55 protein-coding genes and 1 pseudogene (2 of these 56 running past the window's edge) are annotated in these 57,671 nt (G+C 55.2%); 32 read left to right on the top strand and 24 right to left on the bottom strand.

Annotated features, from left to right (window positions below; genetic code table 11):
- Nucleotides 1-631, top strand: partial view of a hypothetical protein gene (locus QF010_RS04035; RefSeq protein WP_429381125.1) — the 3' end only. Its footprint begins 734 nt before the window's first position; the window shows 631 of its 1,365 coding nt (coding positions 735-1,365); its start codon lies beyond the left edge, outside the window; it ends in the stop codon at nt 629-631.
- A 59-nt stretch (nt 632-690) separates the two neighbouring features.
- On the opposite strand, the gene QF010_RS04030 is transcribed toward QF010_RS04035, so the two are convergent.
- From QF010_RS04030 to QF010_RS04000, 7 genes are all read right to left on the bottom strand, one after another.
- Complete coding sequence (locus QF010_RS04030) at nt 691-2,634, bottom strand: helix-hairpin-helix domain-containing protein (RefSeq protein WP_429381127.1); 1,944 nt, start codon at nt 2,632-2,634, stop codon at nt 691-693.
- 1 nt (nt 2,635) lies between these two features.
- Nucleotides 2,636-3,394, bottom strand: coding sequence for a PP2C family serine/threonine-protein phosphatase (locus QF010_RS04025; protein ID WP_429381129.1), 759 nt, complete (start codon nt 3,392-3,394; stop codon nt 2,636-2,638).
- On the bottom strand, nt 3,391-4,056 hold the full coding sequence (locus QF010_RS04020; protein ID WP_429381131.1) for a vWA domain-containing protein: 666 nt from the start codon (nt 4,054-4,056) through the stop codon (nt 3,391-3,393). Before QF010_RS04020 ends, QF010_RS04025 begins: the two co-directional genes overlap by 4 nt.
- Before the next feature lie 175 nt (nt 4,057-4,231).
- The gene (locus tag QF010_RS04015) at nt 4,232-4,912 is read right to left on the bottom strand and encodes a DUF6012 family protein (protein ID WP_429381133.1); all 681 of its coding nucleotides are present in this window, start codon (nt 4,910-4,912) and stop codon (nt 4,232-4,234) included.
- 723 nt (nt 4,913-5,635) lie between these two features.
- A complete protein-coding gene (locus tag QF010_RS04010; RefSeq protein ID WP_429381135.1) occupies nt 5,636-6,796 on the bottom strand; it encodes an AcrVA2 family anti-CRISPR protein in 1,161 nt (386 codons plus the stop codon).
- Nucleotides 6,797-8,047: 1,251 nt separating this feature from the next.
- Complete coding sequence (locus QF010_RS04005; protein WP_429381137.1) at nt 8,048-8,392, bottom strand: hypothetical protein; 345 nt, start codon at nt 8,390-8,392, stop codon at nt 8,048-8,050.
- Between the two features lie 226 nt (nt 8,393-8,618).
- Nucleotides 8,619-8,975: a hypothetical protein gene (locus QF010_RS04000; RefSeq protein WP_429381139.1), complete on the bottom strand. Its 357-nt coding sequence runs from the start codon at nt 8,973-8,975 to the stop codon at nt 8,619-8,621.
- A 240-nt stretch (nt 8,976-9,215) separates the two neighbouring features.
- Here QF010_RS04000 and QF010_RS03995 point away from each other — a divergent pair, with 240 nt between their 5' ends.
- The 3 genes from QF010_RS03995 (at nt 9,216) to QF010_RS03985 (ending at nt 14,260) form a co-directional block, all read left to right on the top strand.
- Entirely contained in the window at nt 9,216-10,187 is a 972-nt protein-coding gene (locus QF010_RS03995; protein WP_429381141.1) for a hypothetical protein, read from the top strand.
- A 250-nt stretch (nt 10,188-10,437) separates the two neighbouring features.
- Complete coding sequence (locus QF010_RS03990) at nt 10,438-11,625, top strand: hypothetical protein (RefSeq protein ID WP_429381143.1); 1,188 nt, start codon at nt 10,438-10,440, stop codon at nt 11,623-11,625.
- 511 nt (nt 11,626-12,136) lie between these two features.
- Complete coding sequence (locus QF010_RS03985; protein WP_429381145.1) at nt 12,137-14,260, top strand: hypothetical protein; 2,124 nt, start codon at nt 12,137-12,139, stop codon at nt 14,258-14,260.
- Nucleotides 14,261-14,409: 149 nt separating this feature from the next.
- Here QF010_RS03985 and QF010_RS03980 read toward each other — a convergent pair whose 3' ends face one another.
- Nucleotides 14,410-15,591 carry a PDDEXK-like family protein gene (locus tag QF010_RS03980; protein WP_429381147.1) on the bottom strand — a complete coding sequence of 394 codons (1,182 nt, stop codon included), beginning with the start codon at nt 15,589-15,591 and terminating at the stop codon, nt 14,410-14,412.
- Between the two features lie 151 nt (nt 15,592-15,742).
- Between QF010_RS03980 and QF010_RS03975 the strand changes: the two genes are divergently transcribed.
- The 6 genes from QF010_RS03975 (at nt 15,743) to QF010_RS03950 (ending at nt 19,578) form a co-directional block, all read left to right on the top strand.
- Nucleotides 15,743-16,321, top strand: coding sequence for a hypothetical protein (locus QF010_RS03975; RefSeq protein ID WP_429381149.1), 579 nt, complete (start codon nt 15,743-15,745; stop codon nt 16,319-16,321).
- Between the two features lie 194 nt (nt 16,322-16,515).
- On the top strand, nt 16,516-16,962 hold the full coding sequence (locus tag QF010_RS03970) for a hypothetical protein (RefSeq protein ID WP_429381151.1): 447 nt from the start codon (nt 16,516-16,518) through the stop codon (nt 16,960-16,962).
- 6 nt (nt 16,963-16,968) lie between these two features.
- Nucleotides 16,969-17,286, top strand: a complete 318-nt coding sequence (locus tag QF010_RS03965; RefSeq protein ID WP_429381153.1) for a hypothetical protein — start codon at nt 16,969-16,971, stop codon at nt 17,284-17,286.
- 127 nt (nt 17,287-17,413) lie between these two features.
- Complete coding sequence (locus QF010_RS03960) at nt 17,414-17,680, top strand: hypothetical protein (RefSeq protein ID WP_429381155.1); 267 nt, start codon at nt 17,414-17,416, stop codon at nt 17,678-17,680.
- Between the two features lie 155 nt (nt 17,681-17,835).
- Nucleotides 17,836-17,973 carry a hypothetical protein gene (locus tag QF010_RS03955; RefSeq protein WP_429381157.1) on the top strand — a complete coding sequence of 46 codons (138 nt, stop codon included), beginning with the start codon at nt 17,836-17,838 and terminating at the stop codon, nt 17,971-17,973.
- Between the two features lie 204 nt (nt 17,974-18,177).
- The gene (locus QF010_RS03950; RefSeq protein WP_429381159.1) at nt 18,178-19,578 is read left to right on the top strand and encodes a hypothetical protein; all 1,401 of its coding nucleotides are present in this window, start codon (nt 18,178-18,180) and stop codon (nt 19,576-19,578) included.
- Between the two features lie 544 nt (nt 19,579-20,122).
- Here the strand turns inward: QF010_RS03950 and QF010_RS03945 are convergent.
- From QF010_RS03945 to QF010_RS03935, 3 genes are all read right to left on the bottom strand, one after another.
- The gene (locus tag QF010_RS03945) at nt 20,123-20,407 is read right to left on the bottom strand and encodes a hypothetical protein (RefSeq protein WP_429381161.1); all 285 of its coding nucleotides are present in this window, start codon (nt 20,405-20,407) and stop codon (nt 20,123-20,125) included.
- A gap of 103 nt (nt 20,408-20,510) precedes the next feature.
- Complete coding sequence (locus QF010_RS03940) at nt 20,511-21,014, bottom strand: hypothetical protein (RefSeq protein WP_429381163.1); 504 nt, start codon at nt 21,012-21,014, stop codon at nt 20,511-20,513.
- 214 nt (nt 21,015-21,228) lie between these two features.
- Nucleotides 21,229-21,738, bottom strand: coding sequence for a hypothetical protein (locus QF010_RS03935; RefSeq protein ID WP_429381165.1), 510 nt, complete (start codon nt 21,736-21,738; stop codon nt 21,229-21,231).
- A gap of 258 nt (nt 21,739-21,996) precedes the next feature.
- On the opposite strand from QF010_RS03935, the gene QF010_RS03930 reads away from it, so the two are divergent.
- From QF010_RS03930 to QF010_RS03870, 13 genes are all read left to right on the top strand, one after another.
- Entirely contained in the window at nt 21,997-23,157 is a 1,161-nt protein-coding gene (locus tag QF010_RS03930; RefSeq protein WP_429532490.1) for a merozoite surface protein 3b, read from the top strand.
- Nucleotides 23,158-23,159: 2 nt separating this feature from the next.
- Nucleotides 23,160-24,581 carry a DUF6384 family protein gene (locus QF010_RS03925; protein ID WP_429381169.1) on the top strand — a complete coding sequence of 474 codons (1,422 nt, stop codon included), beginning with the start codon at nt 23,160-23,162 and terminating at the stop codon, nt 24,579-24,581.
- Nucleotides 24,578-25,906, top strand: a complete 1,329-nt coding sequence (locus QF010_RS03920; RefSeq protein WP_429381170.1) for a hypothetical protein — start codon at nt 24,578-24,580, stop codon at nt 25,904-25,906. The genes QF010_RS03925 and QF010_RS03920 overlap by 4 nt, the downstream gene beginning before the upstream one ends.
- Nucleotides 25,907-25,914: 8 nt before the next feature.
- Nucleotides 25,915-26,343, top strand: a complete 429-nt coding sequence (locus QF010_RS03915) for a hypothetical protein (protein ID WP_429381172.1) — start codon at nt 25,915-25,917, stop codon at nt 26,341-26,343.
- A 78-nt stretch (nt 26,344-26,421) separates the two neighbouring features.
- Nucleotides 26,422-26,796, top strand: coding sequence for a hypothetical protein (locus QF010_RS03910; RefSeq protein ID WP_429381174.1), 375 nt, complete (start codon nt 26,422-26,424; stop codon nt 26,794-26,796).
- A gap of 5 nt (nt 26,797-26,801) precedes the next feature.
- Nucleotides 26,802-27,107 (top strand): hypothetical protein, encoded by a 306-nt coding sequence (locus QF010_RS03905; RefSeq protein ID WP_429381175.1) that lies wholly within the window; start codon nt 26,802-26,804, stop codon nt 27,105-27,107.
- Between the two features lie 139 nt (nt 27,108-27,246).
- Nucleotides 27,247-27,489, top strand: coding sequence for a hypothetical protein (locus QF010_RS03900; RefSeq protein WP_429381177.1), 243 nt, complete (start codon nt 27,247-27,249; stop codon nt 27,487-27,489).
- Nucleotides 27,486-28,232: a hypothetical protein gene (locus tag QF010_RS03895; protein WP_429381179.1), complete on the top strand. Its 747-nt coding sequence runs from the start codon at nt 27,486-27,488 to the stop codon at nt 28,230-28,232. Before QF010_RS03900 ends, QF010_RS03895 begins: the two co-directional genes overlap by 4 nt.
- A gap of 736 nt (nt 28,233-28,968) precedes the next feature.
- On the top strand, nt 28,969-29,985 hold the full coding sequence (yejK, locus tag QF010_RS03890) for a nucleoid-associated protein YejK (RefSeq protein ID WP_429381180.1): 1,017 nt from the start codon (nt 28,969-28,971) through the stop codon (nt 29,983-29,985).
- A gap of 50 nt (nt 29,986-30,035) precedes the next feature.
- Nucleotides 30,036-30,347 carry a hypothetical protein gene (locus tag QF010_RS03885; RefSeq protein ID WP_429381182.1) on the top strand — a complete coding sequence of 104 codons (312 nt, stop codon included), beginning with the start codon at nt 30,036-30,038 and terminating at the stop codon, nt 30,345-30,347.
- 96 nt (nt 30,348-30,443) lie between these two features.
- On the top strand, nt 30,444-31,226 hold the full coding sequence (locus tag QF010_RS03880) for a S24 family peptidase (RefSeq protein WP_429381184.1): 783 nt from the start codon (nt 30,444-30,446) through the stop codon (nt 31,224-31,226).
- Nucleotides 31,223-32,500, top strand: coding sequence for a Y-family DNA polymerase (locus tag QF010_RS03875; RefSeq protein ID WP_429381186.1), 1,278 nt, complete (start codon nt 31,223-31,225; stop codon nt 32,498-32,500). The genes QF010_RS03880 and QF010_RS03875 overlap by 4 nt, the downstream gene beginning before the upstream one ends.
- Before the next feature lie 234 nt (nt 32,501-32,734).
- The gene (locus QF010_RS03870) at nt 32,735-33,151 is read left to right on the top strand and encodes a hypothetical protein (RefSeq protein WP_429381188.1); all 417 of its coding nucleotides are present in this window, start codon (nt 32,735-32,737) and stop codon (nt 33,149-33,151) included.
- A 54-nt stretch (nt 33,152-33,205) separates the two neighbouring features.
- Here QF010_RS03870 and QF010_RS03865 read toward each other — a convergent pair whose 3' ends face one another.
- Together QF010_RS03865 and QF010_RS03860 are read right to left on the bottom strand one after the other, a co-directional pair.
- A complete protein-coding gene (locus QF010_RS03865) occupies nt 33,206-35,356 on the bottom strand; it encodes a hypothetical protein (RefSeq protein ID WP_429381190.1) in 2,151 nt (716 codons plus the stop codon).
- A 77-nt stretch (nt 35,357-35,433) separates the two neighbouring features.
- Entirely contained in the window at nt 35,434-36,648 is a 1,215-nt protein-coding gene (locus tag QF010_RS03860; protein ID WP_429381192.1) for a hypothetical protein, read from the bottom strand.
- Between the two features lie 583 nt (nt 36,649-37,231).
- On the opposite strand from QF010_RS03860, the gene QF010_RS03855 reads away from it, so the two are divergent.
- From QF010_RS03855 to QF010_RS03840, 4 genes are all read left to right on the top strand, one after another.
- On the top strand, nt 37,232-39,814 hold the full coding sequence (locus QF010_RS03855; protein WP_429532489.1) for an autotransporter family protein: 2,583 nt from the start codon (nt 37,232-37,234) through the stop codon (nt 39,812-39,814).
- Nucleotides 39,815-39,939: 125 nt separating this feature from the next.
- The gene (locus tag QF010_RS03850) at nt 39,940-40,749 is read left to right on the top strand and encodes an alpha/beta fold hydrolase (RefSeq protein ID WP_429381196.1); all 810 of its coding nucleotides are present in this window, start codon (nt 39,940-39,942) and stop codon (nt 40,747-40,749) included.
- Nucleotides 40,750-40,792: 43 nt separating this feature from the next.
- The gene (locus QF010_RS03845) at nt 40,793-41,416 is read left to right on the top strand and encodes a hypothetical protein (protein WP_429381198.1); all 624 of its coding nucleotides are present in this window, start codon (nt 40,793-40,795) and stop codon (nt 41,414-41,416) included.
- 77 nt (nt 41,417-41,493) lie between these two features.
- Complete coding sequence (locus QF010_RS03840) at nt 41,494-43,479, top strand: hypothetical protein (RefSeq protein WP_429381199.1); 1,986 nt, start codon at nt 41,494-41,496, stop codon at nt 43,477-43,479.
- 63 nt (nt 43,480-43,542) lie between these two features.
- On the opposite strand, the gene QF010_RS03835 is transcribed toward QF010_RS03840, so the two are convergent.
- Both QF010_RS03835 and QF010_RS03830 read right to left on the bottom strand, forming a co-directional pair.
- Entirely contained in the window at nt 43,543-44,670 is a 1,128-nt protein-coding gene (locus QF010_RS03835) for a site-specific integrase (RefSeq protein ID WP_429381201.1), read from the bottom strand.
- Nucleotides 44,671-44,871: 201 nt separating this feature from the next.
- Entirely contained in the window at nt 44,872-45,717 is an 846-nt protein-coding gene (locus QF010_RS03830; RefSeq protein WP_429381203.1) for a TonB family protein, read from the bottom strand.
- 159 nt (nt 45,718-45,876) lie between these two features.
- Between QF010_RS03830 and QF010_RS03825 the strand changes: the two genes are divergently transcribed.
- Nucleotides 45,877-46,578, top strand: a complete 702-nt coding sequence (locus QF010_RS03825) for an ERCC4 domain-containing protein (RefSeq protein ID WP_429381206.1) — start codon at nt 45,877-45,879, stop codon at nt 46,576-46,578.
- A gap of 39 nt (nt 46,579-46,617) precedes the next feature.
- Here the strand turns inward: QF010_RS03825 and QF010_RS03820 are convergent, their stop codons facing one another.
- The 3 genes from QF010_RS03820 to QF010_RS03810 all read right to left on the bottom strand — a co-directional run bounded on the left by QF010_RS03820 (nt 46,618) and on the right by QF010_RS03810 (nt 49,069).
- Nucleotides 46,618-47,352 carry a TonB family protein gene (locus tag QF010_RS03820; RefSeq protein WP_429381208.1) on the bottom strand — a complete coding sequence of 245 codons (735 nt, stop codon included), beginning with the start codon at nt 47,350-47,352 and terminating at the stop codon, nt 46,618-46,620.
- Nucleotides 47,353-47,530: 178 nt separating this feature from the next.
- A complete protein-coding gene (locus QF010_RS03815) occupies nt 47,531-48,346 on the bottom strand; it encodes a M48 family metallopeptidase (protein WP_429381210.1) in 816 nt (271 codons plus the stop codon).
- Nucleotides 48,347-48,547: 201 nt separating this feature from the next.
- Nucleotides 48,548-49,069 carry a hypothetical protein gene (locus tag QF010_RS03810; RefSeq protein WP_429381212.1) on the bottom strand — a complete coding sequence of 174 codons (522 nt, stop codon included), beginning with the start codon at nt 49,067-49,069 and terminating at the stop codon, nt 48,548-48,550.
- A gap of 252 nt (nt 49,070-49,321) precedes the next feature.
- Here QF010_RS03810 and QF010_RS03805 point away from each other — a divergent pair, with 252 nt between their 5' ends.
- Together QF010_RS03805 and QF010_RS03800 are read left to right on the top strand one after the other, a co-directional pair.
- Complete coding sequence (locus QF010_RS03805) at nt 49,322-50,182, top strand: type II secretion system protein (protein ID WP_429381214.1); 861 nt, start codon at nt 49,322-49,324, stop codon at nt 50,180-50,182.
- Entirely contained in the window at nt 50,169-51,212 is a 1,044-nt protein-coding gene (locus QF010_RS03800; RefSeq protein WP_429381216.1) for an Ig-like domain-containing protein, read from the top strand. The genes QF010_RS03805 and QF010_RS03800 overlap by 14 nt, the downstream gene beginning before the upstream one ends.
- A 400-nt stretch (nt 51,213-51,612) precedes the next feature.
- Here the strand turns inward: QF010_RS03800 and QF010_RS03795 are convergent.
- A pseudogene (locus QF010_RS03795) lies at nt 51,613-52,280 on the bottom strand (site-specific integrase); the annotation flags it as partial.
- 633 nt (nt 52,281-52,913) lie between these two features.
- Here QF010_RS03795 and QF010_RS03790 point away from each other — a divergent pair.
- Both QF010_RS03790 and QF010_RS03785 read left to right on the top strand, forming a co-directional pair.
- Nucleotides 52,914-53,927, top strand: a complete 1,014-nt coding sequence (locus QF010_RS03790) for a DNA-binding protein (RefSeq protein ID WP_429381218.1) — start codon at nt 52,914-52,916, stop codon at nt 53,925-53,927.
- A gap of 107 nt (nt 53,928-54,034) precedes the next feature.
- Nucleotides 54,035-54,268, top strand: a complete 234-nt coding sequence (locus QF010_RS03785; RefSeq protein WP_429381220.1) for a MarR family transcriptional regulator — start codon at nt 54,035-54,037, stop codon at nt 54,266-54,268.
- A 340-nt stretch (nt 54,269-54,608) separates the two neighbouring features.
- Here the strand turns inward: QF010_RS03785 and QF010_RS03780 are convergent, their stop codons facing one another.
- The 5 genes from QF010_RS03780 to QF010_RS03760 all read right to left on the bottom strand — a co-directional run.
- The gene (locus tag QF010_RS03780) at nt 54,609-54,977 is read right to left on the bottom strand and encodes a hypothetical protein (protein WP_429381222.1); all 369 of its coding nucleotides are present in this window, start codon (nt 54,975-54,977) and stop codon (nt 54,609-54,611) included.
- Nucleotides 54,978-55,051: 74 nt separating this feature from the next.
- Complete coding sequence (locus QF010_RS03775; RefSeq protein ID WP_429381224.1) at nt 55,052-55,933, bottom strand: prepilin peptidase; 882 nt, start codon at nt 55,931-55,933, stop codon at nt 55,052-55,054.
- Between the two features lie 18 nt (nt 55,934-55,951).
- Entirely contained in the window at nt 55,952-56,356 is a 405-nt protein-coding gene (locus QF010_RS03770; RefSeq protein WP_429381226.1) for a response regulator, read from the bottom strand.
- A gap of 235 nt (nt 56,357-56,591) precedes the next feature.
- Complete coding sequence (locus QF010_RS03765) at nt 56,592-57,524, bottom strand: DUF808 domain-containing protein (RefSeq protein ID WP_429381228.1); 933 nt, start codon at nt 57,522-57,524, stop codon at nt 56,592-56,594.
- A gap of 139 nt (nt 57,525-57,663) precedes the next feature.
- Nucleotides 57,664-57,671 carry the 3' end of a hypothetical protein gene (locus tag QF010_RS03760; protein WP_429532488.1) on the bottom strand. 1,798 nt of this gene lie beyond the right edge of the window, so 8 of the gene's 1,806 nt are visible here — the last part of the coding sequence; the start codon falls outside the window, past its right edge — the gene reads right to left on this strand; its stop codon occupies nt 57,664-57,666.

Here is a 57,671-nt window from a genome sequence, read left to right as displayed (position 1 = left end):
GGTCCCTCAAGGCGAGGCCATTGCGAGAAACACCAGTCTCGCCGACGGCGGCCGAAGTTTTGCAGGTGCCCCGAGAATGGATCTACGGGAGGGACCACCCTCAGTAAACGCAGCGCAAGCAATCATCCCAGAATACGAAAACCAAGAGCCAGGCTGGCTTCCACCCATCGAAATGGATGAACAACTTAAAAGTTTCCTGATGAGGGCGGATGTGAGCCCGACACCGGAGTCAGTGGCCTTTTCTCAAAACTTCATCAAAGCATGGCTCACCACCCCACCAGAGAAAATGCCGGCCGGGGTTGAGCGGTTTTTGGGGAAAAAGACTTTTGTAGACGTTGACGCAGACATCGACAAATTGATGCGTCTGCGGCTAAAAGACCAAGGCAAATCTGACTCTGGGATCTTCAAAGCCAATTCCGTGAATCCGGACGACTACGTGACCTACACAGATGACACATGGTCGAATGCCTTGATACCTGTCCGGGGCATTAAGGCACCCGCGCTGGTAGGAGAGAGTGGCGGAAAAATCATTGTGATCGCCATTCTCCGAAATGCCCCCAACGAGGTGTTGATGATGGAAGTCACGCCAGATTACCAACAGACATCGATAAGAACGTTGATTGCCCACTGACGGGAGAGAGCGGTGGGCGCCCCGGCCGAGGGCCCACCGTAAACAAGAGGACCTGCTAATTAGTGCAAAGCTTCCCAGTCCGCGTTGGCCTGCGCCAGGCGGTTTGCGGCGTGCTGCAGGTTCGGACTGTGCCGGCGAATTGCTTGCTCCTGTTTCGCCGTAAACTGCTGAATCTCCGCCAACCCTGCACGCAACTCCTGTTGAATGGCCTGAGCCCGGGCGTGAATTTTCTGTTTCACCTGGTTGATGTCAGCCTGAGTGACTGACTGCGCGGCGTTGAATCTAAAATTCCGCTCAAGGCTCTTGCACCAATCCACCAACGTCCTCGTTTTCACATCGCCGAACCCTTTGAGACGGCGAATTCGATTCCATTCGACTTCGGCCGCAGTTTCAATCCCGAAGCTGGCGAGCGTGGCGCGATTGGCCGGGCCGATACCGGGCAGGTTGGCTTTGTCGATGAAGAACTGCTCCAGGTACCGAACGCGCTGACGCTTCTCGGCATGGGAATGCATCGTCTGCAGGTCCTTCTTCTCACGGGTGCCCAACTCATCGAACTCAAGCTTGAGTCGATTGAGATGTTCCCTGCGCGCATTGAATGCATCAGGTCCGGCTTCACGACGTATCGCTTCAACAACCTGTTGGAAATGCTGGTGAGCTGCTTTTCGCGCAGCAGAGCGGTTACGGGCCTCCTGACGACGATCCTCAAGTCCGAAGACCCAAATAACATACACAGCAACGACCGCCCCGGTGACGTACAGCGCCCCCATACCGTGAAACATGGAGTAGGCGGCGACGGCCGCGGCAATGACGGCAAGAGAGGCAAACTTTCGTGAGGCATCACTGACGACGCCAGCGGGCAGCGGCGTTGGCTTCGGGTGAAGCAATGATGGGTCTGGGATTTTGATGTCTGACGGCGCGGCCACCTTGCAGATAGCGGCCCAGATCTCGGCCACCCTGAGCGGCCCATCGGTGGTAGTGGTCGTGGTGTACAGCGTCGCTGTAACGAAATAGACGACCCCCTGATTCTCAAGGCTGCACCAGGGGCAGCCATGAAGGTGAGCGGAAAACACATGCATCTTCGACTGCGGACACACCTTCAGCTCCGCTCGTGTCTTGTCCAGCTCGTCGAGCCATTGCCTGGCCGTCGGCCGCCGGCCACTGCGCCCCTCCTCGGTAAAGGCCGCCTCGAACATTTGGGCGACACGGGGAGGAACGATCGACAAAGGCAGTGAATTGGGCGGCGCGGTGAGCATCCGCTGCGCGGCGGTATGCGAGTAGGCGAAGCGAAGGTTCTTGATGTTGTCCTCGAGCGTTTCGCCAATGCCATCGCGCTGCGGGACACCGGCGAATGGGTGCCGGCCTCCGAACAGTAGATGGAAGATCAGCAGCGCCAGGCCGAAGTTGTCATGGTTGGTTGAGCGGGGATCTTTGAATGAGCCACCCTGAAGCTCCGGCGGCGTGTAGTGGCTGACGCCCACCTCGCACAGATGCAACTTTGTCTGATCCCGGATCTGATAACTGTCCGTGTCGATGAGGGTAACGGTGGCTTTATTGCTGACGTAGGCGTTGCCCTGGTTCACATCGCCGAGAACGTGGCCACGGTCGTGTAACACGGCAAACGCCGCGGCTGCGTTGCGGGCCGCGCATAACAGAAAATCCCAACCCCTGTTCGGGTACTCGACCTTACGGTGCGCCGGGCTGTACAGCATCTGGATGGGCGTCATGCCGGCGACTTTCGCCATCGTGAACCCAATTACCGGGCCGCCATTACTGGCGTGGAGTGTGTCCTGAGGCCAAGCGGTATAACTCAAGAGCTTTTCATCACTGGAGCCCGTCATGAACTTCAGCTTGAGCTGTTTCGTGTGCTCCAAGGACTTGTGGTAAACCTTGGCCACCAGGTGATCCACACCGGTGATAGCAAACACGGTACCTTCGCCGCCTCTGCCGAGCTCCTTCCCGATCGCAACCAGCTGCCCGGCAGAATTGAACAACGACTTCGCCATGTCAGTCCCTCAATACAGCTAATGCCATCGACTTGTCGTCATCGGTTCTGCTGTTCACCTTCTCGCTACTCAGGAAAGCGGCGAGGGCACCGGGGATTTGATACCGAGCTTCGGCACTGACCGTGGCGAGCACGTTGAAGAACGGGGAAAAGAATGGTTTGTGTGGTGTGTTGGTGGCCAGGTCCAACGCCAGGCGTTGAACGCCATCGGAAAAGGCTGCAGCCTGAAGTGCCGGCCCTGCGTAGAGCTTGGTCACCAGATTGTCGAGGGCATTCTCTTCACTGATGAAGAACGTCTGGTTGGCGTACTCGCCGCACTGGGGGATGATGGCCAGCTCTAAACCATTTCCTACGTCCAGTACCACCGCGCCGTCGCCGATCTGGAAAACGAGTGTTCCCAGATCCGAAGACAGGAGCCCAAGGAACGTACACGCGTAGTCGCGCGCCGTACGTCCTTCTTCCTCGGCGGTGGCGTAGATGGCTGATCGGATCTCACGGACAATCTCCACCGCCAACGCATCGCCCAACTCAAACTCTTGGTCGGACATCAGCTGCAGAACGAAATCGTTGGCGATATCGATGGCCATCTGTGCGCCGACTTCACTGTGCGAAGCACTGCCGGCGCCGTCGGCGACGAACATGGCCAGCCACGGGCGCGCACCTTGATGAACAACTTTCGCGGAGCACCGGTCCTGGCAGACGCCGCCGCGCTCAATGTGTGAAGTGCCAATGGCAATGGCGCTGACGGTTTCCCAATTCACACGGTGGCCCATCCGCTCGGTGCGATCAGCGCCACTTCGGTACCGGGAGTCGACTGCGAGACGCTTTTCATCGAGGCCGACAACCATTGGAACAGCTCACGGAATTTCAAACCATCGAGAGCCAATGGTTGGCGCACACTGATCTGACTGAGGATATCCATACGAGCGCCTTGGACGCCCACAGCAAAAAATGCAACCTTCTTGTTCGCCTCAGCCTCGCGTACAGCCGCGGCGGCGGATTTCCATTCGTCAGTTGGGCCGCCGTCAGTAATGAGGAAGCACCAAGGGCGGAACGAAGGTAGCCCGGCCGCACGATATTCACTTTTACGCTGCTCGATCATCTCGAGTCCGACGCGAATTGCCTCGCCTAATGGTGTATCACCTTGTTCCGTGAGCGTAGGAGGGTAGAACGCACCAGCGGTGGTGAAGGGGGTAACGATTTGCACTGGGCCGAAGGTGACGATGCCTACCTCAACACGCTGCATGGCCAGGGAGTCGGATGCCAACTCATCTCGAAATGCCTGCAGTCCTTCATTCAACTCCTGGAGCGGGCGGCCGCGCATAGACACGGAGACATCGAGCAAAAGAAGGCAAGGTACCCTCGGTTCAGGATTGGTGGCGAAATCAGAGACAGCTTCGAAAAATACTTGGTTCTCGCTCAATGTGGAGCTCCTTCAAGAGTAGAGGAGCCCGCAATAGTCGCTGAACTCCATGTCAGTGGTTACAAGCTAAATCAGGCCGCGTTCAGCCGCAATCGTGCCCGCCGTGAAAAACACCATTGTATGGCAAGTCCCCGGAAGCAAAAGCTTCCGTCGACGGAGGGTGGGGTAGATGTTGCTAATTGGTGCGACCCATGAATACAGATGCCGGCGCTGCGCTCTGTATTGATGCCTGGCACAGCGGCGACACGAAAGCACTCTCGATCAACGGCATGCGTTCGGTCAGGTTGTTTCGCATGACAACACGATCGCGTTCAAGGCTCGGCAGCCTGAAACGCTCTTGGCGAGCGACGATCAATCCACAGTCATTGATGACGTCACGGACATCACCCTCGCGTTTGGACCTGCTGCTTGCCTCTGGGTAGGTGTCCATCTGCGGTGCATGGGCGCTGGGTGTCCAGTCCTTGGCCACACTTGGCCAGCGGGAGCTCCAACCACCGTGGCTCGGGTGAAGGTTGCCCCACAGCATTATGTTGTCGCTGGCGGCGTCACAGTCAGAGTCCAGGATGGAGTATTCAACCGTGTGCGTTAACACAAACTCCGCGCTGACAGACCAGCGCGTAGTGACGGTGAACTCTCTCGTCTCAGTCGGCGCCTGGATGAAGAAACCGGTGACTGCCTTGCGCCCGTACTTTCGGCTGGCGACCAGGTATTCCTTGTTGGGGTAGGGGGTTCGCGCTATGACGTCCCGTCCCTCACGCAGGTGAAGCCCCAAGGCTGGAATCCGAATATCCACGAGCTCAGCGTCGTGAAATCTTTCTGCAGGTTGGTGGAGCCTTGGGGTTACGTGGAGGAGCATTTTCTATACCTGAACTTGGGTTGGCTCAGAATATCGGCTCCTCCAAAAAACCAAAGCCAAAACGGGCGTTGTTTTTTTTTCCAATGTTCTGAAGCGGTTTACCAGCCTAAGTGTCGCCGAAAAAGGAAGTTCACCACCCCGACTACGGCTGCCCCTTTCGGAGTGTACCTTTCAGATCGCGTGCTTGTTTCTAAGGATTTGACAATGATGTCTTCGTCCATGCAGGATTCCTAAATCCAACGAGTGTTCTTGTAACTAGCTATGCACGAACATTCGGAGCAGACAGCGTGGCGCAGTAACACGTAGCGTCATTCGGAGCATGGGCCAAGTTTGCTGCGACTTACCTTTCTCTCGGTGCATCACGAAACACAAACAATATGCAGAACGCCTCGACCGAGGGTGACTGAAATGGGGCATGCCTTTTCATCTGTTGGACACAGAGCTGATTATTTTTCAGCAGGGCGCATGGAGGATATCTGGCCTCCCTTGACGAAGAGATCGGCTTCGACACGCATCTACAATCCGACGGGCTTTCATTTTTTTGACTCATCTCAGGCATTTATGTGCTTGGGATGAGTCTCGTCCGGAAAAAAATGTGGAAGGCCATTGTCGGCCCTCAGAATGTGAAATTCATCGAAGTGAGGTGGTATTCGCGCTGCTGCCAATGGTCAAGGTCATTCAGTCACAGGCGAGCAAAGCCCCAGTCCTATAATACTCAGTGGATCAGTGCTTTGTGTCGGGGGTTTCAGCGTTACCGACGACATAGACGTGGCCTGTTAAATCATCAGCTGAGCTTGCGCCGATTAATTGCGGTTTTATCCATTTCCGCTTGATAAGGCTGTTGGCTTTACCATGGTGTTGGTCTCGCCAGTGCCCTCGTCGCCAATGAGTACGACGGTGGCCCCCGTGTGGAGCTGCCTTAGTGGATGTGAACTCTCTGCCAAGTAAATATACCGCCGTATAGCCCTCGGACAGCAATTTTGATTTTAACTTCTCACGCTGTCTTGGATTGGACTGCTCCCAACGTACCGTATAGTCAGTTGGGGCGTCACGGCCTGGCTCTAGACGCCGCTGATCACCAAGCGACTCCAGGTAGAACAAAACATTCACGATTAAACCTGAGGCCAGCTTTAAAATTTCGCCGGCATCTTCGATTTCACTACGCATATGAGCGTTTAGCGCTTTAACTGTCTCGGAGTCATCGGGTTGATCTAAAAAGGCGCTGTCGCGACGGGCGATAGCGTGCTCAATGGCCAGCGCCACTGGCATAGTCTGTTCCACCGGTGTGAAGTCCAAAAAATAGCCCGGCGTCATGACACCTTCACCGCTCTTTTTGCACGTCGAGAACCCGAGTTTCAAACGCATGTTGCCTTGTTCGTCGTATGGGGTCCTCGCAACGAAAGCTCCATCTAGATACTCAAAGTCGTCTCCAAAAGGGATACGGATTGCATCGCGCTTGCCGAAATGAACAAAGAAAGCCTCATAAGGTGGGTGCCAACCTTCGAGCGTGCAGTCGCCAAAATCCGTGTTCTCCAGCATCTCGACCACGTCATCTGTAAGGTCGAATATCTGGCGACCGCAATTCAAGAACTGAGCCGTGAGTGGCACCCAATGACGCAGTTCAGCCAATTTTGCATAACTTGCGCCTAACGCTTGGCTGCGTTCACCCGGATCTGGGATTTCCTGTTCTAAATGCTTCATTCCAATTTCAAGTGCTGGTACGACTAACTCATCTTGAATCTTATCCATTAAGTGGGCCGCAACCCGCCCATCGTTTAGAACCCAGCCGGCGCGAGCAGCTTCCAACGCATAGGTCCACCAAAACGCGTTCTGATTGCGCACCGGAGCATAGGGCGAGAACTTTATTCGGTCGTGGAAGGACATAGTGGGCTTCTTTCTTGCTGAGGGAGGATTCAACGTCGAAGAGCGCATCTAACACTGCTACGCAGCAGTGCGACTGTCGGTGCGAGTTGTTCTGTCAGCGCTAAAGGATAGTCGGTGCTCCCATTCTTGCTCAGTGTGCGCACCTCATCTTCTGCGCGCCACGTCGTGCCCGGGGCCCCGGGCCAGGCTTGAATGGCCGACGACAGGTTTAAAATTACAAACCCCCCATGAACCCCCGAAATAAAGTCTGTCGGATTGAGCCCGGCAGATTCAGGGCCTCGCCGGCGCACGAATCAGAAATAAAGTCTGTCGCAGCCCCGATATTGAAAGCTTGGCGTGCGACCTACTAAATAAAGTTTGTCGGAAACGGGTGCCAAAGCCGCTCAGGAAATCCCGGGCACGCTATGAAAAGAGATTAAAGTCCCGATTTAGACGCCTCGCGGCGGAAATCAACGACAGCTTCAATTGATGTCCGACAGACTTTATTTCGTAGTTCCACAACCACCGAGTTCGGCACATTCCGACCTAAAGCTATCACATCATAACTATGGGTCTTCTCACCCTACCGGCGTACCTTTTTGCCTTCTCCGAACGCCGGAATTCCCTCGAAAGGGGACCTGTGGTGCCCCCCATCCTGATTACAAGCTCTTGATTTTCCTTACTTTCCATTTTCTTTACCCCTTTTCCCCATTTCTTTCTCACCGCGCGGCGTGCCTGGTCCCCGGCGGCGCTCGCCCTTAAAAGGGTGATCAGGATGTGCAAACCTTCCGGGCGGGGCAGGGCTGCTGTGGCGAGGGTAGGAACGCTGAGATTTTGCAGGGAGGGCTCTGGGCCGGGGAGGCTGGCGGAGATGGTGCGGGAAAAACGGGGGTTTTTAAGGGGAAACGTCCACCTAGTTATGATGTGATAGGTAGCTTTAATTCTGGGCGGTTGGCAGGCGTTGGCGCTTGGGCGGCAAACAATAAAGGTTGTCACAAGTGCGGATTCGCACGGCAGCCGGCCCGGCCGGGCTCCTGGGTAGGGTGGCCATCGCGGTCGCCGGCGGCCAGGCAGTGGCGTGGCGGGTGTTGGGCAGCGGCGGGGGAGATGGTGAAGCGGGGTGCCCGTAACAACGTGGGGGTCCTTAGCAATCGGCGGCCCGGTCAGGGGGCGATCAGCGTGGCCAGGTGGCCGGTGGTGGATGGCGGGTATTTTTGACGTGGTGTTGCGGTCGTGGTTGCCGTGGCCGCGGGATGGCCACGGCAACCGGCATTACGGCTTGCGCGGGATAACCGCGCTCAGGTACGCAACGGCGGCATCCACCGCCGGCTCCTGCTCCACCAGGATGTTCATAATGCGCAGAACGTCCTTGGAGAAGAATCCGGTCTCTGCCAGTCCGCCGGCAAAAGATCTGCCCATACCCAGTTCTTCCTGAAAGGAACGCCAGGCTGTTTGGGTTTCTGCGTCCCGGGCCGCATTGTGAAACCGGTCGGCAATCTCCAGAGGCTTGATGTGGTATTTCGCGCCGGCCTGGAACGTCACCAAGATGGCGAGTTGCTCCGTGCACGACAGCGCGAGTCGCTGCTCAAGTGGGGACGGGGTCTGGTTATCCGACATCAGTAAATCCTCAAAAGGTTGTGTCTTGGCAAAACCGCAGCATTCCAACCGAAGCGCCCCGCGCATTGGCAGGCGCTTTCATGTTGGGGGAATCGAAGGGTACATAGTGGGTCGATTGCTCGCGAGCCGAACATCAGGCTGGAATTTCGTTTTGAATTGCCAGGGGCCGGCATGCCACAGGTGGTCGGCACAAAGCACCCCGGGCGACGGATTGGCCGGGCCAGGCTTACCAGAAACGGTTGCCCTCAGTACGGTGAACAATCACACGCAGATATTCGATGGCCGCTTTCGGGGCATTTTCGACGTCCTGTACAACGCTCAGGATGGTTGCGATTTCAGGATCAAAAAACCCTGTTTGCGCCAAGGCGATCCCAATAGGGGTATTACTCTTGACCGCATCGCGGAAAATCTCCCAGCCCTCCTTCGTTTCACTACCGCGGCTGAGCGTGTCGTGGCGGTTTGCAAGTTCGATGACCGTGTGCCCAGTATCTGCGGTGTACTGAAATGTCAGCAGGATTGCGAGTTGCTCTTTACTGGGCAAAGTACTAGACGGCTGAAGGCGGACGGCCTTTGCTTCTTGCATCGATGACTCCTTCTAACGTGAACGGATCTGGCGCTCGGCAGTCCTGACGCCATTTGAGGTGAGGTGAAAGGGTAACGAGGCGAATTCGACTCTGCGAGCCAAAACCAAGGCCAGATTTCCCCGCAGGATGCCCCTGCAATGCCGGCACGCCTGGTGGATTTTTAAGGCCTGTTTTGGGTCGCGACCCTGTTTGCGCTTTGGCATGCTCGCGCCCCTGTTCCCCCTGCCAGGACCAACGCCATGCAAAAAGCCGCTGCGCCCAGCCAGTCCCTCGATGACCTAGTCACGCTGTCATTCGCCGAACACCAGAAGAGCGAACTTACTCGCCAGCGCCCGATCGGCGTCTTGGCCGGCCGAACCGGTACCGGAAAGGTTGAAGCGCTAACGTCGGCTGTCTTGCCTTTCCTTGCCGCCGGCGGGTACATCCTCCGCATCACGCCCTATCGAGAGACAAACGACTCTCTGCTCGACTTCGTTCAAGCCAACAAACGCACTCACCGCTGGAGCTATGCGACCTATGTCATGGAGCTCGACGACCCTGAGGTACGTCCAACACTGGCACAGGTTCTGGAGCGTTTTACCCCGCCAGAAGGCGCACTGATCATTATCGAGGAGCCCCAAGCGCTGAAGGACATGAGTTCGTCGGCACTCTTTGGCGTCTGCGATCGCTTGAATGTCGCCATGGTGCTGTTGGTGCAGGACATGGCCATCCTCGGTGATTTCAATGAAAGTCGCACCGCGTTTACCGCGCATATGACCGGGCTGCAAAGTCTTACCGTGGTCAGCGCCGGCGGCCAAGGCGAGACATTGGTCGACCTTAGCCACGCTCGCGGTGAGGCCAGAGCAATCGGTAAGCGGTCACTATTCAGCGCCGGCATGGGGTCGAAGTGGGTTTGGGGGTTATTTGCCCTCGAAGCGATTTTCATGTTTGGAACGGCTATGTTTAACGGCAACGGTACGTTGGTGTTATTCGCGTTGTTATTCGCGACAGGGGCTGGATACCTACCATGGCAGTTTGAATTCGCCGCCGAGTCCTACCTCGTGAAAATCGTGATGTCCAAAATGGGGCGGTGGTGGATTTGTTCCGCTTGCGCCGTCTCGGCTCTCATCCTTATTACGGGCAACGATCAGAAGCGACTCATCGCACTATTCGTTGTCCTCCTCTTCATGATGATCCCTTTCAAGGTAATTCAACGGTCAGCTGCCCGCTGATATTGGCCGCGCCGATTCCGGCCAGATGGCAAATTCATAAATTCATCGACTACCTTGGTGTCAAATGACTGGAAGTTACACCCCTCCTCGAAAGCCTATTGCTATCCGCCAACAGAGCATGTACGAGCTTGACTCATGTCCATCCGATGCTGCTGCATTTGGCCTCGGATCAGGCACAAGAAATCGGCGCGGCAAGCGTGGCAAAGGTGGGGGAGGGAAGGGCCTTGCTGAGGGAACCCGACAGCCCCCTATGATCGACGCCCGATATTCGGAGCGCATGACTCCTGCGGCCTTCCGCACCGCTCTAATAGCGAACTCCGAGGGCTTCCTTGCTTCTGTGATCGAATGCCTTCGTAATGAAACATTGAAAGCTTGGAGCATCAGACTCCTGATTGAGATGGAAGCCTGCAGCAAATCTGATGAGCTGACAGCACTCGTCCAGGCCTACATTCTTTCTCATCCCACAGATGTCAGTCGCTTCGGCACTCAGATGCATCTCGATGGTTTTATTACTCTCACAGAGAACAGCACCGTTGAGCGCCATCCTCAAGCTCTGCATACCTTCAAGGCCAGCGTGGCTGTCGTTGGGAGGGAGGGGCGGTTGGTAATCGCTGGAACAGGTTCAAATTACAAAATTGCGCGCATTGCGGGCTACCAAGACTTGATGCTGCAGCTTTGTGGAATCGACGGCACAGCTGCTGTGTTCGATCCGAAGTCAGATCCGCCCCCTGTTATCCCAGGCTTAGCCTCCCCGCACACCTTGCAGCCTGACCAGTCGACCATTCGAGAAGGGCTGGAAGCGAACTCGGATGACTTTATTCCCTCAGTGGCCGAGTGCCTGCGTAACGGAACATTGAAAACCTCAGATGTGCGGTTGCTGATAGAAACGGATGCCTGGAAGGGATCTGATGAGGTGTCAGTTTTACTCCAGGACTACATCGTTTCCCATCCAACAGAGGTCAGTGGAATCTGTGGCCAAATGCGGGACGGTGGGTTCATCTCACTCACAGAGAGCAGACGGGTTGAACACTTTTTTCAGACTCGGCACATCTACGAGGCCAGTGTCACGGTGTCTGGGGCTGGCCGGCAGTTGCAAATCTCGGGTGGAGGTCCCAGTTACCAAGTCGCACGCACTGTTGCCTATCAGCGGTTGCTTCTGCAACTTTGTGGTGGCGATGTCGAGTCGACGTTACCTGATCCGAAGCAAAATCCGTGGAGCACCTTTCTGCTGGAAGTCGGTGGCCGCACCCCGACGACGATACTGGTGGACGAAGATCCCCACCGAAATATCGGGTATCAAGCAACGGCATCATTCACTCTCGATGGCCGGGTTTGGGATGCAACCGGAGCAACTTCTCCTTGGAAAGCTATGGCGCGGCAAGCCGCCCTAGACGCCCTTTTCCTGATGGTGACAAAGGACCTGAACTGGCAACAGTGAACCTCTAAAAGTACGGTTAAGCGAGGAGTGCCGGTTGCTGGAAAAGCGCCTTGCACTCAACCACCGGCGCTGCCCTTTTGAATATCCCAGAGAACCTCACACCAGCGCCCGATCTGAGTCATGTCATGCTTAGCCGCGGTCCGAGGATCAGACGCACTAAAGTAGCTGGTTCTTCCTTCCACCACCGCCAGCAGTAGCGTCCCCCGTATCACGCACCGTCCCCGTTCAAACGGTCAAGTTTGTTTTGACAACCCCCGTAGTCATAGCAACTCCTAACGATGGTGCTTGACAATTATTTTTTGCCCTCTACCATTTGCGGCAAGCCGAGATGGTTTAGCTCGGTGCTGCTGGCTTCAGCGAATTCTTTGGAAACGAAACCATCTTTGCGGTACCGCTTCACCATAAATCACTTCCTGTTGGAAACGAACCTTGACCTTTCAAGTCAGGCGCACACCCCAACACAGCCTGCCAGCTACTGTGCGAGACACGTGCCCTGCATTGGGAGATTCACATGCTTCGTATTCCTGTTACCTCGTCCGACGTCGACAGTGCTCGGATCAAAAAAACCATTGCCCTCCTTCGTAAGCACTACCCCATTGGTGCCGCCCCCGTTGATGCCCCATCGCTTTCCACGGTGCAGAACGACTTCGCCCTTCTCATTGGATACGGCAAGTACAAAGAGATGCTCATCTGCGCCCGGAAGCTCGGTCCTGTTTATGAGGGGGTCGCGTTTCCACTTGCACAAGTGATTGAGGCTGTTAGCGCTCGGATCGCTGCGCAATGGAGCCTTCCGATCGATGACGCTAAGACGCTTGCAAGCAAGCTTCACCTCGGCAGCTTGGATTCCTGCCGCTCCGCAGCACGGCCATTCCCTCCGTCGGCCCTGCGTGATGATCGCTTGAGCCCGGCTGTCCACGCAGCCACCCTGGGGCTGCCTCGTATGTCAGTCTCCGATCTGGTTACCTTGGGGGCACCTGGTTACTCGTACGCCATCTCTGAAAACGGCGACACCTTCGTCTGGGACAAGCTGGTCACTGCGGTCGACCAACTGCGGCCGGAGGTCCTTGAGGCGATGAAGCTCGAGCCTCAGTACGCAACGCTTTCTGACATGAGCGCACTGCGTGATGCTTACGTGCGTGATGTACTGATCCCGCCATCAAAGAAGCTCCTTGATGCTGTCCGCCTGAAAGAGCTGGCTCCGCTGGGGTATGAGACCATTTCGCTGTTCAACGCAGCTGGGGTGTTTCGCGGTCGTACCCTGATCAACCGTCAGCTGCGCGGCCTGGTCCCTGTGATCAGTCGCGACGAAAACGGTCTCAGCCAGGCATTGGCCTCACTCGCGGGGGGGCGTGCTCCCCAGCACTTGAATGTCCGCAACCTGGATGCCGGCGAAGGCAAGGGCCGGCTGATCAGCTTCGACACAGAAACCGGGGGCCGCATCGTCCACGACTTCGTCGACAACCAAAAGCCCCGCATGCCCGGCCGTACCTACGTTGAATACGAAGGTGCCGAGCAGATGTATGCGCTCGCGCCACAGGCAGTTCATCACGAAGCGGAAATCGGCCGTCTCATTTCAGCAGGTCAGGCGGACCTGGTGAAAATGGAACCGGTTGATCTGGTTGTCATTCCAGGTGTTGTGCTCGATGACGGCCGTTTCCCTGACGACCTCATGGACATCGCGCCCGGTGCACCAACCGTAGATGGCCAACTGCGCCCTCGATCGGTAGCAACTGACCGCCTGTGCGGTCCAAGCTTCTACGAAAGGAAAATCACCTACATCCGTCTCCACAACTGGCTCACGGTCGACGACATTCCGCACACGGTCGTTTCCGCCATGGGTATACCCAACGTGAAGACGGAACGGGACCACATGCTGACTGAGGCGCTCCCAAGCTACCGAACTGAGCTTCACTCCGAGCTTGATCGATCAGTAGCGTCTGCGATCCTCCAGGCGCAGCGCATGATCGCTTCGACCTCCGGCACTCAAAAGGTGTTGGATCTCGCCCAGCGGCACCTGAGCCCCGAGCAGGCGTATGTTCGTTTCGCCCAGATCCTAACGCCGGTGATCATCCAGCGGGTCAGTGATCAGAAGTTGGTTGCCGCTGGCCAGCGCACCAAGGAAGTCATGCCCGAGCTCGACGCCTACAACGATTACGTCGTCGGTGTGGCCCTCGCGATGTCCTCAGACGGGTATTCGCTGAACGTTCCCGGTGCTCATGATTTTCGCGCCAAAGCCACGCTGTTGAGTTGGTTGGTCATATTTAGCCTGCAGACGGCTGAAAGTGCTCGCGAAACAGCACGCTTCTCTGCAGACGCGCGCGCGTTGCTCGTGGGGGCGATCCTGATGGATAGCCTGGCCATAAAGGAGGTAGTAGTCGAAGGCCAGGCTTTGACTGGGTTCTTGAACAAACTGGCGGATCAAGATCGCTACATCCTTGAGGCCAAAAAATGGAATGCTGGCGCAAGCCGCCGTTGGATTGATGCTCGCCGGCATGGGTACTGGGCTGTGGGCGCGGCAGTCGACGCGACGTCGCGTGATGTTGTCAAAACTCCGGTCTCCGTCGCCGAACCGAAGAAGACGTTTGTGGTTCATGAAGAAGCTGAAAACCAATACCGTCTTGAGCTATTGCCGTAACCCCTTCTGAACGCCAACCTGGGGCCGGGGCAAATCGCTTCGGCCCTCTTTCTCACTGAACTGGCTTTCCCTTGCGAGAAACAGCAGCACCTCCGCCTAATTTCTGGCTTTTTGAGAACAAGCATCACCTTATGGGTCGGGCACCAACCTCAGCGGTCGCCGGCCGATAAGTGGCGTGACTTGATCTGCTCTATCGTCTGCAGGACTTCCGTCACCACCTGGTCGGGTCTCTGTAAACACTCCATGTTGGTCGCCACACCGTCCTGAAACATGCACGACTGCCATTTGAAGGACCTCCACTGCCGTGGCAGGAGGTTCTGCGGCAGGTGTCGAACACTCTCCTTGATGTTGTCGATGCTCCCCGTTTTCCCATCTCTCACGGACACCACGCCGTAATGCAGCGCCTCGGTCGCGACCTCAATCCTGAACAACACACCGTCGATTCCAATGTTGAGGAACAGACCGACGTGCTCAATTTTGTCCTTGCCGACCATGAACCACTTGCTGCAGGTCGACTCGGTGTAATCGTGGCCTGGGAAATTGTTCGGCGCGGCGGCCCGGGTATAGAGCCGCGATAGCCCATTTTCTACAGCGTCGAAGAAGCGAAGTAGTTCGGCGCCTTTGGCAAACGGTAGCGCCGCCACGATCGCGTCAGCTGCTTTGAGGTTGTCACCGGTATTGAGGAGGTCGACCATGGCCGCCCGGGAGAGGTGAGTCATGGTTGTCCCTGTGATTTTGTGCACCAGGTTCTTGTACTGAACAATTGCCTGCTGAAGTGCCGGTGTCGATGATGAGTTGGAGACGCACAGCGCCAGCCAATCCAGGATGTGCTCCCTGTACGACATCCGCTGGTACCTAACCCCGTGATGGCTTCGTTCCGAGGCGTCCCCGCCGCGCTTCGACAGGTACCACAGGTGCCAGGTTTTCCCCGAGGCCTCACCAATATCAGCGTACTGCTTCAGTTGTCCTTTCCCGTCCGGGGCATCGACTTTGTTCTCGATCAGGATCAGGTGTTCTTTGAGGTGAATCACGATATCGACCCGGCCGCGGCCGCCGGCGAAGGATTCCTCCTTTCGTACGCTGGCATGTACCAGTGAGCAATCATGCTCAAACCCCATCACGGACAGGAAGAGGGCAAGGAAAGTTAATCCCTGGCCATGGCTTCCTCGCGGATTCAACAACTCAGCAATCATCGCTGAGTGGGTGTTGACCTCCGCGCGTTCGATCTTGGTGATGCTGAAGATGTTGAAGGCTTCACCGCCGGCAGCCTGGCGCTCTTCATTTCGGCGGACAAGGGTGCCAGCCTGCCGGAGCAGCTCAATCAGTTCCATTTCCGTCACACTCCAAAGCAGGGCTCGGCATTTTACGGGAGATGCAGGTCGGGAGTAGGGATAGAGGCGGAATTTCTGGCTTGTGGTTTGGGTGGCACGTCGAAACTGCGCATTGGAAAATTTGAGACTCACCCACAACCCGAGCAACAACATGCCCCTTGCAACGACCATCGACGCGAAACCAAAGCTAACACTGAAAAAAACGGTCAACTACCTGGGCCATTTTCTCCTGATGAGCTTCATCCTCGCCCTTTATGGGTTGATCTACCTATTGATCCAAGACGCTGCAGAAACCAACGCTTTGGCCGTCAAAGAAGGCATTGCCGTGCGCGGTGAGTACGCGAACGGGAAGATCAGCGGTGACCTCGCAGTAGCCAAACTGGAAAGCATTTCTCGCGTTGGTGCTTCCGGGATCAATGCCATGCTCGTTGCCGACATTCTTCATCGTGAAAACAAGTTTGAAGATCGCAATCAATACATCCTCGGTGAAATCAGCCGCCTCCCAGACCACCAGCTGGTTACCCTGTTCTCAGCTCTACCTGATTCGAACGCAGAGTCGATGGCGTTGGAACATAGCTTCTTCAGTTCGTTGACCACCGAGCAAGCGGAAAAAGTAAAAGCATGCCAGGCAAAAATCACCGAGCCAGAAGGGGGGGTTACCATCGTGCGGGCATTCAAAGCAGGGTACAACGCGCTCTTCCCCCACAAGTCCAAGGAATGCCTGATCTGAACGTCGGGCTATGCCGGTTAGGCTTATGTCACTTCCTCGGCACCTGCAACGGGTGCTGAGATGCAAGACCGAAAACACTCGCCAAGGCCCCTGTAGACCTTCATTTCCAAAGCTGAATTTTCGAGCCCCGTTTTGGGTCGCTGAGGTGTTGACGGTGGATTAGCATCACCTCATCGACATAGCTGAGCTTCAGCATGAAAAGACTCCCGCACACCAAATTGTCCAAGTTCGAATTCATCATGCTTCGATCGCTGGCAAAGAGCGCCTGGCTTTCAGTTGACCCGGTTCTTTGGCGACACAATCGCTCCTGGCGCTTTGGCTGGTTTCGCACAGAGGAGGCCAGGGTCGCTGCAGAGTCTCTCCTCAGGAGGGGGCTGGTGACGTCAGAGCAGTTGACCGGTTTCAGCCCTTTACGCCCGGGAGAGCCGGTTAAGTGGTACTGGATCAATGACCGGGGTACCGCACTCCTGAACAAGGCCAATGGCATTCAGCCGGTCATGCCTGCGTATTTCAGGGTGCCAAATCCGCAACTCGAGCAGTCACGCCTTCAGGTGAGCTTCTGGTGGCGAATCCTGCGCTCCATTCGCCGGCGTCGTGCCGACGTTGATACCGCCCGCCAGTCAAGCCAACAAGCCAGGTGACCAACCATGCAAGATATCTCCGAACAGATCCTCTCGCTGGAATACGACCCATCAAGGGCGAATGCCGCTTATGCCACCCAGAGTGAGGCATACCGCGAGGGCCATGCCGCGGCGCTTATCCAGGCCGCTGATGCTATCGACGCCGCGCCTGATGCCGCACTCGCTGCCATTACCTTCGGGCTGACTCTGGGATGTGAAGTGGCGAATTTCCTCGACCTTTGGGTAGGTGGGGACTTTGAAACCATTCGAGCCGAGTGGCCGAACGCTCCAGAGGAGCTTTACGTCGGCGCCGACACACTCTTTGAACCGGCATCTGCGGCTTGATTGGAGCCTGTGGCCAGGCATGGTGCTCAGTTCAGCCCATGCCTGTTATCCAACGCTGAATTGCTCTTAGGTCGCCACCGGCACCTCAACAGTACAGAAAAATCCACCCTCCAACCTTGGATTCGACATGGACTCAGCATTTGGCCTGGCCGCCGCCGCAGCGGTTGGGATTTTCGTTGGGATGATGATTATGTGGCCATTTTTGAAGAGAACGGCCGGTACCGAAAAAGCGAAGCGCGATCGCTGGAAGATGCTCTGGCAAGGGGGACTAATCTGCTGGATCGCGGCAGTGGTTCTGACCCAGGCAATTGGGTACATGCGCTCGCAGGTGCAAGAGATCGAGCAAAAGAATGCTGCTGCCGTCCAGCAGCATAAACTACGTAGCGAGGTGTAGACTCCATGACTTCCAATTGCAGCGTATGGGACCAACCTGGTGGCCCATCTAACGAGGGTGCAATAGTGCGCGAGTCCGTATACCGGCCACTTCAACGATCTCTTGACGGTCACCGTGCATTTACCAGGATGCACGCTGGCAACGTGAACGAGGCTATGTCCAGCCTTGTCCGTCATTTCGAAATGCAAAAACGCGGCGTGCGCTTTTTGCCAGCACAGGTGGTGAACCGGGCGGTGCGGCAGATAAACAGAAAAGGTCGCGCCGATCGTAGGGCAATCAACCCTGCCATTTGATTGAACCGCCGCCCCTCCGCGAAATGGACATCTCTATTTGGAAAAATGTCCATTTCGCGCAGCCAGTCATCCCCCTCCTGAACGCCATTGTTCTTACCCCCCACATTTTCAACGTCGCCACATCAGCGCGTTCGCGCAATTCAAAAACGCAATTAGACTTCCAGTCAGCAGTTACGCAACAACACCTATCATGAGTGACATCGAATGCCGCGTACCCCGTGGGCACTGCCGGTGATCAGTGCATTGTTGTTCTCGGCCGGGCTGACGGCACCGCATGCAAACGCAGCAAAAGCTTCCAGCGCTACTGAGGCCTACATCGTCGCCGCAGGTGAGTCGCTGGAAAACAAGATGCCTGCGCCTGAATTCCTGGTGCTGCCGAATAATTGGGAGGAGGGGTTTCGTACAGCTGCCCAGCTGACCGACCGTGATCACCGTGAGTACGCAGCATGCCTAATGCTCTCGCAAGACCAGCGATTTGTGATGTCCTCGCTTATCCAAGGGTCAAAGCAAAGCGTCGAGTCGGGTGCCGTCATGGCGAGCTGCGAAGGTATAGTCCTGGGGACGGTCCATACGCATCCCAAGATTGGGTCTGAAGGCGATTCATTCTACTTCCCTGTGCCATCTGACAAAGACTTTGCGCTCTTTCTGGTCAGTAGTGCTCCCACTGCGGTAGTCGTCTCCGGCGACAGTATCTGTGTGATGCTCAAAGGCCGCGGGTCTCTCGGCCAAACGGCTTCGCATCTGATCGATTACGGAACCCGGGTGTTTCAGGCCCACCTCGACTCTTCAATCAAAGCGCCTATGGAGTCGTACTATGGCCTGGCTCAAGAGGCTGAGGTCTTAGGCACAAATCTCTACTGTGGAAGCATCGGCGCAAAGCTTCCACGGATTCGACCGAAGAAACTCAAATCGGCCGAAGGCCCCTTTCTCCTCGCGGCCAAAGCCTTTCTAATTGCGCTGCACAACTCGCCAGGCAGCAGCTCGGCCAAACCCACTTTCACCTTCACTCCAGAACGCGACATCGAGTTCCTGGAGTACTTGAAGACAGTTTTGAACTCCACTGCCCACGCGCAGGCCGTCAAGCAATCGAATGAGCAACTCTACGAGTCGGTGCTGCTGAACGCTCCCGACAGAGTTGAGGATATCGGCTTCGGGCCAAATGGGTTCGCCTACCCAGACGACCGCCTACACGTCGATACGATTCAATTCGCCTGTGCCACCAAGAAAAACGGCGCCGACTACCTGTGCACGCTCTATCAGGTAAAAGGGGGCAACCAGGCGTCACCCCTGAATCGAATAATTGCCCAGTACGATAGCGAGACCAACACCAGCTTGAGTGTTGTCGCCCTAGGCAACGACCACTACCGCGCAACCATCACTGCCGGCCATGGTGTGACAACCCAGTCCGCCCCATGGGAGTTCGTTAAAGGGATCTGGGCACTCAACGGAAAAGGGAAATTTACAACCAAGGACTGGACGATCGAAGGAACGTACGCAGAAGGGGCGATGGTAGGACCATCCGTACTGACAAAAACAAATGGAGAGGTCTACCGCATGATTTTCAAAGGCGACGGTACCAGCGAAGTCACCGCGCGTTTGAAATGACTGAGGGTGGTATAAAGCCAATCCACCATCGATGCTCAAGCGCCAGCGCGATGTCCATGAGTTGCAATGCTATGCCGATGAATCCCCCACATAGCGAGCGACGCTATGCCGACGCCGATTCCAGTGAATTACCAGGGCAGCCATCACCGGGCAGGCGATGCTATGCCGATGGGAAAATCTCTGAATTGCCAGGCCCGAGACCCCGGCGCGCGACGCTATGCCGTTGGATGCGATGCTATGCCGACGCTGGCACAGTTGAATTTCCCGGGCCCTGAGACCCAGCACGCGACGCTATGCCGATGCATCCATGCGATGCTATGCCGACAGTACTGCCACTGAATTGTCAGCTCGCCCGGACCCGGCCGCGCGACGCTATGCCGACGCTCAATACAGTGATTTACGGAGTCAGCCCGCCCCGGGCACGCGATGCTATGCCGATGCGTGCGGCGCTGTGCCGATGGAGAAACGTACCTCTGGTTCGCGCCGGACAACAAAAACCCGCTGGATAGCGGGCTTTTGGTAACGACGTCCGGGGGCAAGGTTGCTAATCAGCTTTGTCGTTTGGGCCACTATCAACTTTTCCGACACTATCCTTCTTGCCGAAGTCCCAGACCAAATAGGCCAGGCACAGGTACATCATGCCAAGGGAGTTCAAGAAACCGAAAAATGCGGTAAACCACATATCCTCCAGACTGCCAGTGTGCGGCCGAAATTTTTCCACAACCCAGATAGCGACGATGACAGCAACGAGGGTTTTTAGAAATTTTTTCGACCCAATGAGGGGGATACGCCTCACAAGGGCTTTTAGCGATTCAACAGTAACGGGCATCTGAAACCTCGGCAGGACTGAAGGACCTGTATGATTGGATAGCGGTTAATCCACAGCGTCTTTCGGGGCTACTTGTTCGATGGGCGAGCTGGCAAACGTCAGTTCACAGAACTTCTTTTGCTGAAAAGTTGATGACCAGTTCACCAGGGCGGGGGTTGAAAGCCGTTGGCCAGTTTCCTGGTTTTTCGTCTACGACAAGCTGCGTTTCAACAGATCTGATATGGGTGATGGGTTCCTCCTTTTCAACGCCGTCATGCACAACCATACCTGCCATTGCAGTGGTGATTGAATACGCGCTGTCGATCAGAATTCTGCCATCGGCTAACTTGCGTGGCGTCATTTTGAGGGATAACCCAAGCTCTGGCGTAGGCTCCTCAGTCTGAAGGTCCGCTGATGGAGCATTGGCCTCAGGCGACGGCGAAGGTTTGCTCCCAAACTTAACTGCTACCTCTTTATCTTTGATCTCCGTGGACACACCTTCGGCGACGACAGCCTTGTAAGTCCGCACTAATTCTTTACCCGAATAGACGTCTGCCTGCATTTCGATGTTTGCTGCGGCCGTGCCGGCGATGCTCATCAGCGCCAGGGCAATCATGGTCTTTTTCATTTCCAATCCTAGTGGACGATACAGTGGGTATGTGGATCTGAAGGCCACCATATCGACCATACATAGTCACCGCGAGCCAAAACGCCGGCCAAAAATTCATACACAAGAACCCGTACAGGCAGGGTGCTTTACTCCTGACCATTCCGATGGCTAGTCATGCGTTTGAGAAGTCTCAAATACCCAGCAGTCGTACCGATGTCATTTGCGGCGGTGCTTACATCATTTTGATTGCCGTGATAACTACCCGCTTTTCACGGTCTGTTTCGTCGAAGCCTGTATAGGTCGTGCGGGTACCGCTTCCTACAACCTGCTGAAATGCAGCAACTTGGATTTGGGTGCTTGGAGCTTTGCCCTGAGCGCTATCACCTCCATCGTGTTTCGCGTCTTTCAACCCGGTGTACTTAACGTCGGTATCAACCAGGATTCGCCCATCAGGCTGCAGGCGCGGCGTGACATGGGCTTCGAGGCCGAGCACGAGCGATTTCTCTTCCGCCTTCGGTGACTTCATAGCGCCAAGGCGCAATTCGTTGAGGGAAGGACGCTCCCCATAGCCGTAAAGGTGCTTGTCCTGCATGTCAGCGGTTTCACCGGACTCAACAACATCGGCAACCAGGTGAAGTCGTTCAGTCCCCCGGTACATCTCAACCTGAACCAGAATTTCATCGGTGGCGGAGGCGGTAGCGGCAATGCTCATCAGCGCCAGCGCAATCATGGTTTTTTTCATTTCCAACCTCTGGGAATGGTGCAGTGGATGTGCGATTTAGAAAGCCACCATAACTACCCAGTCAGGTGTCCGCGAGCCAAAACAGTGCCGAAAAATCAGCACATCACTCGCGGCCCAGCCGCTATGGGCATGAGGCCAAATGGCTTTCATTCATCCAAAAAAACGGCATGAATTTTCACGGGGTAGATTGGCTTGTGAACAACCTCACACTCGTTATCCTGCTTACGAACCCAAAACACGGCGTCCACAAACAGGAATATGCAGCAGATGACTCCATCGACGATCAACTACCTCGAACGTGCCAAAGCTGGCCTGGCCGCGATTGGCATTCACGTCACCGGTACCGTTGAAACCGCCCCGATACTAAGCTTGCTGGAGAAAGTCCAGCACTACGACAAGGACAAGGTGATCGCGATAGCGGCCACTCTCCAGCAATCCTCCTCGTTCCATCAGACGGTGCGTGAGCAGTTGAAGGGATTGGACTCTTCGGCGCTGTATCAAAGCATCACCGACGACTTCGACAGCATCCGCACCGACTCAACCAAGATGGCTGAGTGGATGGCGGACGGTAAGCTTGATCTGTTCGAGCGCGCTCAGATGATGTTCATCAAAATTCGACGTGGCAGCATTCCTGAGCGATTCGCGTCGATTCAGCAAAACTACCTGTCCTCGGTGAAGGTCATCGGCAAGGAAATCGAGCGCGAAGAAATCATCCGCGACGCATACCACAGCTACCAGATGGCTATGAAGCAATCAGAAATCCTCGCTCAAGAATTGCTGAAGCTGGCTACTGAGAAACTTGAATCGCGCCGGTCCGAACTTCAAGCCTGCAACGAAGCAGTTGAATCGGCCATGGGCGGCGACAGCATCAATCTGTCCTCGTTAGAGTTGGCACGCGATGAAGCCCTCCGTGCATTCCAAATGGAGGACAAGTCCTACCAGATTGCCAAGGATATCGCCGAAGACCAGAAGACCGGCTACAACACCTCGAAGGTGGTATTCGCGCAACTGGAACAGGTTTCGCTTGTTAAGGATCGCCTGCACCAGCGGATGATTTCTTTCTTCAGCGGCCAGGAAGGAGTTCTCACTGCACTGTCCGCGGCGTTTACCGCCAAAAGTGGCCTGAATAGCGCCGCTAACGTGTTGCGAGCGCAGAAGGAAGGTGTCGAGAAGTCCATTGAAGCCCTGGCACGTTCCACAGGTGGGGATGTTCGTGACGCCATCAGCCTGGCTTACGGAGCTTCACTCGACTCCGCACCGGTCAAACAACTGGCTGAGGCAATCGTGCAACTCCAGTCCGACATGGCCGGCCTGATTGAATCTGCCCGCACCAAGGCGACAAAGTGCGCAAATGAAATCGAGACAGCCACTTCCGAGAACGAACGTGCGTTTGCGGCCCTCGTGGCTAAGGCCTCCTAAACATGCGGGAACTCACTCTCTCTGAACAAATGGGAGCGATGGCGGTAGTTGATGGCCTTCGCCACCACCAACTGCAATTGAACGAGCACCTTAACCTGCCGGCACGCCGCGAGGAGGCCGCGCGCCGAATCCGTGAGTACTACTTGCAGCAAAACATCGAGGCCGATGACGCCTTGATTGAGAAGGGCGTTCGTGAGTATTTCTCCCACCGACTCATTTACATTGAACCGCCACTTGGGTTCTGGACCAGGGCGCTGGCTCGCGCGCACCTCCAACGAAAGATCTATTCGAAGCGCCTACTGGCTATTTCGATCAGCGCAGCGTTGTTCGCGGGCTTTGGCTTTGGTGTCCAAAAGGGTTACCACAATTACCAGGTCAATGCCGTTGAGCGCGAGGCCGATAAGGCTGCACTCGGTGTTTCAGGATTGCTCACTGAGATCTCCCGTCAGACCGATATCGTGAATGGACTGTCCGCTACGCATGAAACAGGGACTGTTCCGGACGCGGACGCAATGCTTGTAACGCTCAGGGCCAATTTGCAGAAAGCCCGTGAGCTGATCCGCTTTACGCTGCCAGAGGAAATTGACTCCTCCAACTACGTCGATACCCGGACGAAGCTGGAAAGCTACCAACAAGACTTCTATGCATCGAAGGACCTGCTGTGGAGAAACCGTGAGGCCTTACCGGCGTTGACGGATATTTACAGCGCCAGCGATTCGATCGAGCAGCTGACCAACTCTGCCTCCTTTCAGCAGTCGGTCGTTCGGTACCCAGTCCTTCAGGGCATGGCTGATCAGGCCAAGGATGCACTTGAGAACTCAAGGGCAGACGGTGGCCGGCGCGCAGCCGAAGCCAGCGAGAAGCTGCGCACCGCTATAGGTCATATTCCGAACCTGGACATGCTTTCGTCCAAGGGGGCTCGTGCACTCGATGCCTACAAGCGGATCGGCCTGAATTCGACGGACATGGCAAAGGTCACGGCTACGTTGGAAAAGGCAAATTCATTGATTCGTGAGATGGATTACGACAGTGCGAAGGACCTCATCGAGTTTGTGACCGGGATGATTCCCTTTGCCGAGCAACCACTGACCCTTGAAATCGTCGCCAAACCGAAATCGGCCGTTGAGCGCCGTTATAAAGCCGGCGGCAAGACCTGGTTTTTCCTCGTGCAAGCAAAAGACGCGGGTGGCAACGTGATCCGTGCGCCAGTAACCGATAGCGAAACGGGTGAACGGGCCATGGCCAGCATCTTCGGGGTCCAAGTCTCCAACGATGCCTACAACCGCCTCAAAGAAGACAAAGCCGATGGGCACATTGAAGACGTGCACATTGGTGATAAGCCCGCGAAGTCGCTCACCATTGATTGGACCTCTCGCACTCTTTCGGCTAACCCAGACACCATCCTGAACTGGAGGGAACAATGAATCCGTCCTCAATGACTACGTCCATACAGGGCAACAGTCGGAAGTATGAACAAGAGTTGCGGACTGCTGAACGGCGTCTCTCCGAGGCGCACGAGCGCACGCTAAACCTGGAGGCGGATATCCTTTCAGGGTTGAGGGAGATCAGTTCAGTACAGCTTGGCAGCTCGACAACCCTGCCGATCGATGTCACGCGGCAACTGAGTGTCCGCAAAAGCGAGGAGGCCGGGCTTCGTCATGAGCTTGACCTCGTTGAGAAAGCAATTTCCGACCATATGGAAAGGGCCGGGTCGGTACTCAAGCTCGTCAACGATACGCGAACTGGCTTGTTTCAGGCTCTCTCCGTTGACTCTGGCTACATTCAGTTGCTCAAGGCGCGCGATACGGATCGGGACGCCTTCAATGCTTACAAAAGCGTACACGGCGAGATTGACTCGGAATGCAAGCAGAAGCTGAAAGCTTTTGAGCAAGCGCCGCTATTCATGTACCTGATCAACGCGAAATATGGCACCGAGGATTACAAGTCTCGCTTCCTTGTTCGGTATATAGACCATTGGCTCGCTGCGAGGATCAACTTCCAAGGCAACTTCATCAGTTACCAAACCCTGGTAGCGATGAAGGACGCCACCGTGGTTCGTTTGAGCGAACTTAAAAACGCGATGGATGCGAGCGATGAATTGCTCACTGACGCAGTGAAACGCTCGCAAAATGCCGCCGGTGTTGATCAACAACAAACGGAACTGGCCGACCTCCAAGATCGGATTCAAGGGTACAAAGCTCGTGCGAACAGCATTCACAAGCTGTTAGGCGGCTTCGCGCTCAAGACCGACCAGCACTTCAAGATCGCCGAGCAGATGATGCTTGGGTCGCTCAAAATGAAGTCGCGTGAAGAGTTGCAGCGCCTGGTGCGTACGACCACCAGCAACACTGATGACGAACTCGCTCGACGGATCTCCAGCCTGCAGGAGCAACTGGTCGCCCATCACGCAACCATCCCGCCGCTGGAAGCCTCACGCCAAGTTGCCCACAACAACTATGAACGAGCCAAGGACCTGGAGCGCACGCTGCGCAGCAGCGATTACACGAACTCCAACTACCGCTACCGCGACGATCTCGACTTCGATGCGCTCGTGCTCGGATACATGGCTGGCCAGTACTCCAGAGGCAGTATCGCCGATGAGGTGCAAAGCTATCGGGAAGAAATACCACGCTCGTCATCTTCCGGTGGGTTCGGCTACGACAGCCCAAGCATTGGTTCCTCGATCCTGGACTCGGCAGCATCGGTAGTGAGTGACGTCGCAGACTTCGTCACGACTGACGGTTTCTAAGGCGGCCTATGAGTAACGACATCGCTACAAAAAACAGTTTGACCTTAGGCTCGGCCCGAACGAACGCATGCCGCGAACCGGTGGCGATCGAAAAGGGAGACCACGGTTACATCTTTCACTACAAAACTGATCTCCGGGAATGGACTCTCAATTTCGAAGGCGCCGCAGTACTCGCTTTGGAATTGTTCGTCGCCGGCCAGCCTGTACCAAACGAACCCAATGAACGCCTAGCAATTCTGGAGTTACGGAAGTTTGGATTGCTGATCCTCGGCGACCACGGCGACATCATCGAGCCGGTCACACTCTCCCGATTTGGCGCAGAAGTGAAGAGGGCACTCACCCAAATGCAGGATGCTCGGCCTGGCATGACACTGGCCTTCGAGGGGGAGTACGCCCAAGGTGCCGAGCCGCTTTCTTTGGAGCACCAAGGCCAGTAGTGCTTGGTGGAATAGGGGGCAGACCACGCCCCACAACCTGGCTTCTTTACGCCGGAACACCACCAGAAGGAATTTGTAATGACGGGTATTGAAAAGACGCCTAGTGCTTCAGTTGCGTTCGAGGAATGGCGGTACAGGGTCGAAGGCGGAAGCCGGCTTCCTCGCGGTCGCTTCTTCGCAGGGAAAGGGCCTAGCCTTAAGGCATATCAGGTCGGTGATTGCGACATCGTTGCAGCGTTCTCCGCGTCGGGTGCGATCGATGTCCTCTGTGAACAGACTGATTATCCACGTTCCGATTACACGCTGGCGGACGTCACCCGGGTGGGCCGCAAGACCTTAGATTCGCTAGAGGTTTTCAATCAGGACGAAGGGAAGGTCGAAACCCTCGAAACTTCATTGCGCCAAGACATCGCGATCCTGGCTGAACCTACTTACATGCATGGCTGGGAGTAATTCGGATGTCCGATGTCGACCCTACGATTGTTGCCAAGCTTGGCGAAATTTTTGCAGACGCCTGCGCACGTGGTAGCACTTATGAATCCGTTGTCCAAACCTTCTTTTGCGAAGGGGTGAGAGCTGAGTATGGCGACGATGAACAATTGGACGCCGCTACTGCTGCCACCTTTCTTTATGCCCGCGAGGAATACGGCTACGTTTCTGCGGAGGAGGAACGTGAAGCCGATGCCGAAAATTGGAAGAAGGGAATTTGCAGTCACGGTATGACCTCGCAAACCTGTCCTGCCGGGTGCTTTGAATTTAGCTAAACCCTTTGCCCCTCTACTGCGCCCAGACTGTAGGACATGAGGGAAATCGGCTAGCAGACCCAAAGCCCCGGCCTAAAAACTGGGGCTAAGTCAGTAGGTGAATGGCAATAACGACCCACGCGACCAAATAGGAAATTCCATGGCTTCAACTGATCGCACAAAAGATTTGATATGTACCGGCCTCTCGATTGTTGGGGTTCTGTTGATGATTACTGGCTGGGCGATGAACGCTTCTTTGTGTTTTTGGATTGCCCTAGTCGTCTTCATCAGCGTATTTCAGATTAGTTTGATTAGTCGCTCTCTTACCGCCATACAGTTTCTTTCGACTGTAATTCTCTCATTGGTATCGATTTATAACGCGTTTTCGCATGGGGGCTGGTGAACGCGCATCTGTCGTTCCACCAGTCGCCCATAGAGGTAAATCAGTTGAAAAAGTACCTGGACCAAATCAAGGGCACCGCCGCCGGCGTTGCGTGTGCTGTGTCAGCCAAGGCTGAATCCACGCTCGTAGATGCGCAGGACAGAATCAGTGATGTGAAGGGTCGTATCTCTGAAACCGTTGCCGGGGCCACTCGCTCGATCACTTCGTCTGTAGATGCTACTTATACCGGAGCCCGGGACTCAGTCCTGGATGCCCGAGACAAAGTCGTCGGTACCGTCACTGGCGTTGTCGACGGAGTGGCCAACGTGACAGGCGCAGCCCTGATGATTGGCATAGTGGTAGCTCCAATCATTGCGCCGGTGCCGACGCTGATCGGGGCAGTGATATTGCTGATCATCGGTCATGAATTTGAGTCAGCCGGTGAAAGAGCATCCGAAGTCACCATCGCTAAGCGGGAACGGCGTAAGTTCGAGCGGGCGGTTACGCTGCTGCAAAGGTATGGGGAGATCCCAGAAACCGCACTGCTTGAGTCCGACTTCGTTCGCCTGCAGATCAACACACGGAGCTGTGCCGTAGAGGGCACTATCCTGGCTGGAGAGTACGAAGGGCAGAGCATCACCGCGTTGAGCCGTGAGGAGCTTGATACCCTTGAGGCCCACGCTCCGGACAGAGATACCAAAAAGATCCTGACAGCTTATCGTGGCTTCCTCGACGCCCACACGCGACGAAACCAATCTGGTTAAGGTCGATTGAGACGGAGGCAGCCAGCCCTGCGCCATTCCGTCATTGGGTTAGACACCTGGCGTCGTTCTCGCAATGGAACTTGTCAGAGATACACCCTGACGCAGAACATCCGCGCGGTCGTTTCCCATACCGCGCCTAACCGCCCCGACAAAAATACCAGGCATTGCTACTGCCTCGATCCCACCTTCTTCGAACTGCCCTCTGGTACCCGCGAGGAGTAGCTCGATCATGGCCTGCATCGCGTGAGGAAAAAGGTGCGGAGGAATTGTGTCCTCAATGGAATGGCCATCGGCGTCCCAGGCAGCAACCGCGATCGTCAGGCGCTCCCCGGACGCAGGGATCGGCTCGTAATAAATCGCGGCCCAATGCCCCTCGTATGGCGGAAAATCTGGAAACCTGTCCAAGTTTATCGTCGCGTTTTCCACGGCTGCCCCTCAAGTATTCTGCTTGTTGATCCCGCAAAGCATAACGGTTCAGGGGACCGCAGCAGCTCAAAACCTAAGTCGATTTTCTAAGCGTCAGTTTGGCTTGCGCGTGCCGGCCAGCCTGTTAAAAAACGTGGTGGGCATCTCACGCTGAGTGAGCCCAGCCGTGATTCCATGCCGCGGAGACAATCGTGGGGTAAACCTCACCTCACCACTTTGGATTGGCTGACTGGCGAATGGCCGGAAGCAATCGCCTCGTTATCCTGTGTTGTCGATGTCATATCCGACACAGCTGAAAGGGAAGCACCAGATGCCTGTACGCAATGCAATCATCCATACGATCGACAAGAAACCTGACGGGAGCCCGGCGGCGCTGATCTTACGAGACTCAGAACTCGGGGAGTCAACGGTACTTGAAGACCTCATGTTCGAGTTGAACAACGCCTACAACGCAAAAGCTGGAAAGGGCTGGGGTTTTTTTCACGGTGAGTCGGGCGCGTACCCACTCAGTGGATGGCTCCGTGAATACCTGGCAGGTACAGCAACTTTCGTGGAGTTCAGCCGCAACGCCGCCGAGCACTACACCCGCATCCTCGAGGAATCGAATCTCAGCACCGGCGGCCAGCTTGCGGTGATCCACTCCCAACAAGGGATGACGGACTACATCATGATTGCGGTGCTCAACAACAGCCATGGCGTTTCCGTCGACGAAAAGATCGATCTCGTGCCCGCCGCCTTCATCGACTTCTCGCAACTCCAACTCGCGGCTCGTATCAACGTATCCGAATGGCAAACCAACCTGAAGTCCAAGCAGTATGTTTCATACATCAAGGGTAAGCGCCCTCATGAGCTCTTCCGGGATTTTCTGGGGGCTCAGGAAGGGGTTGATGGCCCGGGTGAAACCAGAACGCTCCTGAAGGCGTTTGGCGACTTCGTTGAAGCAGAAGACCTTCACGAGGATGCCGCCCGGGAACGCCTGAACACCCTTGTCGGTTACGCAAACTCCCAATCCAAAGTCGGTGAAACCATCAGCCTGGAAGAATTATCGGAACTGATCGACGAAGAACGGCCTAAGGCCTTCTACGATCACATCCGCAACAAGGACTACGGACTGTCCCCAGAGATCCCGCCAGACAAGCGCACGCTGAAGCAATTCCAGCGCTTCACCGGCCGAATCGACGGACTATCGATCACCTTCGAAGCCCATTTGCTTGGCTCAAAGATCGAATTCGACGAAACCAACGGCACACTCCTGATCCGTAGCGTGCCGACCCAAATCACTGACCAGCTGAAACGGCGCGCAAAGCAGCAGAATCAAACCGGCTAAAGACGTTCACCCAACGGCCGGGGTATCCCGGCCGTGCATGAGGCAAAACAATGGCTGAGGACATAAACGCACAATACGAGTCTGCCCTGGCCGCACTCTGGCGAAAGGTGCATGCATCCATCGAACGTGACATCTACAAGAACCTGACAGAGTCGCGACTTGGGGAAATTTCGTCTCGCGCCTTGTATCAGGTTGAATGTTGGCCTGCCGACCTTAAGTCCTTCCTGTGGCGAAAGCATGGCGATGGGTGCATGCCACAATCCACTGTTCAGTCGCTGGAAGTCGAAATTGATCAGGTCGCCGCAATGGTGACGCTGCGTCCAATCCATATCGTTCAGGCCGAACTCAATCCTCGTGATTGAACTGCTGAACAGCCGCTTGTCCTTCTAGGGCTCCAAAAAGTCTCAGCGCCAGCCATAATACTGTACACATACACAGTGCAGAGCAATGGTGGCGTCATGAGCAACCTACAAATTATCCCCCTCATACCAGCGTCGCCGGCCATACAACTCTCCCTGTATCCAGGAGCCGAATGCGGTTGGCCATCGCCTGCGCTGGACTGGGCAGAAGCGGAGCTGAGCCTTGATGATCTGGTCGGTGTTGGTGCAGCTTCGACATGTCTGGCCTGGGTCACCGACGGCGCAATGGCCAACTCCGGAATCAGTCAGGACGACATCCTGGTGGTGGACACAGCTATGCAGCCGGTACCGGGTGACATCGTACTGGTGCTACTCGATGGCGAGCACTTGCTCCGCCGCTTATCTGGGCGCGGGCAGCCGCCGGCGTTAATGGCGGATGCGCCCGGTATTTCACCTCTGATGATCGGAGATGAACAAGAATTTCTGATCCAAGGCGTTTGCACCTACAACCTACACCGGCACCCGGGGGCAAGCACCTGGCCGAACATTGAACGGGACGCCCCTTCATGCATTGATGAGGTGGTCAAGATCAGCCAGTGCTCAACATTCCTCGTAAGAGCGCGCGGAGACAGCATGAAAGGTGCCGGCATCCGGGCGGGCGACGTGCTCGTTGTGGATCGAGCATGTGATCCAAAGCCTGGCTATGTGGTCGTGGCTATCGTTGCCGGTGAGTTCACCGTGAAGCGACTCGGCACAGGGGATGGCGGACCAGCGCTCACATCCGAAAACGATCAATTCGAACCAATTCCCCTGCTGGAGAAAGACGAACCTGTTCTTTGGGGGACGGTGATTTGGAATGTCCAAAGGACCGCATTCCGGTGAATAAATCCAACGAAATCATAGCGTTAGTTGACGCTGACAACTTTTACGCGTCCTGCCATCGTCTCTTCGAACCAAAACTCCGAGGACGTCCAGTTGTTGTTTTATCCAGCAACGACGGGAACGCTATCGCACGATCCCAAGAAGCGAAAAACATCGGTGTTGCAATGGGGCAGCCATTCCACGAAATCAAACGTCTTGCCGACAGCCATGGAGTGATATTTCGTTCCAGTGCCTTTTCACTTTACCAGTCGATGCACTACAGGCTCATCCAAGCCATCGCTTCAAACGTGCCTGGAAACGAGGTCTACAGCATTGACGAAACATTTTGTTTGCTTACTGGAATCAAAGGCGATTTGGAAGAATTTGCGCGGAAGCTGCAAGCCGACGTGCTAAAGAAAACTGGCTTGTCGACCGGCATTGGGATTGGCCCGAATCGAACACTGGCGAAGCTGGCCAACTTCGCGGCCAAGCGTTGGAAGCAGAAAACCGGCTCCGTCGTCAGTCTGCTCGATCCACCCGATCGGCTGGATAAACTGTTGCGATACGCTGATGTGGGTCAGGTGTGGGGTATCGGCTCGCGGCTTAGTGCCAGGCTGAATGCCTGCAACATCACCAAGGCTTGGGACTTATCGAGAGCGGACCCGGCCCAGATCCGGAGAGATTTCAGCATTACGGTAGAGAAGACCGTTCGGGAGTTACGCGGGGAGTACCAGTTCGGGTTTGGCGAGGTGGCGGGGCCCCAAGCGATGATCGCGTGCACACGCAGCTTCGGTCAGCGGGTTTATGACAAAGCAACGCTCGCCAAAGCCTTGGCCACGTACACCGCCCGTGTGGCAGTGAAGCTACGCAAGCAGGGTTCCAGAGCAGAGGTGCTCAACATCTTCATTTGCTCCAGCCCATTTGATTCTCGCGGCCCGCGATATAGCAAATCCAGTCAAGTAGTCTTTGTTCGCCCCACCAGTGATAGCCGGGAAATGATCCACGCGGTTATCCAGCAATTGGATCACATCTACCGATCAGGAGTCGCTTATGCGAGGGCAGGCATCATATGTTCCAAACTCAGCAATAATATTGGTTATATTGGCGACCTTTTTGCCCCGCCGCTGCCAGAGCGCTCGGAAAAACTGATGCAATCAATCGATCGAATAAACGGTTTATTGGGCAAGGATACTGTCCGTTTTGGTGGTACAGCAGCTGACCGCTATTGGGGCATGAAGCGCGAATTTGTCTCGCCCCGATTCACCACCTCGTGGTCAGAACTGCCGTTGGTGTAGTTTTTTTAATTTGTACAAAACGGTGTTAAGCCCCGTAAACCGGGCTTTCCATAGGTGCATGCAACCCAAAAAAAACCGTTATGAGTACATTATTTTTTGTCAGCAGGTGACCTGACGACGGGCTAAGGAAAAGTGAGCGCGAGATGGTATATTGATATCATTTTAGGCAACAATGAATGTGTGCATTAGCGCTCAGAAGAGATCCATGAACCCAGTAACGCCCAGGAACGTCGCATGACGACACCACAGATTGCGGATCGAGCGTCCATTCGCCAAGACGATCGGTCCACAAATGAGCAGGACCGGTTTCTGGATTATTGCGTCAGGAATCGGGTGACCCTCACCGTCATCCTAGAGTCCGGCCTTCCTCTCATTGGCGTTGTCATTGAGCACGATAGGAAGGCGCTTCTGCTTGGACCGGTACGGTCAAACAAAGACATCCGTTTCATTGAAAAATCCTACATTTCAATGATCCGTGCCAATGAAGTCCTGCCTTTGTTTTTGGAATACAAAGGTCGGGGGAATCATGCCACCCGCAAGAAAGCACGGAAAGAAAAAACCCGACTCAAATCCGCTGCCAAAGCTGAGGCAAAGGGTAACAGCAGAAAGCTTGTGTTGCGCCGACCTAAAACTCCCTGCCAGCCAAAATAAAAAACCGCCGTTGCGTATTAAGCAGCCGGCGGCTTGATTCGACTCAACCAATTATCAGGTGGTTGTAGGGCATTCCAAGTGAGGCCCAGCGTAGGCGATCACAATTTTTTCGCCGTTGAAAATATCGAAATGCAAGCGCATCCCTTCCATGCCGCCGCCGTTTCCGATTCTCAGGTGACGCTCGAAAAAATGTACCTGGCCTTCGTAAACGAACTCACGAAGTGAGCGCAGCTTGGTCGAACTGCCAACTGAATGCGACTCCTTCGCCGAATACGCCCCAGCCAGAAGTTCACGAGCAACCGAATCCGGATTTCCATTCGCCAGCGACTCAAAGTAGGGGAAAACCATCGTTCTCAGAGCATCCAGCATTCGGCCGGCATATTGGAAAGTCGAAGCTTCACGGGCGGACTTCCAGGCCGAATCCAAAACAACCACCCGGTCGCCGGCGACAAGCTGGATGAACGCCAGAACATCGACTGGGGTCAGGGCTTCGCGGAAAGCGACACGGCGTAGCAGGTCGGTGTCCGGCTGAGGCATCACCCCAGAAGCCTCGGCCACCGGCAGCGAGTCACGGTACGCTCGGAGGTTGTAAATCTCCGTCCGGGCCTCTGACAATTCACGCTCAATATGGACGTTATGCGTTAACGCCGTTTCCAACTCTTCCTGGAGCTCCACCAGTTCAGCAGTAACCTGCTTGGGTGGGACCATCGCCGGTGCTGGAAGGCGTTCCACCAATGCCAGCGGGGCAGGGGACTTCGATGCAGTTGCGGATGGGCCTTTGCGCGAATGGCGCTCCCATTCTTCATAGAAGCGCTGCCAGGCTCTGATCAGCGGAATATAGCGATCGACTTCAGTTTGGAACCAGCCACGATTCGCGAGAATTTCATCCCGGGCCGTACCAGCCAGATCCTGAATTTTGCCCATCGCCTGAACAGTAAGATTCTGGCCAAGAGTAGCGATTTGGCCATGCAGGTCTCGAACCTTGGACAGCTGTTTGTCAGCGCGCGCGATAAAATCGCCGGCATCGATTTTTCCGTGGGTGGCGTTGATTAGGCGACGGATTAAGTCAACGGCATCAAGACTGACGCTTTTGGCCGAACCTATCTCGCGGCCCACGAGGTCTGGCGCAAACAGCTTCTGATCGAGGTGGACCTCCATCGATTGGGCGTGACTCCTGAGGGCCTCAACAAGCGTTCGCCACTCCTGCCGAGCGTAGCCGTCAACGAACTGCGAATAGATGACGCTCAGCGCGTTCCGACCAGGCTTCAGCGCCAGCGCCTGACCTTCAACCAGAGCGAGCAAGCGCGGTACCCCGGCTGCAGACTTGCTGACGCGACCGAAATAGGCGGCATGGACACCCTCCACCAGATCTGCGAGTTGGGTATGGGACAATTGCAGATGAAGCGGTTGAGTGGGGTCGATTTTTCCCGGAAGGTTGGCGTATTGGGCGCGGACCTCAGCATAGACCTTCAGGAGGCCAGCGAGATATTCGGAGGAATCGAAGACCAGGGCAAGGACGCCCTGCGGAATTTGCTCCAACAGCAATACCGCAGCCATGTCCCTGCGGTAGCGGTCAGGTTGGCTGAGCTTCGGTAGACCATCCCCAATGACCTTCTCGATGCTGGATAAAAAGAGCAAGGAACACGCAAGGTCGCGATTGAATGCACCGACTTCGAAAAGGGTTTGCATGAATGGCCATGCACTGACAACGGCGTCGATCACGTCGACCGCCGGAGAGGTTGAACACAGTGACTTGATGCGATCCCGTCGTTCCTGTCCAAGTAACAGAATGAGGTTGGTGTCGAGGCGATTCGCCGGGTCTACCTTGGTGAAAGCGTCAGCATTGGACTCACGCAATGCCAGGCTGAATTCGGCAACTCCAAGGTGGTTGGACAGAATGAATGCTGGCTGAGGCGCGTGCTTCATGGCCGCGTGAGCAGAGACTAGCTTGGGGTGGCGGATCTTCTTGAGCCTGTCGGCAATGATGCTCACCTCTTTCAGCGAACCGTACCAAGAGCTCCAGGCGGCCTCCATGGTCATCGGCTGAGTAAAGGCATTTGGGATAATGAAATGAGGAGGTTTTCTTTCCTCCTTTGGGGGACCATCTGACGCCGGGTGTAAATGTTCCTGCGTGAGATCTGCATCATATTGGGCATCCACTGAATCAGCGGTGGATCGCTCCAGCGTACCTAAACCTGTGTCCATGGTATTCCTCCGTTCTGGACTGATAGGAGGAGCGAGACCATAACGACTCACTCCTCATTTCCAAGGGACGGCGCCGTCTAATTCAGCGAATAGGATGACCCTATTGGGACCTGATTCCTCGGGCACATGAAAATTCGAGATGCTGTCGCTAGGTCGTCGTCGAAAATCTCGGCACTACTATGTGAAAAGGGCGAGCCAATTGGGATCTGGCTCTTCGGATAATGGAATAATCGAGTTGACGTCTTAAGGTCATCATCGAAAATCTCGGCACTGCTATGTGAAAGGGCCGAAATTGGGATTTGGCTCTTCTCATACTTGGAGATTCGAGTCGCCACCACAGGGTTGTCGTCGAGAATCACGGCGTTACTAAACGAATTGGATGACCCTATTGGGATCTGGTTCTTCGGGTAAGCGGAGATAGGGGCCGCCGCCGTAAGGTCGCCGCCGAGGATCACAGCATTCACAAATGGATTCTTCGTCCGGACAGGAGAAACCGCAGATCGGGCAGTCTTCGTAGTGTCAGCAAAGGAAGGTTTGCTTGCGACGCGAGATGCCGCAACAACAGGGGTAGCGGCGGCAACCACGTTGTCAGCAACCAGGTGCGCAACTTCAGCAGGTACAACGTTAACAACTTCCGCGGCGACGACAGCAACGATCGTAGGAGCATCGATAACAACAGCAGCAGGGGGAGTAACAGGAACGTCAGCAACCACCGCCGTATCAGCCACTGCTTCGATAGCTGTTTCGCTCATTGCGTCCGCTGCACTGATCGCGTAGGTGCGCTGCTCACCACAGAACTGAATATCCCAGTCATAGCCATAGTTCGTGAGATACCGAACGCCGACATTCAGCAGCTGTGCGGCTTCGTGCAGGCTGAAGACTTCAGCTAACGCAACGACACGTTTATGAAAGGCGATTTTGGCGCGGCGAAGGGCGTGGCGGGAACGGGCTTCTAGTTCGGGTGTCAGTTGGATCTGACCGGGGAGGGCACGGGCGACGGGTTCTACTTTGCGCAGTTCCTTCAATGGACGGAGTTTCTCGAATTGCCGGTTCACCGCACGCTGTTCTTCTTTTGACCTGGTCAGCGGATCAGGGTACGTAATCCCTTTCTCGGCTGAGTAGGTGCGAAGCCAGCCAACACTGATTTTCAAAAGGCGGGACGTCTCTTTAACTGAGAAGGTCTTGCTGAACTCTACTACCTTCTCGAAAAACTCACGTTTAGCTTCATTGTCGGCCGCCAACGCCTTGGCAGCCATTTCCGGTTTCACGTCCAGATTCGAAACGTTGCTCATTAATGCACTCCCCCTACCGTGGTTTGAGAGGGGGCGTCCAAGATCTGGGACAATGCGGAAGGAGGCTGGGCGCGCCAGCAGGCGTCGGAGCCAATGTGCAGGCGAGCGCACACCGTATCCGAAAGCAGGGCAGGAGATCCTCCTGGCCACATCAATGCCTAACAACTTCGGCAGAGAGACCAGGTCTCCCCCTCTACTAAGTGCTTGGCAGTTGCTATCGCATACACGCCAAGCTTATGAGCCCATTTTTGGGCTTCGACCGTGATACTACATTGCCACATCGTTTGTGAAAAGCTTCACAGAGAAATTCATCACCAATCTTTGGAAATGTATCGAAACGCACCGAAATGCTTTGTCGATCGGCCGTCGATTGTGATAAATGCCTGCTGCCACCTCGGGGGGAGCCGAGCTATACCAATGGTTTTGTTTCGAAAATCAAAGGTTTGGGTGTTGGAAAAAAGAATGGCCATTTTGACTGGTCGACGCGGCAAACGCCGTTATGATCTTGATTGCACATGGCCATCAGGACTCTTTTATCCAGTTCGAGGGGCCCGATCATAAAAAACCGAACAAGGACTTACCTTTGAGCAACTTCACCATCAGCAAAACCGTACTGGCCCTCGCAATCACCGCAGCAAGTGCAAATGCATTCGCCACGCCTCCTGGCCCGTTAGTACAGGATGTCAGTGGCGCCAACGTAGTTACGCTCTCTCGCACCAGCAACACCGATGTGACATTGAACGGGGCGGCTTTGCGTGACGGCGCTGAAAATGGAGTCAGTTTTGAAGGCGCGGAAGTTGCGGGCAACCTCCTCAACACCAGCACCCTGAATGTGCATGGCCTTAATGTACGAGCACTGAGCCTGGGGCGCTCGAACGATGTGGACGCCGTCGCCACCACCATCGCTGGCAACATCACCAACGAAGGCACGCTAAACCTGCTCGGCCCTGGCGCCGTTGGCATCTACGCTGACGCTGCGGAAATCAGCGGCAACCTGACCAACACCGGCACCATTCGAGTTACTGGTCAGGGCAGTACTCCTCAGACGCCGAATGCGATCGAGTTGGTCGACACCCATTTGACTGGCAGCGTCACCAACAACGGCAAGCTGATTTCCAGCGGCGACGGCGCCAAGGGTTTGTACGTCCATTCGACTTCAGGCGCTGCACCTGTCCGCGGCAGCATCGGCGGTGATGTCGTTAACTCCGGGATCATCAGCGTGACCGGCGCTAACTCTGCCGGACTGGTGCTGGACAACGTTGCTCTGAACGGCAAAGTTAGCAACCAGTTCGGCGGCATAATCGCTGCTGATGGCGCGAATGCGACTTCTGTCCTGCTGAAAGATATGCAATACAACGCACTGGACAACAAAGGCAACATCCAGGCCTCCGGCGCCAACGCAGTTGCCGTCCGCATTCAAAACGCCAAAGGTCCGGCAAGCAATCTGGACACTAACGGAATCATCAACTCCGGCGTGATCCTGTCCAGTGGTACCGCCATCAAGGTGGAAAGCACCACACCGAGCGATGTATTCGTTATTCACCAGAACGGCGGCCTGATCAGTGGCAGCAATAAATCCATCAGTGGTAACGGTCAGACCGAACTGCACTGGACTGCCGGTACCGTAAACGGTGATATGGAAGGCATGAAGCTGGTGCAAGTGGCCGGCAACGGTTCCTTTAACGGCCAGAACATCGACGCACTACTGGTCGATGTGAAAACCGGCAGCCTGTACCTGGCTTCGGAAACTGGCACTAAGCTCACTGGCAATCTGAATGTGGCACAAGGCGCAACGCTGCGTATGCCTATCAGTGACACTACCGACAACTCGACTCCGATGGTCACCGTCGCAGGTAAAGCTACCTTTGCCGCTGGCAGCAAAGTTGAACTGTCCGCCCAACCAGGTGACTTCACCTCGGCAAGCGATGGCAAAACTTACACCCTGGTCAAGGCTGGCAGCATCGAAAATGGCGGACTGCTCGTAGTGAGCGACAGCGCATTGCTCAAGGTATCTGGCTTCACTGTTGACGGCGAGACCGTCAAAGCGACTGTAACCACCAAGACCGCCAGCGAGACAATCACTCAGGTCCTGATCCCGGCTGGTGCTTCGGTCAACGCACAGAACGCGATGCGTCCATTTGTGGATACCGTGATGGGTAAACTCGAAGCCAACGACATCGTGTTCAAAAACTTCGCCAATGCTGATGCCGCGCAACTGGCTAAGCTGGCTGAGCAACTGTCTCCAGTCGTCAACGGCGGTGCAACCCAAGCTGCGATGGGCGGCCAGAGCCTGATCTCAAACGCTCTGACTTCCCGTGCCGCAGACGCCCGTGGCTTGTCCTCTGGCGACGTCCTGAAAGAAACCGGCGTATGGGTCAAAGGCCTCTACTCGGACGCGGACCAAAGTACTCGTGATGGCATTGCCGGCTACAACGCTTACACCAACGGCATCATCATCGGCGCCGACGGCAAGCTGACCACAGACCTGACACTGGGTGTTGCATTCAGCCACCTGGACACCGACGTCAATTCGGACTTCAGCAAAACCAAGGTTACCGGTGATGCCTTGACCGCTTACGCCAACTGGACTCAGGGTCCAATCTTCGTTGATTCGAGCCTGACCTTCGGCAAGAACGACAACGAATCCAAGCGTGATGTTGCCGGCACAACAGCAAAAGGCGATTACGACAGTAACCTCTTCGGTATCAACGTGCTGGCAGGTTACGGTTTCAACCTGCAGGATGGTCTGCTGGTCGAGCCGCGAGTGGCTGCACGCTATGCCAACCTGAAAATCGACGGCTACACCGAGAAAAACTCCAGCGCCGCTTTGTCTGTTAACGGTCAGCGCATGGAAATCGGTGAGATGGGTGCCGGTGTACGCGTCGCCAAGAACTTCCCAATGGGCCAAGGCACTCTGAAACCAGAAGTTACCGCCATGGCGTACCACGACTTCATCGGCGACAAAGCAAACAGCACCAGCGCCTTTGTGGTCGGTGGCTCCCCGTTCGTGACCTCGGGCGCACAAGCGGCGCGTGACTCTTACGAACTGGGCCTGGGTGCGGACTACAGCATCGGCGCGTTCACTGTAGGTGCTGCTTACAGCTACCTGCAGAAGACCGACTTTACTGCTGACACCTTCACCCTCAAGGGCCGGTATGATTTCTAATACCTAACGTAATGTAGTGTCAGGGCGGCCCGTTATTCGGGCCGCTTTTATGTTCAACAAATGGATGCACCTGCCGATAGCTGTCTGCCGACCATTATCGAGAGCTGCAACTCAAGGAAGCTGATATGAAGAGAACACTGGTTTTCGCCGCAGTAGCCGCTGGGCTCTTGCAGTTAACCGGCTGCGCCTCTCAAATTAGCCTCGAGCAATTCACTTCCCCCAGCCTGGCTCCGGCGACGCTCAAGACCAGCCAATACACTCTCCAAGCGATGATTCCACCGGCCGGAACGTATCGGCACTTGCGTGTTTACATCGAAGGCGATGGCCATGCCTGGGCGACCAGCAGCCAGCCCAGTACAGACCCAACACCTCGCACCTCTTTGATGCTCAAGTACGCTTCCGAGGATCGGACCCCAGCAGCGTATCTGGCCCGGCCTTGTCAATTCGTGATGACGTCCAGCTGCAACGTCGGGGCATGGACCGACCGGCGCTTTGCAAGACCGGTTATGGAAGCCATGAACGCCAGCCTGGATTCATTGAAGAGCCGATTCGGAGTCGATGAGTTTGAATTGGTAGGTCATTCGGGCGGTGGTGACGTGGCACTCGTCCTGGCCGGTATGCGTAGGGACGTGGTGCAAGTGCAAACCATCGCCGGCAACGTTGATCCAGTGTTCTGGACGCAGCTGCACAAGCTGTCCCCGCTGAGCGATCCCATCACACCGCATCAATACCAGGACAGGCTGAGAAATCTCCCACAACGGCATATCGTGGGTACTGACGACGCAGTCGTGCCTCCGGCAATCGCCCAGGAATATGCAAAGCAACTCGGCGCGACATGCCTAGAGATCGCCAGCATCACCGCGACACACTCCACTGGCTTCGATGATGCATGGCATCACTATTCGAATACCCCCATAGCCTGCAAGTCGCAATAAACGTCCGACTGGAGTCGGCTATAACACGGCAAGGATGCATTGAATGCTTGATCAGTTACATGCGGGAAAAATTGCGGAATTGACCGCACGACGAATTGCGCTCCTCGACGAACTCAAATCTGATGATCACTATAGGGACACTCCCGCGGTCTCCTTTGGCTTCCATGATCCGTTCGATGTGCCGCTTGCGACATGCGATTCCTGTTACTCAATTGCAGAGAGCCGCAGGATCACATCCGGACAGAGGAAAGTTCGATGGATCGTCGCTTGCACCTCCTGTGATAAGCAAATTCCGCAACCGCAGAAGGATGGTTGGATGGCATCCCTGGCGTGGAACGGTGCAAACCTGTCAACGCAATGCTACAAATCGATGCCACTGTTTGGGTTGGCACACCTGACGCCCTCGGCCGCAAAAGAACGCATTTCTAAAATCCGACACAACCTGGTGCTTCGGACCAGCCTTTGCGCGGTGGACCGCGCTATAGCAGAGATCAGCAACTCACATTCAAAACCCGGCCTAATGTTTCAACAGAAACTGGATGCCTACTTGAAGTGGGCCATGCACGCTCACAGGTTAATCAAGAACGCGAAGAACGCCGGCGGTGGGAAGGTGGGTGATAAACTGGGCACCATTCTCAATTCACCAGGTGTTGAGTCGTGCAATTGAGAACCCACAATTCCAAAGCACACTGCTGAAGTCCCACTTAGCTGCGACACCAACCTTTTGATTAAAACGGACTCCCCATGAAAGATCAGGAAGGCGGAAGTCACTTCGCCGGTGCCGCACGCGGATTGGATTACCCAGGCCTACCACCAGACTTCTACAGTGACCGCGCCGAATTAGCGTGGCAATCGATCATTGGAAGCAAGAATCGAATCGGACAGCTGGCAGACAAGCTTCGAAAGCTACAACTCGATACCCCGATACCGCGGCGTGAATGGAAAAACTTTTCAGACGCCGGCATTTTAAGCCTGTGCTACGGGCTACCGAATTTTTGCCAACAGCTCTCGAAACTCGTATCACAGCAGCAGTACGACGCGATGTCACCGCGCGCCCTGACCCGGTGCTTTATTGTTGACCTGCTGGGCACTCGTGCCATTGAGTTGCGGGAGATCCTTACCCTCGCCGATCATCAGCGAATCAAAGGCAGGATCTGTGAGATCTTGCCTCAGGCGCAGTCGTTGTTCGAGCAGGGCTGGGGTTCAAGCGTTTACCCGGGTGTTCTGACCCTGGCGTACCTGTTTGAAATTGCGAACTTCACTGAGCCTGGCACTGGGAGTTACTTTCAGGCCTGTTTTGCACTAAACAGCACGCTCGTTGAATTGCTTCACACCCCAATCATGGAGCTCACTCAGGAGGTCGCCGCGAAGCATCCTGGGTTCCGGGATGTCTACCAAGGCCTAATGCCAATCAAGACCTTGATAGACGAAAAAAAGCGGGACTCTCCAAACCCCTTACCTGCAGCGCTTTCAATGTCCGCTGCACTCAAGGAGCTGTCTATAGACGTCCTTGAGACGAACACTTGTAGCGTACTCAATACCCACGAGTTGCTGTTCTCTCTGTATGCGCCCGGACAACAAGGGCTGCGCAAAGCCACTGAAGAGGTCATCGACTACGAGATCCGCCCCCGACTGTATTGGATCACTTCCAAAATATCCGAAGCTCTGCAGCTCGCCGGCATAACGGATCAGTTGAGCATTCCTGACTACTCGGCCGATTGGTCTTTGCGTCCATCCGGCTCGATATCCACCGCCCATTTCAGAGCCCTACAACCCCTCGCAAGGATCGAGCAGGACCTGCTGACTGAAACGTGGGTTGATCAGGTCGAGAACATCCGCAGCAGGGCCCAGGCCGCCGCAAAAGTTCGCCAAGAACTCGGAAGTCTGGTCAGCAAGACCAGCGTTGACCCAGTGCATATCGCCGAGGCAGCCAGGCGTTTGAATGAGCTGACGGCCAACGTCATCACACGAACCAAAAGCCTCGTCGAAGAGGTAAACGGGGTTATCAGTCTATGTGCCACTGCAGCAGCAGACTGGAACAGCCTGGTAGCCGAGCTGGACTCACCGATCGCAACGACCGCGCATTTGTCGGACAGCGCGAGTGATGAGGACAAGGAACTGCTGGAGATGGCCCTCGAGGAGTCCCAGGGGCTGCGCACCCGGCTTCAAGTCGCACTTCAGGAGGTTCATCAACTGGGATTGAAAGCAGAGGCTCTTGAGCATCACCGGGCCAATGCTTACACCGGACCTGTCCTCGATCCTAAATTGGCCAGAAAGCTCGTTTTGGCCCCGGCCAGTCTCACTCCAGTGGATGTCCTCGCGTATATCCAACATATTGGCGGGGATAGTGTCCGTATACTGCCGAGCGCCTGGCGTTCCGCCGAGGATTCCGCACACTTTGAGTTGAGCGGTAGGATGCTTGAGCTGCTTGCGAAATTGGTCTTCGAGTACGCGCCCTGCTTAGCGGACGGTAAACCAGACGCCGAGGCGCGTGAGATCTTGGGTACCAACTACAGCGCGCAAGAGTCGGAAACCGTGGAAACGAATTCTGCTCTTAGGTCCGAAAGAATGTTCACGGTGGACGGAGAGACTCGATATTTTTGCCGGCATCTGATGGTAGGGAATGACCCCGGTCGTGTACGGGGCATGCGGATCTACTTCGATATCCTTGATGGAGTGGTGACGATTGCATATGCAGGGAAGCACCTGACAGTCGCCACGACCAATTGATGGGACTTTGCTATCCCGTGCAAACCTGACGCCGGGCGAGACGGAAAGTTCGCGCCGGCCGGGTCACACGTCCAACTCATCTTCACGCACGGCAGAACCTGCGATAGTGGTCCCGAGCTCGTTGATAGGCTTGCTGCTTCGTTCGCTAAGTCGATCGCGGGTTAGGCCGATGTCGCCAAAGTCGTAAAACGGCCTGATGTACCGCTCAGCGTTAGCTGCATTGGACCAGCCTACGTATTTCATCAGGCGATACAGTTCCCAACCTTCATCACTGGCCCAGTTTGCGAAACCATGACGCATCGAGTGCGTCGACATTTGCCCATTCACACCTGCCTCTCGACAGAAACGCTTGAGGATCTTGTCGATGCTCTTCGTGTTTAACCCGCTCTCCTGGAGCCTTCCCCATCTGTTGATTGATCGAAAGACTGGCCCCTTCACAATCCCCGAGTCTTCGAGCCAGTTCGTGTAAGCAGTGACAGGGCACAACTCCTTCAGAGCCGGCAATAAATAGGTCTTACCTTGGGCCTCGCGATCTGTTTTTGATTGAGTCAAAAAGATCTTCATCTCATGACCCTTTGTTGCCTGGATGTGTTCTACATCCATCCGGGAGATTTCGTCGCTTCGGAATGCCCTCCAGAACCCAATCAATAGAAGTGCTTTGTCGCGCGAAGCCCTCAACAGGTCCTTCCGCGCAACAGTGAACAATGTCTCTCGTTCTTTCCGGACCTCATCCGAGCAGCGGCCTGGTAGTGGCTCGTGAAGCACCTGTAGCGCGCCAGCGGCCAAACCGTCCAGATACGAAACGATGGCCCGCAGGTGAACCAGCGTCAGTGGGTCAGCTTGTCGGGGGGGCTGACCGTGCTTACCTCGAATTCCCCGCATCAATTGTTTGACCAATGGTGATTTGGTGTAATCCGGAAAACCGAAGCTTTTATGCCATTGGGCAAGGGCGGATAGACGCAGGTTTAGAGTGTTGACTTTGTATTGATCCGACATCTCGGTGAGATAGCGGCAAATCTCCAGCTCAGTCGCAGGCAAAAGGCCGTGCCAGACGTCAACAAAGTGCTTGATCGAGGAGTCATAGGTTGATTTGGTATTTTTGCGCTCTCCCCGGGCAAGCAGCTCAGCCATTTTCTGCTGGGTGCTGGGCGCTTCACTCGGCGGGTTCTGGTCAATCAGGGTTTTGGTCATAAGCACTCAAGGCCGGAGTCAGGAAAGCTGCCTGTCGGCGGCGGAAGGCAGGGGTGTTCAAAAGCAATGCATCGAGTCGTACAAGTATAGGATAACCAGATCCTGTAGCCTGGCCAGCGTTGGTGTTTCGCGGTAGAGCGAGCAAACGCAAGGCAAAAAAAAGGCCGGCAATCGCCGACCTTTATCAGGACCATGTGGGGTTCAAAAATCCAAGGTCCGTTCTTTGTACAAGCGCTTGAACGTGTCATCGGAGACATTCCGGATTTCAGGCACCTTCTTCACCGCCATGATTGCATCGATGGCCGACAGGTCAAACTGCTTATCGCCACTTGTCCTGGTGACCTTTGCATTCCTGAAGCGCCCGTCTCGCTCCATCCAAATTTTCACTCGAACTGAAATCCCATCTCGGACATTGGCTGGCCGCTGCCATTTAGAAACGATCTTCTGGACAAGGATCTCATCTACGTTTTGGAATACCGGTGCAGGCTTAGGTGGGGCTTCGTCTGCCACCGAAGATACGCCATCATGAATCACAACCATCTTCGGAGTGGGCGACGGCGGTAGGCTCACGGGGCTCGCCAAGGCCAAGATGGTGTCATCCGGCATTTGCGGAGCATTACCGGTCAATGGTTGAGACTGGAGAAGGCCGGGGCCCGGGTCACGCGGCTCAGTAACAGTTTGCACTGGGACGTGTTGGTCAGGTGCCAATGCACCCGAGCCGTTGGACGCGGGGGCTGGATTTGCCGGATCGATAGTTCCAGTGGCCGGCGGCGCGATGGACTCATCATACATCACCTGGGCAGAGTCGAGTTTGGCCGCAGTTGTATTCTGGCCTCGATCAGGATCAAGCAGGGGCAACATCGCGAGCTGGTTGGCCGTCAGCTTATCAAGTAGTCGTTGTTGCGTTTCAAGCTTTCCTTCCTGCGCGTCGAATTTTCCTTCCATTTCAGTACGGAGGCTTTCCGACCGGATAATCGCAATACCAGACAGAGCCATCAGCACCGCCGCAACCGAGCACAATAACAATGCAATCTGCTTTTGATTCACCACGCGCACCTCTTCAGAACGTGCACATAGGGTAACGGCCGCACCTGGCTTTCAAAATCCAAAATGGGGCCTAGAAATTCCAGTGCCAGGCTTGGTGTCTGGAGATAGTGCCAAACCCCGTTATAGTGAATGACTAAATCAACCACGCCTGGAACGAAGATGGTCAAGATTTATGTCGACTCACGCGAAATGGTTTCAGGTATTCCCTCAGAGCTCCAAGCTCTCGGTGTCGAGATCGAGGTGGGCAATCTTGAGACCGGTGACTATGTGATCAGCGGCACCTGCGTGATCGAGCGAAAAACCGCGACTGATTTCATCAGTTCCTTGCTTGATGGGCGCTTTACCAACCAGGCCGCCAAGATGAACTTCAATTTCAAGCGAGTGATTTATCTCGTTGAAGGGGACATCTTTGCTACGCGATCGGCAATTCAAGAGGAGGCGCTGATCGGCGCATTGAGTTGGCTCTCCGTATTGATGGGGTGCTCGGTTATCCACTACCGCACGCCTAAGAAGGCTGCAAAGATCATTCGACGTATGGCAATGCACGCGCAATCTGGACTCGGGTACGACGTGGCCTTCCGCCGCGGCAAAACCAAACCGGGTAAAGGCGAAGCTCTTTTTTCCATTGAGGGCTACGCCGGTGTCGGCCCCTCAACAGCGAAGAAACTGCTCAACCATTTCCGTTCTTCCTTCGCCTTTGTTAACGCCTCGGTTGAGGAGTTGATGGCAGTCAAAGGAATTGGCGCCACAAAGGCACAACGCATTTACGATTCCATTCGTTATGAGTTGGCGGAAGGGGAGACAGTCGATGATGAGGAGTCGCTGTTCGCAGACACCCCACATCCCGAAACTGTTACTTGAGACATCAGCGCGCCCACTCTGGTGAGGGGCGCGTATGGGTCACATCTCGAATGAAATGCGGCGCTGCTGCAGGTACTTGGTGTAGATGGTGGGGGAGACCGTTCCCATCTCTGGAATCTTGGACAGATCGGCAGCAGCTTTCAGAATCGACTGGTCGACATCAACCTCACCACTCGACGTTGCAATCACCGCATTGGTGATGGTGCCATCCTTCGCGAAGTGAACATCTACTTCCACTTTCGCGCCCGCCAGCGCCGTGGCTGGACGCATCCATCGCTGGTGCATCCGCATAGCAACCAGCCTGTCGAAATTCTCAGCACCCTTCTTCTCAGCGGCTTCGGCCTGGAGCGCGGCCTCGGCGCGGGCGTCGGCGATTTTCTTTTGCCCTTCGTTTTTCTCCTCGTCGATCGCGTCCTTAGCCGCTTGATAGGCCGTGACCTGGCGTGCCAATTGAGACACTTCGGCCATCCCTTTGTTGACATCGTTCATGGCGATATCAATACGTTTCTGATCAGCCTTCACCTCGGCTGCATCGGCACTGGCCTGCACTGAGCTTGCCTCGATTCTGAGAATTCGATCATGTTGCTGCTGCCATTGCTCATCGAGGTTGTTGGCTGCGCTCATGGCTTTGTACGCGGCATACAGGGCCACAAACGCCATTCCCGCCAAAATCGCCAGCGCTACCAGGAAGACTGTGACCAGGGTCGTTCTCTTTACATTGACCGTGGTGTCTTCTTCAGAAGCTGCAACTGCATCGATCAGAGTGTTTTGCATTGCGATCCATCACCTTTGTGGATTCACGCCTACTTTTAGGCGGCAGGCGATATGCCTAACAAAGCTATTGTGATCGCTGAGTTGAGAGGGAGCCATTCAAAAGGGGGCTCAGAAATTCAGAAGGGGTGAGGGGATAACCGCCAGCGCCGGCGCTGAGCGCGGCGCTGCGTCTGTTTGATCATTGTTTTGCGGCTGCAACATACAGCGGCATCACTTTCGGAATGGTTTCACTGAGTAACTGCATCCTGTCCTCGTTACTCGGGTGAGTCCGGAGGAACCCCGGCATGTTCGATTTATCGCCCTGGGCATCAATCTTCTTCCAGAGGGAGATCGAAGCTCGTGGGTCAAAGCCGGCGCGTGCCGCCAATTCAAGGCCAATCAAATCGGCCTCCGTTTCATCCCTGCGACTGAAGGGTAGGCCTACGCCTGCCTTCAAAGCTTGAGTAATCACGGTCTGACCCATGCCGCCAGCTCCGAGTGCTGACGCGCCGAGTGTACCGGCGACTTCGAACGCCGCCTGGGAGGAGGCCTGTTCACGACTGTGCTCACGCAGTGAATGGGCGATTTCATGGCCAAGGACAGCCGCGACCTCATCGTCAGTGAGCTTCAGACCCTGGACCAACCCGCTGTATATAGCTATTTTGCCTCCCGGACCGCAGGTCGCGTTCATTGTTTTGTCGTCGTCAATGTAAGCCAGGAACCATCCTTCTTTAGCCGCCGAAGGCTTGAACACTGGCGCTTGAGCAATCAACCGGATAGCAATTTTTTGGAGAGTCTGACCCTTTGGGGTATCTGTCAGCAGCTTCCCATTTGCGGCCGCGTAATGGACAAAAGCGCGGTAGGAGTTGGCATACGAAACCGCGAGTTGCCTGGAGGGTAGGGAATCCGCCATGTACTGTTCGCGGTCCACGCCAACGACACCGCCCTTTGTGGTGCTTATGCTGGTGCAGCCCACTAACAACACTGGCAGCACTAAGCACGCAATCTTGATCATCCTCACATTCACACCTCACCCTGTGCCGGTACCCACGCCCTATACGCACCGTAACTGGTGCAGGTCCTGTTCAAATCGATGCCGAGAAAGAAGCATTCCCTCAGTCCGTAATTTAACGCCTGGCCCCGCGGCGACCAGCAGTCACATCCGATCCTGATTGGCGAAAGCCGGCGATGGCCCTGCAGGTAAGCAATTCACCGGTTAGTGAAGCCTTGACGCTGCTGGGGTCGCACTTGGGGAATTGAAGTTGGGGAGGGGCATCGAGGCCCGGACGCCTGGCTGCGCCTCATCTCGGCGCTGCTCATAGAAGAAGGGCAGATCATGCTCATTGAATGGCCCTGCGGCACCCACCATGTAGGCGCGGAACTGATACCCATCAGCGGTAGGCCAGTCGATAAGAATGACATTCAAAGCAGGCGCCCCACGAAGAGCCTCCCATGCAGGCGTCCCTCTCACGTAGTGAAGAATGAAAGCCTCAAGTGGGATCTTCTTTTTCAGGTCCTCAGATGGGGCCTTATCGAGCGCCCACAATGCAAACTGAAGACGCAGTGCTGGATCTTCCTGTCGTGTCAACGTGGCCAGCTGCTTGGTGTCAGCCTGAAACATTGGACCGCGCGCATCGAGATCTTCAAGTGTTTCATTCGAGGTGCCGGAAACGCATCGCACACCCGCGACGGGGCTGTAGCTGTAAATGCTGATTGCTTGGTACGACGGTAGCGCCATGATCAACCCCGATGCCCTGTTCCTGATATTGGTAGCGTACGAAAACGCCGAATAGGGTACCGGTATAACGCTCCCACGCAAACATGACTCCCCTGATCGTCACCGCGCACCCGCTTTCCGGTCGTTATTGCGTTTTTGGTAATCGTTCGCATTGTAGGGAAAAACAGCTGGCTTTTTGGTTTGCTGTGCACTTTGTGCCTTGCAAGGATAAGCGACCGAAATTCCGCTCTCCGGTCACAAAGGCTATTCAGCATGGCAAGACGCAACTCACAACGCGGCTTCACCCTCATCGAGATAGCAATCGCACTTGCCATCCTCTCCACGATGGCCCTGGTTGCTGCCCCAAGCTTCATCGAGGAGCTCAACGATCGGCGTGCAAACGTCACGATCCAGGAGACTCAAACAATCCTCGATGCTGCTCGGGTCTACAGGCAACAGACAGGCCTGTGGCCGGACACCGGTGTGTGTGCGAACGCCTTGGCAGTGCTGAAGGGCACCTCGCCACCGCTCCTGGCAGGCATTGGCACCGTCAACAAATACAACTCGAACATTTCCACATCATGCACCGCCACAACTTTCAGCGTGGACCAGGACATCGTGCAGGACTGGGACGGTGTTGTTGCAAACGGCCTACCTGGTTCACAGGTAACAAACGCCGCCTCACACACAGTTCGTTCGACTGTGGGGATTCCCGGGAGCGAGGCAGGGCTGTACGACAAGCTGTCGCGCACCAATACCGGCGATCCAGAGTTGAACACCATGCGGACCAACCTCCACATGGGCAACCAAAACATCGATGGTGCTAACGATATTAGCTCCGCGACGGTAAATGCGACCGGCAATGTTCAAGGTGGGACTTTGAGCGTGAGTGGCCGGGCGACCATGAATGAATATGTACAACTCACCACTACTGCAGTTGAAAGCGCAGGCTGCCCCGCAACTGGTTTGGTTAGTCGAACCGCCGGCGGACAGCCGCTCTACTGCCAAGGTGGTATTTGGGCAAAACCTATTACGTGGAATACCAGCACCGTCGCCTCAGGCTCCGGGTGTGGTAATTATCCAAAGGGCTCTATGGGATTCGATGCGTCTGGGAGGCTGTATGTTTGCAAGTAATCTGCTCTGCTTATTCACCGTAAATGGACTTTCAATGAAGCAGGCGCAGCGTGCTTTAATTGTTTTGTTTGCGCTGGCTTTTAGCCAACTGGCAACCTCTGCTGGCTGGAAGGAAATCAGGACATCACCAAGTGGAAAGTCAGGTTGGCAATATGTTGTTTGCCAAGGCGGCACTGGCTGGAACACTTGCGAGCTCGACCTGAACATTGTGTTGGCTGCTGCGCCAAACCAACTCGTTGCTGTCGGAGAGCAGGCAACCATTTATGCGACCGTCACTGATGCCTATAACAACCCTGTTGAGGCAGGCGTTCGTATTGGCTGGGTGACAACAGATGGCTCTGTAAGCGCAACAGAATCAAGAACAGATGCGAACGGTGTCGCGACTATCGTTCTCACGTCCTCACACTCTCTCGGCGGGGCCACCGTTACTGCTAACGCTCTAGATTATGGTGGAGCTGGATCTTTGTTTGTTCCATATATCGATAAGTGGGTGGCGTATCCTTCGACCTACACCGCATGGGCGAATTACGGGGCCTACTATAGCTGCACGGCCTGGACCCCTGATACTTCCACCGTGGCGGCTGGCACATGGTTCACACAATCCGCGTGGTGCTGGCAACAACAGCAACAATGGCGTCAGGATCGCCTGCAAAGCGTAGTGACCGGCGCCGTTATAAACAATGGTCCTGCAGTACCTCTGTATCAAACAATCACCATCTCAGTCTCCCAGATGAACGTTGGGACAAAAGTTGTTGCGCCGGTGTGCGAATACATTGGCCCTAACAATGACGGAACAATACCACCGAATCGAACATATTGGTCTAGCATAGACCCGGCTGGTAATTTGGGGTTGAGCCTTAATGGAGTCAGCATTGTTAATTTTCCTGGTGCCGTGCACAATGGTGAGAGATGGCCGGGAAGTTACGTTTACAATGGCAATGTATACACCGTAGGTAATTTCAGAGAGATGAAACTCCAGGGTAGAAACTTCGAACTCTATTTTTTCGAAGCATGTTCCACGCCACTATAGTGGGAGCTTTAGATACAATGTTATCTAAATGTTAATAGATAACCGATAAAGACCCGCTGTGAGGCGGGTTTTTTGTCTTTTGAAACAAATCCATCTAGTGCGCTCACATTTCACCTGGCGCCCCACCTCCCAGAACAAGGAAATCACCTATGCGCGATCGACTGACTCTCAAAAAGGCCACTGAAGCTAAACGTGTGCTGCTTCTAATATCGAAGGACACTTCAACTTTTTGGGACTTTCAGGATTTTTGGTGGACTCATCACATCTGTTGAATAGTACTCGACTCGCTACTCCTATCGGCCGTCACCCCGCCCATACTTCGGTCAGACGGCGCCAGCGGCACACTTCATTGTGCTTGGTGATTCGCTTAGCTGTTCATCCCCCACTAAATTAGACCGATTCAATCTGCTTCGTCATCGGGCATCAGTCGCGTTGCCTTGCTGGTGAGCAGTGAGCCCGCCTGAAAATACCCCATCACCGTGCCGACGTGCCGACGTTACGGTGTTCGGTCATGGCCATCACCTCGCCCAGGGGCACCCCTTGCCGACCGGCTTCAGTGACAAATCCCGAGCGTAGGCTATGAGCCGCCCAATCCCCCTCCAATCCAGCTAATTTCGCTCTACGCTGGACGATGCGCGCGACCTGATCTGACGACATGGCCGCCGAGCTAACCTTACCGCCTCTATACATTCGCCTAAACAACTGTCCAGAAGTGTCAGGCGCAGCATCCAGCCAGTCTGTGAGCGCCTGAGCCGCAGCACCGCGCAGCGGTTTCTCTCGCCGAGTGCCACTGGTATCGGTTTTTGTCGTGCCCAGGGCGTACAACCAGGTGTCAGCATCCAGCTTCCGCACATCGCCCACTTGAAGTCCCACCACTTCCGATCGGCGCCGACCACCACCACTCCAAGCCAACAAGAGCAAGGCGCGATCACGCATACCCAGCACGCCATCGGTACAGGTCGCCAGCATGGCCTCGAGCGGTTCCAGCACCAATGCTGTCTTCTTGCGCACCGAGACGCCTTGGCGAGATTCAGCCTTGCGTGCTTCACGCATCAACGTGCGAACACTCATCCAGCGCTTTCGTGTCATTCAAGTTGTAATTAAAGGCCCTCTTACGATTTCCTAAGTTGCGTCTTTCATGAAGGGGGGGGTGTTCTTTCCGACGCTCCGGGCCGCTTTCCTGAACAGGCCAGCATCCAGGGCACCTGTAGGACCGCGCCAGGCGTACGGCGCGAGTGCGTGCGCGATATCAGATTTCATACACCCAGTTCTCGTTCGTACACCGGGTTCCGTGTGCTTTCGCCGGCAAGACCGTGTCACGCACCTGCATTATTCGGCACCTCTCTCGCTGAATGGTGCTACCGCTAGTCAGTTTCCTCATGGCGCTTGTCAGCAGCATCCGCTTAACCATGTACAGAAACTGTACGCTGCGGAAGCGACACCTACACCTCAAAGAGCTCAGAAAATCAAAAAGCGAGCATGAATTCCTGTTTTTTAAAGCATAGGGGGCCAAATGCTGAGAAAAAATCAAAGGACAGAATAACGCCTATTATGCTCCCTATATTATTGGAAAACATTGTTCTTCATCTGTACGATGTTACGTTACAGAATGGCCGTACATAATGGCGTACATTATGACACCTTAATGGCCTTTTGCCATGTTTATAAGATATTGACTTAACAGGAATTTAGGAGTAAGCGATGGCGGGTAGTGGTGTTTCCAAGCTGGATGTCCGGGTTGCCAGGAACCAACTGACTGCCGAAGGCAAACACGTCTCCGCCCGGACGCTGCGCGAGGTTCTCGGCCACGGATCGCTTTCCACAATCCTCCGGCACTTGAAGGAAATCGAAGCCGAGTCAGGGGAAGCTTTCGGAGTTGGCGGCATGGTGCACACCGAGCTGCGCGATGTGGTGATGAATCTGCACAACCGATTGCAGGAGATGGCGTCAGCAACCGTGACTGAGGCAGCAGTGAAGGCCGACGCGAAAGTCGCGGCGGCCGAAGAACACTTGAAAGCGGAACAGGATGCTCACGCGCAGACAGCTGGACAGCTGAAAGAAACGACCAACGAACTGAACACCCTCACAAGGCGCTTTGAAGAGTTGGTCCAGCGCTTCAATGAAGCCAGTGTCACAATCGGTCGCCAGGAACAGAAGCTGGAAAGCGAACACAAGATTCAGCAGGAACACCTGGGACGCATCGATAAGCTTGAACACGATCTGGACATGAGTCGCTCTCAATTTGCGCATCTGCAGGCGAGCACCAAAAGCCTCATGGCGGACACAAAAAAGGCACACGACGAAGCATTGACGGCCGTACAGCGCCAGGTTGATCACCTCACCAACAAGAACTTCGAGTACAACTCGACAATATCGGAACTGAACCACGCCAATGGCGTGCTCGTGGCCGATGCACGAACTCATGCTCGAGAGCTGGACGCTTGCCGAGAATCGCTGGGGTCAGTGAAAGCCGAGCTGCACAATGCACAGACCCTACTGGAGAGCTTTAAGCTTGCCGGCGCCGCAAAAGAAGGGCAGCTAACGCTACTGAACCAGCAACTTGAGACCGTCCGCACCCAGCACAATGAAGCCGAGGATCGCTCGCGAGCAAACGCCAATGAAGCTGAAAGGTTCCGCTCAATGGTCGACGATCAACAGAAACAAATCACCGCGTTGACGGTGGCGGTAGAGCAGCAGGCTCGCAAGGAGGAATAATGGCCACCTTTGAAAAGACTACGACCATAGCTGAGTTCAGTCGGCGTAATGGCCTAACGGAAGTTGAGGCAGAAGCGGCAATGGCCAGACTGTAGAAGAAGGGGCTTGTGAGCGGGCATATCACTGACGAAGTGCATGCTCCGATCGCTCTGACCGCTGAGGCGGGGAAATTGAAGACTATGACCAATGCCGAGATGTGCCGGCGCACGGAGTTATCGACTTCCACAGTAGAAATAGCATTGGCCAAACTTCAGGAGAAAGGGCTGGTGACCGGCTTCATCCCTAGGGATGAGCATGCCCTGATCGTTCTGAGCCCGGAGGGGGACAACTATGAAATTTAAAGCTGGGAAGACCGGCATGCCCACCCAAGCGGTTTACGTTGCCAAGGCCATCGTACCAATAGCCTTGGTCTGCTTTGTCGCACTGAGCGCACTCACGATCGTTGCAATCGACAGATCCCGTGATCGCACAGCCTGCTACCGGGCCGCGCAAACACCAGAGGAATGCACGACCCCAAGCTGGTGGGAGGATATTTTGCGGCGGACAATGGGTTCAAGCGGTTAGGGAATACGCTGAAATGAAACCAGCCAAGCCCAGAGCAACACCTCGTACCGCGATTGTCGGACGGAAGTGACATTTGGCAGCGCCGCGTGCTGCGAAAACCAAAAGCTGAATTAAGTGCTAACGGATGCAGAAATACAAAGACAGACAAATGGCGAGCATGGCCAACGCAAGGCTAAAGCTTAATTTACGCTGAGAAGAAACCAATCTTTCCTGTTCCTTACGAAGCTCCAATTTGCTTTCTTCCTGCAACGAATCACGCTGCGCCTGACTGAGACTCTGATATTCAACCATACGACGCTTGCACTCCTCAGCATCGGTCTTGGCGAGGTCAGCAAGCTTCCGTTTCTCGGATGGATTCAAAAACTTTACCAGCACACCTGTCATACCCCGTGCTTCGATAAAGATTTCATCTCCAAACCCTACCGGGTGGAGGCCAACGCTGACCGCCCCAGTTTTGAACTTTTGCTCAATTGCACCATAGAACATGATCAAACTCCTTATTGGATGTAGTACCCGGGTCAGAGACCGCTTGCTTTCCAACAATCAGGCCCAATGCCGATCTAGTAAAAAAAACTGGCACCAACGTGAAGACCATTGACCTGGAAATACCACGAGTAGAGGTCATGGCCGAAGAACAAAGCCACCATCCCGCCGAGGATGATAAATGGCCCAAACGCAAACTTCCCACCGCGGGACCGTGCGAAGGCGAGGCCTACGAGAGCTGCAGTGACAGTGGACACCAGAAAGACCAAAGGCAGCATCTGCCAGCCCAGCCACGCCCCAAACAGCGCCATCAGTTTGTAGTCGCCATCCCCCATGGCATCCCTACCAGTGAGCCTAAGGAAAACCCATGCTGGGATTGCAAACAAAAGGAAGCCAGATACGGCGCCTATGAACGCATTCTCCAAAGAGGTGAAAGGCCCAAGATACCCAGCCCCCAGGCCCAGCCAGACGCCAGGGATTACAATCGAGTCCGGTAGCAACATATGGTCTACATCGATCATGAACAGGGCAATACTTGCCCATACAAGAACGAGCGCAAAAACGCAGGCCAGGCTGTAGCCAAATTTCAGAGCCACGAGTGCCGACAAGGCGCCAGCGATGACTTCAACGAGCGGGTACCGCGGGGAAATAGGCGCCTTGCAAGAGGAGCACTTTCCTCTCAGAACTGCCCAGCTAAGCAGCGGGATATTTTCCCAGCTTCGAATCTTGTGTGTGCAGTCCGGGCACTGCGAAGCGGGGAAGGCGAGATTGAAAACCTCACCTTGGGAACCATCTCCAAGCCCCAAGTACTCGCGAGCCTGGCTCTCACAATCGCGCTGCATCATGACTGGCAGTCGGTAAATGACAACATTCAAAAAGCTGCCAACCAGAAGTCCAATCAAACCGATCAGGGCCGCGAAGGTCCAGGGATAAAACGCCAGTACATCGATTGCTGCCATTGCCAAGCCTTTTCTCGGTTAACCACGCGCCGCTGCGACGTGTAGGGGGCCGGCAAGAACTCCGACACTGATAGCCATCTCCCGAAGTGCCTCCACAGTCACGGGCTTCACCAGGTAGCCAGAGGCACCAGCTTCTTCAGCATGTGCGCGATCGGCCGGCGTCTTTCGGCTCGATAGGACAATAATCGGAACGTTGGAGATCTCGCCCTCGGTATCGCGGATCTCGCTAATCACCGAAATGCCATTTTTCCAATCGTTCAGGTTCAGATCGATGATCAGTAGGGAAGGGTGGTACGACTCCAGCGTCGTCGACAACTCACTCACGCTGGAAACCGCCCGGACCTCGTCAAACAGCTCACGCGAGCACTTCTGCGCAAGATAGGAGTCCGTAGGAGAGTCTTCAACAATTAGGACTTTACTCATTGAAACACCTGCAAGGGCCGATGGCCGGGAAATCGCCTGTATTACGCCAGGCCGGGTAGTACTCAAATCAGATACTGGGTTGGTCCAGCCGAATGGCCAGTCGCTACCAGGCCTACAGGGTATCCGAAGGGCGAGCGGTGTCGAGCCAAAAAGCCGCTGCTTTTTCGTTAGCAGTACACGACGCAAACAAAAATGCCGCCCAGCAGTGGACGGCATTTTGGGGTTAGTCGATGGATCAGGCAGTGCGTCGACGAAAGAAAATCGCCTTAGTCGCTGCTACCAGACATACCAGCAGGCCGCCTACGGCGAGACCAGTCATGCCATCAATGATCACGCCTGCGCTACCCGCCAGCAGCAAACCGAAGCCACCGATGGAGCCACCGGTGGAGATCAGCGACTCGCTGAAGTGGTGTAGGGCAGGGACCCCGTGGACAATAATCGATCCTCCAACAACAAGCATGGCGGCAGTGCCGACGATGGCGAGAGACTTCATCATCACTGGCGCGCTCCAAAGTAGGCCGCGCCCCAATTCGGCGAGGAACCGATTGGATTTGACGGTCAGGTGCAGACCCATGTCATCCAAGCGTACCAGCGCGGCGACAAAACCATATACGCCGCCAGTGAGGATCAGGGAAATCACCACCAGAGTAAGAAATTGCTCAAGGAGAGGGGCGCCGGCGACAACCGCCATCGTGAGAACCAGGAGCTCGAGGCTAAGCACGGCGTCTGTTCGAATGGCCCCACGAATTCGTTCACGCTCAAAACTGACCATATCGATAGCATCGTTCGACAACGCCAGCTTGCGCTCTTCGTGAACCGCCGGATCACGGTGCCCCAGCACAGAGTGGAGAACTTTTTCGACACCTTCAAAGCAGAGGTATGCGCCGCCGATCATCAGCGCCGGCATGATTGCCCAAGGGGCCAGGGCGCTTACCAACAAGGCACCTGGCACGAGGATGGCTTTGTTGAGCAGTGATCCCTTGGCCACCGCCCAAACAACTGGCAACTCGCGATCGGCTCGAACACCAGTAACCTGCTGGGCGTTGAGTGCCAGATCATCCCCGAGCACGCCTGCTGTCTTACTAACGGCTACTTTAGTTTGTGCCGCAACATCGTCTAAAACCAACGCGATATCATCAATCAAGACCCAAAGAGTGCCTGCGCCCACGTTTTAATTCCTATTTTTGAATTGTGGAAAATAAGTAACTTTAAATTTACGCTGCAATCTTAAGCGGCTTTATCAGTGACACTAACCCCGACCCAAAAAGCGACGGATTTACTACAATACAGACTGAACCAGCACGGAATCATGAAA

Origin of the sequence: Pseudomonas silensiensis (assembly GCF_050434865.1) — a bacterium.
Lineage (GTDB): Bacteria > Pseudomonadota > Gammaproteobacteria > Pseudomonadales > Pseudomonadaceae > Aquipseudomonas > Aquipseudomonas fluorescens_W.
Note: the sequence above shows the minus strand (reverse complement) of the source record. Positions and strands in the feature narration are given on the sequence as shown.

What these genes read in the sequence shown, in the direction of transcription:
- QF010_RS03815 (WP_429381210.1), bottom strand. Translation starts at nt 48,346, where the DNA reads ATGATCAAGATTGCGTGCTTAGTGCTGCCAGTGTTGTTAGTGGGCTGC.
- QF010_RS03900 (WP_429381177.1), top strand. Translation starts at nt 27,247, where the DNA reads ATGGCTTCAACTGATCGCACAAAAGATTTGATATGTACCGGCCTCTCG.
- QF010_RS03980 (WP_429381147.1), bottom strand. Translation starts at nt 15,591, where the DNA reads ATGGAACTGATTGAGCTGCTCCGGCAGGCTGGCACCCTTGTCCGCCGA.
- QF010_RS03805 (WP_429381214.1), top strand. Translation starts at nt 49,322, where the DNA reads ATGGCAAGACGCAACTCACAACGCGGCTTCACCCTCATCGAGATAGCA.
- QF010_RS03955 (WP_429381157.1), top strand. Translation starts at nt 17,836, where the DNA reads ATGTCCAGCCTTGTCCGTCATTTCGAAATGCAAAAACGCGGCGTGCGC.
- QF010_RS03770 (WP_429381226.1), bottom strand. Translation starts at nt 56,356, where the DNA reads ATGAGTAAAGTCCTAATTGTTGAAGACTCTCCTACGGACTCCTATCTT.
- QF010_RS04015 (WP_429381133.1), bottom strand. Translation starts at nt 4,912, where the DNA reads ATGCTCCTCCACGTAACCCCAAGGCTCCACCAACCTGCAGAAAGATTT.
- QF010_RS03915 (WP_429381172.1), top strand. Translation starts at nt 25,915, where the DNA reads ATGAGTAACGACATCGCTACAAAAAACAGTTTGACCTTAGGCTCGGCC.
- QF010_RS03865 (WP_429381190.1), bottom strand. Translation starts at nt 35,356, where the DNA reads ATGGACACAGGTTTAGGTACGCTGGAGCGATCCACCGCTGATTCAGTG.
- QF010_RS03835 (WP_429381201.1), bottom strand. Translation starts at nt 44,670, where the DNA reads ATGACCAAAACCCTGATTGACCAGAACCCGCCGAGTGAAGCGCCCAGC.
- QF010_RS03940 (WP_429381163.1), bottom strand. Translation starts at nt 21,014, where the DNA reads ATGAAAAAGACCATGATTGCCCTGGCGCTGATGAGCATCGCCGGCACG.
- QF010_RS04010 (WP_429381135.1), bottom strand. Translation starts at nt 6,796, where the DNA reads ATGTCCTTCCACGACCGAATAAAGTTCTCGCCCTATGCTCCGGTGCGC.
- QF010_RS03960 (WP_429381155.1), top strand. Translation starts at nt 17,414, where the DNA reads ATGGACTCAGCATTTGGCCTGGCCGCCGCCGCAGCGGTTGGGATTTTC.
- QF010_RS03970 (WP_429381151.1), top strand. Translation starts at nt 16,516, where the DNA reads ATGAAAAGACTCCCGCACACCAAATTGTCCAAGTTCGAATTCATCATG.
- QF010_RS03950 (WP_429381159.1), top strand. Translation starts at nt 18,178, where the DNA reads ATGCCGCGTACCCCGTGGGCACTGCCGGTGATCAGTGCATTGTTGTTC.
- QF010_RS03885 (WP_429381182.1), top strand. Translation starts at nt 30,036, where the DNA reads ATGGCTGAGGACATAAACGCACAATACGAGTCTGCCCTGGCCGCACTC.
- yejK (WP_429381180.1), top strand. Translation starts at nt 28,969, where the DNA reads ATGCCTGTACGCAATGCAATCATCCATACGATCGACAAGAAACCTGAC.
- QF010_RS03850 (WP_429381196.1), top strand. Translation starts at nt 39,940, where the DNA reads ATGAAGAGAACACTGGTTTTCGCCGCAGTAGCCGCTGGGCTCTTGCAG.
- QF010_RS04030 (WP_429381127.1), bottom strand. Translation starts at nt 2,634, where the DNA reads ATGGCGAAGTCGTTGTTCAATTCTGCCGGGCAGCTGGTTGCGATCGGG.
- QF010_RS04005 (WP_429381137.1), bottom strand. Translation starts at nt 8,392, where the DNA reads ATGTCGGATAACCAGACCCCGTCCCCACTTGAGCAGCGACTCGCGCTG.
- QF010_RS03810 (WP_429381212.1), bottom strand. Translation starts at nt 49,069, where the DNA reads ATGGCGCTACCGTCGTACCAAGCAATCAGCATTTACAGCTACAGCCCC.
- QF010_RS03820 (WP_429381208.1), bottom strand. Translation starts at nt 47,352, where the DNA reads ATGCAAAACACTCTGATCGATGCAGTTGCAGCTTCTGAAGAAGACACC.
- QF010_RS03790 (WP_429381218.1), top strand. Translation starts at nt 52,914, where the DNA reads ATGGCGGGTAGTGGTGTTTCCAAGCTGGATGTCCGGGTTGCCAGGAAC.
- QF010_RS03965 (WP_429381153.1), top strand. Translation starts at nt 16,969, where the DNA reads ATGCAAGATATCTCCGAACAGATCCTCTCGCTGGAATACGACCCATCA.
- QF010_RS03840 (WP_429381199.1), top strand. Translation starts at nt 41,494, where the DNA reads ATGAAAGATCAGGAAGGCGGAAGTCACTTCGCCGGTGCCGCACGCGGA.
- QF010_RS03975 (WP_429381149.1), top strand. Translation starts at nt 15,743, where the DNA reads ATGCCCCTTGCAACGACCATCGACGCGAAACCAAAGCTAACACTGAAA.
- QF010_RS03930 (WP_429532490.1), top strand. Translation starts at nt 21,997, where the DNA reads ATGCAGCAGATGACTCCATCGACGATCAACTACCTCGAACGTGCCAAA.
- QF010_RS03990 (WP_429381143.1), top strand. Translation starts at nt 10,438, where the DNA reads ATGATCGACGCCCGATATTCGGAGCGCATGACTCCTGCGGCCTTCCGC.
- QF010_RS03985 (WP_429381145.1), top strand. Translation starts at nt 12,137, where the DNA reads ATGCTTCGTATTCCTGTTACCTCGTCCGACGTCGACAGTGCTCGGATC.
- QF010_RS03880 (WP_429381184.1), top strand. Translation starts at nt 30,444, where the DNA reads ATGAGCAACCTACAAATTATCCCCCTCATACCAGCGTCGCCGGCCATA.
- QF010_RS03910 (WP_429381174.1), top strand. Translation starts at nt 26,422, where the DNA reads ATGACGGGTATTGAAAAGACGCCTAGTGCTTCAGTTGCGTTCGAGGAA.
- QF010_RS03800 (WP_429381216.1), top strand. Translation starts at nt 50,169, where the DNA reads ATGTTTGCAAGTAATCTGCTCTGCTTATTCACCGTAAATGGACTTTCA.
- QF010_RS03920 (WP_429381170.1), top strand. Translation starts at nt 24,578, where the DNA reads ATGAATCCGTCCTCAATGACTACGTCCATACAGGGCAACAGTCGGAAG.
- QF010_RS03905 (WP_429381175.1), top strand. Translation starts at nt 26,802, where the DNA reads ATGTCCGATGTCGACCCTACGATTGTTGCCAAGCTTGGCGAAATTTTT.
- QF010_RS03825 (WP_429381206.1), top strand. Translation starts at nt 45,877, where the DNA reads ATGGTCAAGATTTATGTCGACTCACGCGAAATGGTTTCAGGTATTCCC.
- QF010_RS03845 (WP_429381198.1), top strand. Translation starts at nt 40,793, where the DNA reads ATGCTTGATCAGTTACATGCGGGAAAAATTGCGGAATTGACCGCACGA.
- QF010_RS04000 (WP_429381139.1), bottom strand. Translation starts at nt 8,975, where the DNA reads ATGCAAGAAGCAAAGGCCGTCCGCCTTCAGCCGTCTAGTACTTTGCCC.
- QF010_RS03945 (WP_429381161.1), bottom strand. Translation starts at nt 20,407, where the DNA reads ATGCCCGTTACTGTTGAATCGCTAAAAGCCCTTGTGAGGCGTATCCCC.
- QF010_RS03935 (WP_429381165.1), bottom strand. Translation starts at nt 21,738, where the DNA reads ATGAAAAAAACCATGATTGCGCTGGCGCTGATGAGCATTGCCGCTACC.
- QF010_RS03780 (WP_429381222.1), bottom strand. Translation starts at nt 54,977, where the DNA reads ATGTTCTATGGTGCAATTGAGCAAAAGTTCAAAACTGGGGCGGTCAGC.
- QF010_RS03870 (WP_429381188.1), top strand. Translation starts at nt 32,735, where the DNA reads ATGACGACACCACAGATTGCGGATCGAGCGTCCATTCGCCAAGACGAT.
- QF010_RS03775 (WP_429381224.1), bottom strand. Translation starts at nt 55,933, where the DNA reads ATGGCAGCAATCGATGTACTGGCGTTTTATCCCTGGACCTTCGCGGCC.
- QF010_RS03995 (WP_429381141.1), top strand. Translation starts at nt 9,216, where the DNA reads ATGCAAAAAGCCGCTGCGCCCAGCCAGTCCCTCGATGACCTAGTCACG.
- QF010_RS03925 (WP_429381169.1), top strand. Translation starts at nt 23,160, where the DNA reads ATGCGGGAACTCACTCTCTCTGAACAAATGGGAGCGATGGCGGTAGTT.
- QF010_RS03860 (WP_429381192.1), bottom strand. Translation starts at nt 36,648, where the DNA reads ATGAGCAACGTTTCGAATCTGGACGTGAAACCGGAAATGGCTGCCAAG.